We start from the raw sequence: 55091 nt of genomic DNA, 5'->3' as shown, positions 1-55091 counted from the left end.
GATCGTGTCCTGATCGGCGATCTTGGCGATCTGGATATGGAACTCGCCCGACAGCATCAGCGCGCGACCGCTGTCGCCTTCGCGCATGGCGGCGTGCTCGGCGTCGATATGCTCGCGCAGCAGCGCGATGTCGGCAGGCGTGGCGCGTTCGGCTGCCGAGCGCGCGGTGCGCGGCTCGAGCAGGGCGCGGGCCTCGAACACCTCGCGCGCCTCGCGGATGCTCGGGCTGGCGACGAAAGCGCCGCGGTTGGGCTCGATTGCGACGAGCTGCTCATGCGCCAGCATCTGCAACGCTGCACGCGTCGTGGTGCGGCTGACATCGAAGATGCCGCCGACTTCGTCCTCGCTGAGCTTGGTGCCCGGGGTCAGCCGGTGGGCGTGGATGGCCTCGCGGAGCCGGTCGGCGATGTCCTCGGCCCGGCTGCGTCCTGTCGCGCTTTTTGTCTGCTTTGTCACACTCGTTCTCCGTGAGTCGGATCGTCATCCGAGGGTCGGGGAACTGCAAGGGGTGAGGATTGAGAACAGGATTGTATACGAAATTAGCCAAAATTTTAGACAATGCATTCGCGCTTTTGTCGAAGATTCCGGCAATCGCGGTTTCGGGGCGTTCGGGGTGTCGAAGAGTCTTGGGCCGGGCAGGGGGAATGGCACAGGCTTGAGGCAACAGGGGAGTGCCCATGAAGTCGGATCTGAAACTCGTCAACGTCACCAAGCGCTACGGTGAGACCGTCGCGGTGAAGTCCATCAACCACCATTTTCGCAGCGGCTCCTATGCCTGCCTGCTGGGGCCCTCGGGCTGCGGCAAGTCGACGACGCTGCGGATGATCGCCGGGCACGAGAGCGTGTCCGACGGCTCGATCGTGCTCGACGGGCGCGATGTCTCCTACCTGCCACCGGCCAAGCGCGGAACCGCGATGATGTTCCAGAGCTACGCGCTGTTCCCGCATCTCAGCGTCGCCGACAACGTCTCCTTCAGCCTCAAGATGAAGGGCGTCGACGCCACCAAGCGCCGTACCCGCGCGATGGAGATGCTCGAGCTTGTCGACATGGCCAAGCTCGGCGACCGGCTTCCGGCGCAGCTTTCGGGCGGGCAACAGCAGCGCGTGGCGCTGGCCCGCGCGCTGATCACCGAGCCGCAGGTTCTGCTGCTCGACGAGCCGCTTTCGGCGCTCGACCCGTTCCTGCGCATCCGGATGCGCGCCGAGCTGAAGAAGCTGCAGCGCGAGACCGGCATCACCTTCATTCACGTCACCCACGGGCAGGACGAGGCGCTGGCGCTCGCCGACGAGATCGTGGTGATGAACAACGCGGTGATCGAACAGGCCGGCCCCGCGCGCGAGATCTTTGATGCGCCACGCACCGCCTTCGTGGCGAAGTTCATCGGCGCACACAACGTCATCGCGCTGCCCGAGGGCAAGGTGGCGCTGCGCTCGGACGCGATCCAGCTCACCGACGCGCAGGCGGCGCAGCTCTCGGGGCGGATCACCGCCATCGAGTACCAGGGCACGCATGTGGCGCTGACCGCGATGGTCGCGGGCGAGCAGGAGGTCACCGTCCTGCTCACCGACAAGGAATTCTTCGGGGCTCCGAAAGAGACGGGCGAGGCCATCGGCCTGGCTTGGGATGCGCGCTCTGCGCATACGCTTTCGGCCTGAAGGACAAGGTCATAATAAAACAGGGAGACTGATACATGACCACGATTTCCAAGGTTCGTTACTCGCGGCGGTCGCTGCTCAAGACCGGCGGTGCCGCGCTCGCCGCCTCGGCGCTGCCGGCGCCGATGGTCTGGGGTCAGGAGACCAAGAACATCACCCTGCGCCAGTTCGGCACCGGCGTTTCGAACCTCAACGAGGTTGGCCAGAAGGTGAAGGAAGAGCTCGGCTTCACGCTCGAGATGACAGCGCTCGATTCCGACAGCGTGACCCAGCGCGCGGCCACCCAGCCCGACAGCTTCGACATCGCCGACATCGAGTACTGGATCTGCAAGAAGGTCTGGCCGACCGGCAACCTGCAGGCGATGGACACCTCGAAAATCGCCAACTACGACAAGATTGTCGGCATCTTCAAGGACGGCAAGCTGACCCCGGAGAGCGAGATCGCGCAAGGCACCGCGCCGCACACCGTGGGCTTCGTGCCGGAGCAGGGCGCCACCAGCTTCGCCGACGAGCCGACCCAGTGGATGACGCTGATCCCGACGATCTACAACGCCGACACGCTGGGCATCCGTCCCGACCTCATCGGCCGCCCGATCAACAACTGGTCCGAGCTGCTGAACCCCGAGTTCAAGGGCAAGGCCTCGATCCTCGACATCTCCTCGATCGGCATCATGGACATGGCCATGGTCTGTGAATCGATGGGCGAGATCCAGTATGGCGACAAGGGCAACATGACCCGCGAGGAGATCGACGCCACCTTCGCGATCTTCACCGAGGCCAAGCAGAACGGCCAGTTCCGCGCCTTCTGGAAGACTTTCGACGAGAGCGTCAACCTGATGGCCTCGGGCGAGGTCGTGATCCAGTCGATGTGGTCGCCGGCGATCACCGCGGTCAAGTCGCGCGGCATTCCCTGCGTCTACCAGCCGCTGGAAGAGGGCTACCGCTCCTGGGGCGGCGGCATCGGCCTGTCGAAGTCGCTCTCGGGCATGGAGCTCGATGCGGCCTATGAATACATCAACTGGTATCTCTCCGGCTGGGTCGGCGGCTTCCTGATGCGTCAGGGCTACTACTCGGCGGTTCCGGAGACCTCGAAAGAGTTCATGTCCGAGAACGAGTGGGGCTACTGGTTCGAGGGCAAGGAAGCCACCGGCGAGATCACCTCGCCCTTCGGCGACGTGCTGGCGCAGGCCGGCGAGACCCGCGACGGCGGCTCGTTCTACGACCGCATGGGCTCGGTCGCCTGCTGGAACGCCGTGATGGACGAGAACCAGTACATGGTTCGCAAGTGGAACGAGTTCATCTCCTCCTGATCCATCCAAACCAACGACTTGCCCCGGCCGTCCTCCCTTTCCGGCCGGGGCCCTTTGACCCATCGGACACGCGTCATGACGGCAGAGACCGACCCCCCCACCGCTTCTTCCGCGGCCCCCGCCGCCCGCGCCGGCCGCCGGCTGCCCGCCGCAATGGTGGCGTGGTTCCAGGCCGCGCCGCTGGCGCTGGTGCTGGGCGCCTTCCTGGTGCTGCCGATCATCATGATCGTCATCGTCAGCTTCTGGGGCGCGACCGAGTATTCGATCTACCCGGCCTTCCAGTTCGACAATTATGAATTCCTGTTCAGCTCGCCGGTGACCTACAAGGTGTTCTTCAACACCTTCAAATACGCCCTGATCACCTGGGCGGCGACGCTGCTGATCGGCTTCACGGTGGCCTATTTCCTGGCCTTCCACGTGCGCAGCCTGACCTGGCAGATCGCGCTTTTCCTGCTTTGCACGATCCCGTTCTGGACCTCGAACATCATCCGCATGATCTCGTGGATCCCGTTCCTCGGACGCAACGGCATCGCCAACTCGACGCTGATCTCCTGGGGGGTCATCGACGAGCCGCTGGAGTGGCTGCTGTTCAGCGATTTCAGCGTCATCCTCGCCTTCGTGCACCTCTACACGCTGTTCATGGTGGTGCCGATCTTCAACACCATGATGCGCATCGACCGCTCGCTGATCGAGGCCTCCTATGACGCCGGCGCCACCGGCTGGCAGACGCTCTGGCACGTGATCGTGCCGCTGACCAAGCCCGGCATCATGATCGGCACGATCTTCGTCATCACGCTGGTGATGGGCGACTTCATCACCGTGCGCTTCATGTCGGGCTCGCAATCGGCCAATGTGGGCCGGCTGATCTCCAACGATATCGGCCTGCTGCAATACCCCTCGGCGGCGGCCACGGCGGTGGTGCTGCTGGTCACCGTTCTGCTGGTGATCGGCATCCTGCTGCGCTTCGTCGACATCCGGAAGGAGCTCTGAGATGGAACGTCGCCCCCGGTCCTTCTATATCCTCGCCGCGTTCTTCGCGCTGTTCATCCTGTTCCTCTACGGGCCCACCATCACCATCGCGATCCTGAGCTTCCAGGGCCCGCAGGGCGGCCTGACCTTCCCGATGCAGGGCACCTCGCTGCACTGGTTCCGCGACCTGTTCCAGGAGCAAGCGGTGGGCGACATCTGGGGCTCGTTCCGGCGCAGCTTCGTGCTTGGCCTGATGGTCATGGTCACCACCGTCGTGGTCTCGGTCAGCGGCGGGCTCGCCTTCCGCAAGCGCTTTGCCGGTTCGGCGGTGCTGTTCTACCTGATCATCACCTCGCTGGTGATCCCGTCGATCCTCGTCTCGCTCGGCGTCGGACTGATCTTCAGCCAAGCCGGTCTCAAGGTGCACTGGGCCAGCTCCGGCTTCGGCTCGCAGCTCACCTGGACGCTGCCGTTCGGCCTGCTGATCATGTTTGCCGTGTTCAACCGCTTCGACAAATCCTTCGAAGAGGCGGCGCGCGACCAGGGCGCCACCGCCTGGCAGACCATCCGCCACGTCGTGCTGCCGATCATCGCACCCTCGCTGATCGGCGTCGCACTCTTCGGCTTCACCCTGAGCTACGACGAGTTCGCCCGCACGCTGCTCACCGCCGGAAGCTACAACACCCTGCCGCTCGAGATCTTCGGCATGACCACCAATGTCACCACGCCGGTGATCTTCGCGCTGGGCACGCTGACCACGGCCTTCTCGCTGATCGTCATCGGGGCCTTCCTTCTTACCGTCTGGCTGATGGGCCGCCGCCGCGCGCGGCAGGGCTCGGATGCCGGCAAGGGCATGGTCTGAGGGCCGGGCATGTCGATCGTTTTCGTCAATCCCAACAGCACCGAGGCGATGACCGCGACCATCGTCTCGGCAGCCCGCGCCGCCGCACCGGAGCTGCTCATCACCGGGCGCACCTCGCTCGGCGGCCCGCCCTCGATCCAGGGCGCCGCCGATGGCGATGCGGCGACCCCTCCGCTGCTCGAGATCGTGGCCGAGCTCGACGGGGCGGGCGCGGAGGGCGTGGCGATCAGCTGCTTCGACGACACCGGACTGGACGAGGCGGCGCGCCGCGCGCGCTGCCCGGTGATCGGCATCGGGCAGGCGGCTTTCCACCTCGCGGCGCTGCGCAGCTGGCGCTTCAGCGTGGTCACCACGCTGCCGATCTCGCTGCCGGTGATCGAAGGCAATATCGCGCGCTACGGGCTTGCCGGGCACTGCGCAAAGGTGCGCGCGTCGGGCGTGCCGGTTCTGGCGCTGGAGGACGATCCTGACGCCGCGCTCACCCGCATCGTCGAGGAGGCGCAGCGCGCCGAGGCCGAGGACGGGGCCGATTGCGTGATACTGGGGTGTGCCGGCATGTCTGCGCTGACCCGGCGCGCCCGCGCCGCGCTGAGCTGCCCGGTGATCGACCCGGTCGAGGCCGCCGCGCGCAGCTTTCGCCTCTTTGCCTGATCGCGCGGCTCAGCAGTAGCGCTGCGCGTAGCTTACCAAAAGCCATTTGTGCAGCGGTTTCAGCAGCAGGTCGTCCATTCCGAATTTGGTCCAGTCGCCCTTCTCGAGAAACGCCATGTGGGAGGTGATCCCCACCACTCCACAGGATACGGTTTCGGTCAATTTCTTGAAATCCCGCGCGTAATCGAGCCCGCATTCGCCATCCGGGAACCGGATATCGAGAAGGATCAGTCCGAAGGACTTCGGGTTTTGCGCGCATAGCGCTAGCCCCTCTTCGAGCCGAGGCACCGCGCGGGCGTGGAAGCTCTCTTCCTTCAGGTGTTTCTGGACGGAGAACCGCGTCCATTCGTCGTCGTCGACGATCAGGACGGTTTTCTTCAGTGTCTTGGCGTCGAGCGAAGAACTATGCCCGGTTTGCAACATGCCGTGTCTCCCGAGGCGATTGGAACTCCGGGTCGCCTCATCCCGATTTCTTCGCGCTATGGGCGATGCCGGAATGCGCGCACTCGCAAATTGTCAGAAATCGGCGGATTAGTGAAACGTTTTTGTGGCGAATTGATACATTTTATATGCAGGCCGTAGGGAGCTGCCAGTTGCACTATATGTCAAGTCTGTTTCGAGGATCCCGCGCCGTCATGGAATTGTATATCGGCTATATACCTAAGAATGGAGCGTTTTATTTCGGATTTAATTGTCCGATACCCACATGGCGCTTGAAATAAGTTCCCGGCGGGCCCAGTATTTGCATTGGTGGGAGATCTTGAATGGTGAGAGCGGTATCTCCGTGCGACAATAGGCCCGAGGCGGCAGAGGCGTGTGAAGGGCCGAACTGGGCGCTCCTCGTGATCGGAGAGGGCGGCATCTCCGACCTGACCTCGGAGGTCGCGGCACTATCCGAATCGGCTGAATCAGGAGCGGCGCAGGACCGTTCGTTGCTCCTCACCGTGGCGCTGTCCTCCCGGGAGCGGGAAAAACTTGCCAAGCTGACCGATTCGCCCGCGCTGCTCCACGAGATCGCCGAGGGAACGCGGGCCGCGCCCGGTCGAATCTATTTCCCTCCAGACGGGCAGACTCCGGTTCTGCAGCCGGACCCCGAGGGCCCGGAGCTTCGTTTCGGACTGACCCCTGCCGAGTCCACGACCGGACAGACCCTCGTGACCGTGCACGCCGGGTCCACTGCGCTCCGGCCCGGTGGGGTGAGTGTCCTCTCGGCGGGCGATGCCGATGGCCCTGCAAGCGCCGTGCGCGCGCAGGTTGAACGCATGATCGAGGCGGGGCAGGCGGGGTTTTGGGACTGGTACGTGCAGGACAACACCGCCTTCATGAGCCCGCTCCTGAAGGCGATGCTCGGGTTTGGCGGGGGCGAGCTCGGAACCAGCGCCGCGGCATGGCGGCAGAGGGTGCATCCCGAGGACCTGCCGCGCCTGCAGCAGGCGTTTCGCGCCCATGTCGAAAGCCGTGGCAAGCAGCCCTTCGACCTCGAGTTGCGCTACCTGCGCAAGGACGGCGCGACGATCTGGGGGCATTGCCGCGGGCAGGTGGTGGCCTGGCGCGGCGCCGCGCCGTCACGCGTGATGGGGATCCTGAGCGATGTCACGGACCTGCGCCGGCGCGAGGCGAAGCTGGACGAGATTCGCGACTTCGCCTTGATGGCCGCGCATGACCTGATGGCGCCGGCGAACACCATCGCCGGGGGGCTCTCGATGCTGCACACCGCGCTTGGCGAGGCGGTCGATGACGAGGCGCAGGAGGTCTTCGGCATTGCCAGCCGCGCCGCCGACAAGCTGCGCGCGCGGATCGGTGCCGTCGTCGACCTGTTCCGTATCGAAAGCACCGAGGTTGCGTTCCAGCCCGTGGATCTCGAGGCTTGTTTCCGTGACGCCGTCGACTTGTTGCGCGACGAGGTCGCGCACAGCGGGGCAGAGGTCAGTGTCGGGCCTTTGCCAATGGCGTCCGGTGGGCCTTTGCTGATCGGACAGTTGGCGCAGAACCTGCTGATCAACGCGCTGAAGTACCGCCACCCGGAGCGCCAGCCCTTGGTGCGTGTCGCCGCGTTCGATGCGGGGCCGCAGATGGTCGGCGTCAGGGTGAGCGACAACGGGCTCGGCATCCCGCGGGAGCAGCGCGAGCGCGTGTTCGAGCTGTTCCACCGGCTGCGTGCCGACAGCGCGCTTGGCGGCAGCGGCCTTGGCCTCGCACTCTGCGAACGTGTCGTCACGCAGCATGGCGGGCGCATCTGGGTCGAGGATGGCGACGCGGGCGGCGCGGCGCTGCTCTTCACCCTGCCGCGCGGGCGCCGGGGCCGGGCGCCGGAATGAACGATGCGCCGCGGTGGGCGCGGCGCATCGCATGAGGTCCAGTTGGGAGGCGGACCTCTGGGAGGAGCCCCTCGATCAGTTCGACGAAGCGAGTTGCTTGGGCAGCTTGAAGGTCCAGACGGTGCCACCCTGGTTGAGGTAGTTCACCTTCTTGGCGACCTCGCCGCCCCAGAGCGGAACCGCGCCGCCCCAGCCCGAGACCACCGAGACATACTGCTCGCCGTCCTGGTCCCATGTCACCGGCTGGCCGACGATGCCCGAGCCGGTCTGGAAGCTCCACAGAACCTCGCCGGTCTCGTCGTCAAGCGCCAGGAACTTGCCCTCGGGGGTGCCGGTGAAGACCAGTCCGCCGGCGGTGGTCATCACGCCGCCCCAGAGCGGGGCCTCGTTCTTGAATTCCCACTTCCACTCGCCGGTGGCGGGGTCGATGGCCTTGAGCGAGCCGATGTGATCTTCGTACATCGGCTTGATGGTGAAGCCCGAACCGAGATAGGCCGCGCCCTTCTTGTAGGTGACGGGCTCGTTCCAGATGTCCATGCCCCACTCGTTCGAGGGCACGTAGAACAGGCCGGTGTTCTGGCTGTAGGCCATCGGCATCCAGTTCTTGCCGCCAAGGAAGCCCGGGGCCGAGAACACCACTTCCCCTTTGCCGCCATCGGCCGCCGCGCTCGGATCGCCGGGGCGGTTTTCCTCGACAAAGACCGGGCGACCGGTTTCGTCGATGTCGCTGGCCCAGGTGATGTCCTTGACGAAGGGATGGGCGTCGACGAAGGCGCCGTCCTCGCGGTTCAGCACGTAGAAAAAGCCGTTGCGGTCGGCGGTGGCGAAGCGCTTGTTGCCGTCGGCATCCTCGTAGGCCACGACCTCGTTGACGCCATCATAGTCCCAGCCCTCGCGCGGGGTGGTCTGGAAGTGCCACTTGATCTCGCCGGTGGCCGGGTCGATGCCGAGGCGCGAGGCGGCGTAGAGGTTGTCGCCGGTATTGCCCTCGCTGGGGCTGCCCGCGCCGCGCAGGTGGCTGTTCCAGGGCGCCGGGTTGCCGGTGCCGAAGATCAGCGTGTCGGTCTCGGCATCGTAGGAGCCGCCGAGCCAGGTGGCGCCGCCGCCGGTCTTCCACAGATCGCCCGGCCAGGTGGCGTTGAGCTCGCCGGTCATGGTGCTCTCTTCGCCGTTCAGCGTGCCCATGTGACCCTCGATCACCGGGCGGGTCCAGACCATATCGCCGGTCTCGACGTCGCGCGCCTGCACCTCGCCGACGATGCCGAACTCGCCGCCCGAGTTGCCGGTGATGACGAGGCCGTTCACGATCAGCGGCGCGGCGGTGTAGGAGTAGCCGGCCTTGTAGTCGGCGATCTTGTCGCGCCAGACCACGTCGCCGGTCTTGCGGTCGAGCGCCACGAGGCGGGCGTCGAGCGTGCCGAAGATGATCTTGTCGCCGTAGATCGCCGCGCCGCGGTTGATCACGTCGCAGCAGGGCAGGATGCCCTCGGGCAGGCGGGCGTCGTATTGCCAGAGCTCTTCGCCGGAGGCGAGGTCGATGGCATAGAGCCGCGAGTAGGAGCCGGTGACGTACATCACGCCGTCATAGACGATCGGCTGGGTTTCCTGGCCGCGCTGCTTCTCGCCGCCCATGGAGAAAGCCCAGGCCGGCACGAGGTTCTGGACGTTGTCCTTGTTGAGCGTGTCGAGCGGGCTGTAGCGCTGCAGGTGGCGGCCCATGCCGTTGGTCACCACCTGGGTGGTGATGGACTGGTCGTTGGCCAGATCGTCCTCGGTGACCTGGGCCTGCGCGGCACCGGTCGCCAGCAGACCTGCGGTCACTGCCAGAATGAAGCGGTTCATGATGTCCTCCCTTAAAGACGGTTCAGAGCGTTCGGTTCGGCCACGGGGCCGGTCCCTCCTCTGGAGCAAGCATCCCCGGCGCGGGGCCGGAGATGAATTGCACCATGGTCGTACGACCTTTCCGCAGGGTTACCGCGGCCTCTCGATGGCGCGATTGTCCTGCGGGCTGGTGACGCGCCGCTCGGCGCGTATGACGCCCCGTACGGAGCGGTTCGCGAGGCCGACATTGCGCATCCTCGTGCCTCGCATGACGCCGCCATCGCCACCCATAGACGCGCAGCGCCGCATGGGGTCGGACGATCCCCAAGGCCCCAAGCGCCGTCGAGCGGTCGTCATCGGCACAGGATTTGGAGCCGCGACAGAGCGGATTCTCCTGCGGTGGCCGTTCGGAAGGGCTCTGGAATCAACAGCTTGTGAGAGAGGGCAGGCGACCTCGAATAGCGGCTTCCGGTCCGCGATCCTGACCATGGCGAGGGTGTCGACTGTGGCGGAGCCGGCCACGCACGGGGCCGCCATGGCGATGATGCGGGCGACCGGGGTCTCCGGTCCGGCGGCCCCGGTCGCAGGGCGCGCCGCGCCGGCACCGCAGAGGGGCGCGCGGTTCCGCGCCCGAGTAGACCGCCCGCCCCGGGCCGGGTGCGTTGCACCAAGGTCTAAGACCAAAGCGCCCCCAAACCCCCGCGCCGCGCCCTCTGGTCAGGCCGCGCACCGCCGGGGCCCCCGCGCCACGCCCCTGTCTTCTCTGGTTCAAAAATACCTCGGGGGAGTCGCAGCTCTGCTGCGGCGGGGGCAGCGCCCACTCTCTCCCTCCTTCGCGCTGCGCGGCGACGGCAGTGCAGCGCGCCCCGGGTTTGCCCGAGCCGCCGCTCAGAACATCGGAGCGTAGCGCCAGTTGTCCGCATCCGGGGTGATCTCGTCGAGATCGTAGCCGGCGCCTTGCAGGCGCCTGGCGATCTCCAGCCCGTCGCGCGCCGCCTCGTCGACCAGCGCGCGCCCGGCGGCCTCGTCCTGCGCCGTGCCAAAGCCGCGCATCAGCCCGATGCCGTAGTTGAACTTGCCGACCGGGTCGCCGGCCTCGGCGGCGCGGCGGTCCCAGCGGGCGGCGGCATCAGGATCGAACGGCCCGCCGAAGCCGTTTTGCTCCATGTAGCCCATCCAGGTCATCGCAGCGGTGTAGCCGGCCTCTGCACAGGCCTCGAAGATCGCCCGCGCAGTGGCGTGATCGCCGGACTTGGTCATCAGGTAGCCCGAGGCGCAGACCATCATGTCGGTCTCGCCGCGTTCGGCGCGGTCGCGCATCGATTGCCATGTCAGCTCCTCGGGGTTGGTGGTGCCATATTCGTCCGCCACTGCGCCCGAAGCCGCCAGCAGCGCCAGGCACATCAAGACCGGTCTCATCTGCATCTCCTCTCTCCCGTGTCGCCCGCAACACTGCGGGCCGGCGGGCGCTCAGCCCTCCGTCGGTCGCAGCGCCGCACCCCAGGGGAAGCGGCCCACCTTGATGGTCTTGATCGGTTCGCGCTTCTCCACGTCGATCACCGTCACGTCGCCCGAGACCCCGTTGGTGGTGAAGAGCCGCTTGTGATCGCGGTCGAAGGCCATGTGCCAGACCCGGCGCCCCACCAGCAGGTAGTCCTCGACCTCCCATGTCTCGGCGTTGACCACGGCGACGTGGTTGGCCGGCCCCAGCGCCACGAAGGCGGTCTTGCCATCCGGGGTCAGCTCGAACCCCACCGGCTGGAGCCGGTCCTCGTGCACGCCGGTGATCTCGAACTCGATCTTGGCCTTCTCGGCCTGGCTCGCCACGTCGAACACCGTCACCGTGCCGCCGATCTCCGACGAGACCCAGAGCTCGCTGCCTTCCTTGACGAACTCCGCATGGCGCGGGCGGCTGTCGACCAGCGTGTTGGCAAAGATCGCCTCGGTGCCGGTGTCGATCCAGTGCGCCATGTTGGTGGTCTCGGATGTGGTGATGACGATCTTGCCGTCGGGGCTCACCGCCATGCCTTCGGGCTCGATGCCGACGTCGATCTGGGCGATCACCCGGCGGGTTTCGGTGTCGACCACCGTGGTGATCGCATCATCCTCGTTGGCGATGTAGAGCCGTCGGTTGTCCGGGTGCAGGACGAATTGCTCGGGGTCTTCGCCCGAGGGCAGGTCGTGCATGATCTCGCCCGAGACCGGGTCCATCACCTGAACCGCGTCGCTGTCGGAGGCACAGATGTAGACCTTCGAGAAATCGTGGCTGAAGGTGATGCCACGCGGGCGCTCGCCGGTGGGGATCGTGCGCGTCACCTCGAGCGTCGTCACGTCGATGACGCTGATGCTGTCATCCTTCTCGTTGGTGATCCAGATCTCGTCCGCCGCTGCGGGGGAGGCGAGCAGGGCGAGGATGGCGGTCAGTCTCAGCATGGTCTTATCCTCCGAATGCGGTGCAGGCGGTTTCGGGCGCGTCGCGGCCCAGCGTGTCGAGCTCGTTGCCCTGGTGGTGGAAGCCCTCGAGCGGCGCGGTGGCGACCACGGCGCGGTCGGTGACGATGGGGATCGGCTGGCGCAGCTGGCCGTTCCAGCCACGGAAGCTCAGCGGGCTGCCCTTGAAGCCCGCCAGCTCGAAGGCATCCGAGAAGATGTAGTCGCGCAGCGTCGCGGCCTCGGCGCTGCCGGTGCGGGTGACCGCCTCGCCGATGCTGCGGATTGCGGCCCAGGCGGCGTAATCCTCGGGCTGCATCTCGCGCCCCGAGAGCTCTTCGAAGCGCGATTGCAGCTGCGCCGCGCCCCATTGCTCGACCACCGGCGCCCAGGCTTGCGGCACCAGCTCTTCCGAGCCCGCGACCGGGCGCGGCAGCCAGGTGTTGTAGACCACGTAGCGGCCGAAATCGCCGATCTCGTCGGCCAGCAGCAGCACGTCGTGCTCCTTGAACCCCTGCGTGAAGAGCGGCACCTCGGCGCTGGCATTGCGGCGCATGTCGGCATCGAACACCCAGTCGGACTCGCCCACCAGCTTCAACCGGAACTTGGCGATCGAGGCGCGCAGCGCGTCGGCAAAGGCGGTGTCGCGCGGATGCGCGCCCGAGATCAGAGCCACGTCGGTCCAGCGCCGTTGCACCAGGAACTGTGCCAGCGCGTCGGTGCGCATGGCGTCCGAGGGGATCGTGTGCAGCAGGTTGGCGCGGCAGTCGGCGTCGCGCAGGGCGCTGTCGGGCGCGCTGGCATTGAACAGGAGCGCGCCCTCGGCCTCGGGCAGGTCGGCGACGGCGGTGAGCGTCGCGGCGGGGGCATCGAGCACGAGGAAGGGGCTCGACGCCAGCAGGGCGCGCGCGGCGGCGAGCGCGTCGCCGCCCTCGGGCACGCGGGTCTCGTCCATGGTGTAGGTCTGGTTGAGGAAGCGCCCGGTGGTTGCGTTGTCCTCGATCCCCAGCTGCGCCCCCGCGAGCCCGAGGTCCTCGGGCTCGGGGTCGAGATTCGACAACACCGGCGGGGCTGGCTGGTCGACGGTGAGATAGCCGATTCTGACCTTTGTCTCCGACGCGGCGGCGGCGCCCAGCGACAGCGACAGCACGGCAGCAAGCCCTATGATACGCATGTATGTCCTCCCTTGGTGCAGACTACGCCTGCTTAAGAGGCCGCGCCGTAAGACCATGGTCGAAGAGATCCCAGTTTCACGACCAAGGTCCAATATGGCCCGTCCGGGCGCCTTGCTAGCAAAGCTGAAACCAGTGGAAACGGAGGAGGTCCCATGCCCACTATCAAGCGATCTGCAGTGAAGTTCCCGAGCACCGTCCTGTCCGGTGCCGCAATGTGCATGTTTGCCGCCACGCTCGCGCTTGCCCATGGCGATGTCGCCCCGCAGCCGGTCAACACCGACGCGCTGCCGGACGTGGGCGAGGAGTGGCTGACCGAGAACCCCTATCGCGATGCCGGCGAGGATGTCTGGCAGGCCGCGGTCGAGATCGGCGCCTCGGGTTACAACCAGAACTGCGCCCGCTGCCACGGGCTCGAGGTGATCTCGGGCGGGCTCGCCCCCGACCTGCGCTTCCTCGAGGCCGAGGAATACGGCGACGAGTGGTTCATGGAGCGCTTCATCCACGGCTACACCCAGAACGGAACCACCAAGATGCCGGCCTTCGGGGAGCTGCTGGGCCAGAAGGCGGCCTGGGCGATCCGCACCTATGTCGAGGCGCGCCCCGATGACATGGCGGTCGAGGACCAGTCTGCCGAACTCAAGGAGATCCGCGACAAGCTCGCCTCGGGCGATGCTGATGTCGAAGCGCTGCGCGCCCGTCTGCGCGAGATCGCCGGCGAGATCGAAACCCTCTCTGGCGCACCGGTGGCCGACAGCATCGCTTTCCGCGCCGCCAACCAGCTCGAGGCCCATCCGGAGGATCTGACCCATGCCGCCGAGACGCTCACCATCGGGCTCTCCGCCGCGCACTGACATGCGGCGCCGGATCGTATTGGCCGCGCTGGCCGGGCTTGCGTTTGCAAGCCCGGCTTTCGCGCGTTGCGAGGACTGGGTGCCACAGCCCAAGCCTCAGAATGCCGGCCGCGACATCGTCGGTCAGGATCTCGACCAGATCATCGAGCGCGGCTACATCGAGTTCGCCGCCTACGAGGATTTTTCGCCCTGGTCCTACGAGGAGGCGGGCAAGCCCGCCGGCGTCGATATCGAGATCGGCCGGCTGATCGCCGCGGATCTCGGCGTCGAGCCGCGCTTCCGGCTGGTGGCAGCGGGCGAGAACCTCGACGCCGACCTGCGCAACAATGTCTGGAAGGGGCCGGTGATCGGCGGGCGGGTGTCGAACGTGATGCTGCACGTGCCCTATGACAGTGCCTATACCTGCCGGGTCGAGCAGGTGGTGTTCACCGGGCAATATGCCGCCGAGCAGATCGCCATCGCCTATCGCGAGGAGGCCTATCCCGAGGATCCGCCGGTGCCGGCCTATTTCCGCATCGATACCGTGGCGGTGGAGAACGACTCGATCACCGATTTCTACCTCACCTCCTTTGCCGGCGGGCAGCTGTCGCAGGGGGTGCGACGCTATCCGAGCTATGCCGCCGCGATGGACGCGCTGGGCGCCGGTGAGACGATGGCCGCGATGGGGCCGCTGGCGCAGCTCGAGGCCGGGGCCGGGGAGGGCATCGCCATCCACCAGCCGCCGCTTGCGGGCTTCGCGGTGAGCCGCTGGACCATCGGGGTGGGCGTGCATATGCGCTACCGGGCGCTGGGCTACGCGGTGGACGACGCGATCCGCGCCGGGCTCGAGGATGGGCGCATCGCGGCGATCTTCGAGCGCTACGGGCTGAGCCACTTGCCGCCGGAGCGGTGAGCGTGGGGTCATGGTAGAGACGGAACGGGCGCGGGCAACTGCGCCCGTTTTCCATTCCGGCTCTTCCAATACGCCGCTCGCGAGCCAACAAACACCCGAGCGCCTCCCCGCGCGGAAACAAGGCCGCAGGCCGCCGTGCATCGCCGGTCCGCCCCCCGGGCCGGCGATTTGGTGACGCCTGTGCCCAGCTGCAAGGTCCTTCGGACTTGGCCGGGATAAATCGAGGGATTCAAAGCGCGGTTCGCCGCCCCGCGGACCGGCGATGCGCGGCGGCGTCGCAGTGGCCATGGTCGTGCGAATCTTAGGAGATGCGAGCGAGGGCCGAGGCGCTCGAAACGGCGCCGTGACCGGCAATCAGAGGCGCCATGTCGCCCCACAGCCCCGAACTCGCCCGCAACCTGTCTCAGAACCGAGACACCTCCGGCTGGCGCGCCGCTTGCCCCACGCTGACAGGCGCGCCACGGGGGCGCATCCTGATCGCATCCCCGGGTGGAGGACCCGGACAGACAGGAGGACAGCCATGAACGTCATGATCCAGACCGAGGGCAAATACGCATCGCCCTTCAAGGCCCGCTACGACAACTTCATCGGCGGCAAGTTCACCGCCCCGGTGAATGGCCGCTATTTCGACAACGTCACCCCGATCACCGGCGCCAAGGTCTGCGAGGTCGCCCGCTCCGACGCCGCCGATGTCGAACTGGCGCTCGATGCCGCCCACGCCGCCAAGGAGGCCTGGGGCCACACCTCGGCCGCCGAGCGCTCGAACATCCTGCTCAAGATCGCTGACCGTCTCGAAGAGAACCTCGAGATCCTCGCCCAGGCCGAGACCTGGGACAACGGCAAGCCGATCCGCGAGACCACCGCCGCCGACATCCCGCTCTCGGTCGACCACTTCCGCTACTTCGCGGGCGTGCTGCGCAGCCAGGAAGGCTCGATGTCCGAGATCGACGCCGACACCGTCGCCTACCACTTCCACGAGCCGCTGGGCGTCGTGGGCCAGATCATCCCGTGGAACTTCTCGATCCTGATGGCTGCGTGGAAGCTGGCGCCGGCGCTCGCCGCCGGCAACTGCATCGTGCTCAAGCCCGCCGAGCAGACCCCGGCCGCGATCCTGGTGCTGGTCGAGCTGATCGCCGACCTGCTGCCCGCCGGCGTGCTCAACGTGGTCAACGGCTTCGGCGCCGAGGTCGGCGGCCCGCTGGCAGAGAGCAACCGCATCGCCAAGATCGCCTTCACCGGCTCGACCGAGACCGGCCGCGTCATCATGAAGGCCGCCACCAAGAACCTGATCCCGGTGACGCTGGAGCTGGGCGGCAAGTCGCCCAACATCTTCTTCTCCGACGTGATGGCCGAGGATGACGCCTTCCTCGACAAGGCGGTCGAGGGCTTCGTGCTCTTCGCCTTCAACCAGGGCGAGGTCTGCACCTGTCCGAGCCGGGCGCTGGTCCAGGAAGACATCTACGAGGCCTTCATCGAGAAGTGCATCGCCCGCGTGAAGGCGATCAAGCAGGGCGACCCGCGCGACATGGAGACCATGGTCGGCGCCCAGGCCAGCTCCGAGCAGCAGGACAAGATCATGTCCTACTTCACCATCGGCCGCGAAGAGGGCGCCGAGGTGCTGGTCGGCGGCGATGCGGCGCAGATGTCGGGCGACCTGTCCAACGGCTATTACATCCAGCCGACCATCCTGAAAGGCCACAACAAGATGCGGGTCTTCCAGGAAGAGATCTTCGGCCCGGTGGTCTCGGTCACCACCTTCAAGGACGAGGAAGAGGCGCTCGCCATCGCCAACGACACCATGTACGGCCTCGGTGCCGGCGTGTGGACCCGTGACGCCAACCGCTGCTATCGCTTCGGTCGCAAGATCGAGGCCGGCCGGGTCTGGGTGAACAACTACCACGCCTACCCGGCCCACGCGGCCTTCGGCGGCTACAAGCAGTCCGGCATCGGGCGCGAGAACCACAAGATGATGCTCGACCACTACCAGCAGACCAAGAACATGCTGATGAGCTACAACCCCAACAAGCTCGGCTTCTTCTAGGTCTCCTCCCGTCCGGGGCGCGCGCTCCTTGCCACTCGATGCGCGCCCCGGGCACAAGCCGCCGGTCCGACCCCGCGCCGGCAGCCCCGGCGGTGCCTTTACCCTCTCCCTCCGAAGGCACCGCCGATGTTCCCGGCCCGCGTCTCAGACCTAGGTCGCATCTCCCGGCCTCATCCGCCCTGCTAGTCTGCGCCCCATGCGGGCGCTTTTGCTTTTCCTGACCCTGAGTCTCGTCACCCTCCTGCCGCGCCCCGGCGCGGCAGAGCCGCTCGACCGTGCGGCGATGGAAGCTTTCGTTTACGCACCCTATGCGCTGGGCGATCCGCTGGGCGAGAATGGCGTGTGGGAGCTCCTCAACTCCGGCGGAGGGCTGGCTGGCTACGCCTTCGAGACCGAGCTGATGGCGCCGCTGCCGGGCTTTTCCGGCGCGCCGCTCAACATCTTCGTCATGCTCGATCTCGACGGCCAGTTCCTCGACGTGCGGCTGATCGAGCACAACGAGCCGATCTTCGTCTCGGGGCTGGGCGAGGCGCCGCTGCGGGGCTTTCTCGAGCAGTATTCCGGCCACGCGATCTCCGAGACGATGGTGGTCGGCACCGCCTATGGCGGCGGCGGCGAGGGCTCGGCGCTGGTCTATCTCGACGGTGTCACCAAGGCCACGGCCAGCGTGCGCATCGCGCATGAGAGCATCATGGCCGCCGCCCGCGAGGTGGCGCGCGAGCGCATGGCCGGCATCAGCTCCGGTCCGCCGGCGCATCCCGATCCCGACCACGACGAGGCGCTCGACTGGGCGGCGCTGGTCGCGCAGGGCATCGCGACCCACAAGGTGGTCAGCAACGCCGAGGTCGACGCGCTCTTTGCCGGCACCGTCTGGGCCGATGACGACCCAGAGGCCACGGAGGACCCCGAGGGCGCCTATCTCGATCTCTGGGTGGTCGATCTCGGGCCGGCCTCGATTGCCCGTGCCGCCCTCGCCCCGGAAACGCTCGAGGAGCTGCAGCGCTTCCTCGCGATCTCGCCCGACGAGGAGCCGATCCTGCTGATCGAGACCGGGCGCCACGGGCTGGTCTCGCCCGACTTCGTGCGCAACACCGCGCCGGATTGGCTCTCGGCCGAGCAGGACGGGTTGCCCATCGCGCTGCGCGACGCCGATCTCTTCGTCGAGCTGGCCGATGGTGTCCCCGCGGGGACGGCGATGATCCTGCGCACCGACCGGCGGCTCGGCTTCGATCCGGCGCGCGACTGGACGCTCAAGGTCGCGGCGGTGCGCGAGCATGGCATGTTCCAGCCCGAGATCGGCCGCCGCGATCTCGAACTGACCCACGCCACGCCCGAGCGCTTCTTCCTGCGCCCCGGCGCGGTGGAGACGCTGCCGCCATGGCGCGAGGCGATCCTCAACCGGCAGGCCGACCTGATCGCGCTCTGCGTCTTCCTCATCGTGCTGCTGCTCGCCGTGGGCCCGGCGCAGAACCGGCTGGCGGGTCTGCGGATCTTCACCCCGGTCAGGCTCGGCATCCTTGCGGTGATGACCGGCTTCATCGGGTTCTGGGGGCAGGGGCAGCTGTCGATCGTGACACCGCTTGGCGTGTTGCGCACGGCGCTCGACGGTGGCAGCTACGCCTTCCTGCTCTACGACCCGTTCTCGCTGCTGGTCTGGGCGGCGGCCATCGCGGGGCTCATCCTCTGGGGGCGCGGCTTCTTCTGCGGCTGGCTCTGCCCGTTCGGGGCGCTTCAGGAGTTCGCTTCGCATCTCGGCCGGCTGCTGCGCCTGCCGCAGATCGAGCCAAGTCCCCGCTGGGACAAGCGCCTCAAGGGGCTGAAATACGTGGTGCTGGCGGGCATGATCGCGACGGTCTTCGTTGCCCCGGGAGAGATCGACACGGTGGCCGAGATCGAGCCCTTCAAAACTGCCATCACCACGCATTTCCAGCGGGCGTGGCCTTACGTCGCCTGGGCGGCAGGGCTGATCGTGCTGAGCGCGGTGCTGTTCAAGGGCTTCTGCCGCTACCTCTGCCCGCTGGGGGCGCTGATGGCGATCGGCGGGCTGTTGCGCGGGCGAGACTGGATCGCGCGCCGCAGCGAATGCGGCTCGCCCTGCCAGCTGTGCCGGGTGCGCTGCCGCTATGGCGCCATCGAGAAGACCGGGAAGATCGATTATTCCGAATGCTTCCAGTGCCTTGACTGCGTGAAGATCCACGACGACCCGGCGCAATGCGTGCCGCTGGTGCTGGCGCAGAGAGCGCGCAAGCGTCCGATAAGCCCTGGCCAGGAGGTGCCCGCCGAATGAGCCTGACCCGCCGCCGTTTCCTCACCATCTCTGCTGCCTTTGCCGCCGGACCCGCGCGGGCGCTGGCGCCGGCGCGCTGGCGCGGCATGGCGCTTGGGGCCGAGGCCGAAATCACCCTGCATGGCCCCGGCGCCGAAGACGCGCTGGAGGCGGCGCTCGCGAAGATCCGCGCGTGTGAGGCACGGTTCAGCCTGTACGATCCCGCCTCAGAGCTCTCGCGTCTCAATCGCACGGGAAAGCTTGACGCATCCTTGCCGTTCCGCGCGCTGATGCAACTTGCTGACCGGGTGCATGAGGCCACCGGCGGGGCGTTCGATCCCAGCGTTCAGCCGCTTTGGCGGGCGCTGGCCTCGGGCGGCGACGTGGCGGCCGCGCGGGCGCGGATCGGCTGGGAGAAGATCGTGCGGGACGGGAACCGCATCGCGCTGGGGTCGGGACAGGCGCTGACCTTCAACGGCATCGCGCAGGGTGTCGCGACCGACGCCGTGGCAGAGCTGCTGGCGGCGCGCGGCTTCGGGCAGGCACTGATCAATATCGGCGAGTTTCGCGCCCTCGGCGGGCCGTGGCGGCTGGGACTCTCGGACCCGGAGCACGGGCCACTCGGCACCCGCACGCTGGACACCGGCGCGGTCGCGACCTCGAGCCCGGCGGCGCTGCGTCTGGGACAGGAAACCCATATCCTCGATCCGCGCGGGGCAGGGGGCGTGCTCTGGTCGACGGTGAGCGTCGAGGCCGAGAGCGCGGCACTGGCCGATGCGCTCTCGACCGCTGGCTGCATGATGGACGCAGACGCGCTGCACCGGGCCGCGACAGCACTCGGCGGCGTGAGACGCATCACGCTGGTCACGCATGAGGGCGAACTGCGCAGCCTTTCTGTCTAGGCGTGCAGGGCAACAATCGGAAAAGGCGGTTAAAAATAGTCGACCGTCAGTCCCCGATGCCCAGCCGTTTCATGCGGCGGTAGAGCGTCGCGCGGCCGATGCCGAGATCGCGGGCCGCCTTGCTGACATTGCCTTCGGCGCGGGTCAGGGCGCGGATCACCGCCGCGCGCTCGGCGCGCTCGAAACCCGTGGGGCCGTCCTCGCGGCCGAAGAGATCCGCCGCCGGGCGCGGCTTCAGCGCGCCCTTGCTCTCGAGCTGGAAGGCCCGGCGCGCGCCGCGGGTCGCGCCCACGACAAGGTCGTCGCCATCCACCGCCAGAAGCACTGCTGTCTCGCCATCGTCGCTGTCGCCCACGAGGATACGGGCGTCGGGGAAGGAGGCGCGGAAATAGTCGGCCTCGATGCTGCGCGCGGTCTGCGCCACGGTGGCGGCGATCAGCCGGTTGAAGCCCTCGGTCTGGTCGGCCCGCGCCGAGGACACGTCGAGCGCCGCCACGATGCGCCCGTCGGGGCCGAAGATCGGCGCGTCCATGCAGCTCATGCCGATGTTGCGGGCGAGGAAATGATCGCCGCGATGGATCGTCACCCGGCGCGCCTCGGCGAGGCAGGTGCCGATGCCGTTGGTGCCCTCGGCGGCCTCGCTCCAGTCGGTTCCGGGCCAGAGCCCCCAGCCCTCAAAGGTGTCGGCATCGGCCTGCGAACAGCGCTGGTCGAGCACCAGCCCTTCGCTGTCGGTCAGCAGCACGCCGCAGCCCGAGCTCGCCACCAGCCCGAAGAGCTGGTCGAGCTTCGGTGCCGAGACCAGCAGGAAGCGCTCCAGCATGGCGCGGCGATGGGCGAGGGTAAGGTCCTCGAGCCGGCGTGTGCCCTGTCGGGTCGCCGGGTCGAGCCCGTGATGCTGCATCGAGCGCCGCCACGAAGCAGCGAGAGACGACATGGCGGCAGCTCTGTCGGATGAGACGGTCCTGAAGACACGGTCGATATGATCTGCCACGGGGGAAATGTCGGCGCTCCTCGGTGTTGTGCGGATGTGTCAGGCGCGTTGCGTCGCCGGAGCCTAGCCCGCAGGGGCACAGGCGCGATATGCGACCATCGGAGGAGGGCAGGGCGCACAGCGTCGCCGCACGGGATCTGAGCAGCGTCACGCCCCGGTCGCGTCGCGGGAAGCGTCAGGCTTTACAAGGGCCTGTATCCAAGTTCTTCTGAACCCGATCCACGAGACAGCATCACGGGCGGACCGATCCCATGGCCATCACGGCAAGCATTCACCACCTGACGCATTACAAGTATGACCGTCCGGTCACGCTCGGGCCGCAGCTGATCCGGCTGCGCCCGGCGCCGCATTCGCGCACACGGGTGATTTCGCACTCGCTCAAGGTCGGCCCCGAGGGCCATTTCGTGAACCACCAGCAGGACCCCTACGGCAATTGGCTGGCGCGCTACGTGTTCCCCGAGCCGGTGACCGAGTTCAAGATCGAGGTCGATCTCGTCGCCGACATGACGGTCTACAACCCGTTCGACTTCTTCGTCGATGAAGAAGCGCAGGAATGGCCCTTCGAGTACCCGGAAGAGTTCCGCAACGACCTGCGCATCTACGCGCGCCCCGACGAGGTCGGCCCACATCTTGCCGCCTACATGCAGAGCATCCCGCGCGAGCCGGTCAACACGGTCAACTTCCTTGTCGACATCAACGCCAAGCTGCAGAAGCATATCGACTACATCGTGCGCATGGAGCCCGGGGTGCAGACCCCGGAAGAGACGCTGCAGCACAAGCGTGGCTCGTGCCGCGACAGCTCGTGGCTGCTGGTGCAGATCCTGCGCAATCTTGGCTTCGCGGCGCGGTTCTGCTCGGGCTACCTGATCCAGCTGAAACCCGACCTGCAGGCGCTTGACGGGCCGTCGGGGACGGATCACGACTTTACCGATCTGCACGCATGGTGCGAGGTGTTCCTTCCGGGCGCCGGCTGGATCGGGCTTGACCCGACCTCGGGTCTGCTGACCGGCGAAAGCCACATCCCCCTCGCCGCCACGCCGCATTACCGCAACGCCGCCCCGATCACCGGCGGCTTCTCGGCGGTGGGCAACCCGCATGTGAGCTTTGATTTCGACATGCAGGTCACCCGCGTGGCCGAGCATCCGCGCATCACCAAGCCGTTCTCCGAGGAGTCGTGGCAGGCGCTCGACGCGCTGGGCGAGAAGGTCGACGCCACCATCGCCGCGCAGGACATGCGGCTCACCATGGGCGGCGAGCCGACCTTTGTCAGCATCGACGATTTCGAGAGCGCCGAGTGGAACACCGCGGCCGTGGGCCCGACCAAGCGCGACCGCGCCGACACGCTGATCCGGCGCCTGCGCGAACGCTTCGCGCCGGGCGGCTTCCTGCATTACGGGCAGGGCAAGTGGTATCCCGGCGAGACCCTGCCGCGCTGGACCTTCTCGCTCTACTGGCGCCGCGACGGGCTGCCGATCTGGAAGAACCCCGATCTGGTCGCCAAGGAGACCGCGAAGGGCGCCGATGCCGCGCAGGCCGACCAGTTCATGTCGGCCTTTGCCGAGAACCTCGGGCTCGAGGCCGACTATGTGCATCCGACCTACGAGGACCCGGTCGAATGGATCCTCAAGGAGGCGGATCTGCCGTCGAATGTGACCCCCGAGGACAGCAAGCTCAAGGATCCCGAGACGCGGGCACGCATCGCCAAGGTGTTCTCGCGCGGGCTCGAGACGCCGGCGGGCTACGTGCTGCCGATCCAGCGCTGGCAGTCCAAGGCGCAGCCCTCGACGCGCTGGCGCTCGGAGCACTGGAAGACGCGTCGCGGCCAGCTCTTCCTGATCCCCGGCGACAGCCCGGTGGGCTTCCGCCTGCCGCTGGGGGCGCTGCCCTACATCGCGCCCTCGGCCTACCCTTATGTCTACCCCACCGACCCCTCGGTGCCGGTCACCCCGCTGCCGGATTTCCACGCCGAGCGCGAGGAGCAGCGCCGCGCCCTGATGGCCGAGCTCGAGCGCATCGCCAGGGAAGAAGCAAAGATCGCCGAGGAAGAGGCCGCGGTCCTGCCCGAGGTGACGCCGGGCCACGAGCAGCCGGTCTCGGAAGCGCGCGACGCCGGGCGGCGGCAGAAGATCATGGAGCAGGGCGTCGATCCCGAGGGCGGGCAGGTGCGTACCGCCATCGCCATCGAGCCGCGTGACGGGCGGCTGTGCCTGTTCATGCCGCCGGTCGAGGCGCTGGAGGATTACCTCGAGCTGCTGGCCACCGCCGAGGAGACCGCAGAGGAGCTTGGCCTGCCGATCCATATCGAAGGCTACACCCCGCCGCATGACAGCCGCATGAACGTGATCCGCGTGGCGCCAGATCCCGGCGTCATCGAGGTCAACATCCATCCCGCCCACAGCTGGGAGGATTGCAAGGAGATCACTGAAGCGGTCTACGAGGAGGCCCGCCAGAGCCGTCTCGGCGCCGACAAGTTCATGATCGACGGCAAGCACACCGGAACCGGCGGCGGCAACCACGTCGTGGTGGGCGGTGCGACCACGCTCGACAGCCCGTTCCTGCGCCGGCCCGACCTGATGCGCTCGCTGATCCTCTACTGGCTGCAGCATCCCTCGCTGAGCTACCTGTTCTCGGGCCTCTTCATCGGCCCGACCAGCCAGGCGCCTCGCATCGACGAGGCCCGGCATGACAGCCTCTACGAGCTCGAGATCGCGCTGTCGCATTTCCCCGGACCGGAAGAGGGCGAGCCGCCGCAGCCGTGGCTCACCGACCGGCTGCTGCGCAACATGCTGATCGATGTGACAGGCAACACCCACCGGGCCGAGATCTGCATCGACAAGCTGTTTTCGCCCGACGGCCCGACGGGCCGCCTGGGCCTCGTGGAGTTCCGCGGCTTCGAGATGCCGCCCGATGCCAAGATGAGCCTGGCCCAGCAGGTGCTGATCCGCGGCCTTCTGGCGCGCTTCTGGAAGGCGCCGGTCCAAAGCCGCCCGGTGCGCTGGGGCACCACGCTGCATGACCGCTTCATGCTGCCCTATTTCGTCTGGGAGGATTTCCTCGAGGTGCTGCGCGACCTCAAGGCGCATGGCTTCGAGTTCCGCTCGGAGTGGTACGAGGCGCAGAAGGAGTTCCGCTTCCCCTTCGCCGGCGAGGTCGATTACGAGGGCGTGCACCTGCAGCTCAACCAGGCGCTCGAGCCCTGGCACGTGCTGGGCGAGCGCGGCGCCATCGGCGGCACCGTGCGCTACACCGACAGCTCGGTCGAGCGCATGCAGGTGCAGCTCACCGCGATGGACCCGGAGCGCTACATCGTCACCTGCAACAAGCGGCCGGTGCCGCTGGCGGGGACCAAGGCCAGCGGCGTGAAGGTCGGCGGCGTGCGCTTCAAGGCGTGGCAGCCGGCGGAGGCGCTGCACCCGACGCTGCCGGTCAACGCGCCGCTGGTGTTCGACATCTTCGATACCTGGACCGGCCGGGCGCTGGGCGGCTGCACCTATCACGTGGCGCATCCCGGCGGGCGCAACTACGACACCTTCCCGGTCAACACCAACGAGGCCGACGCGCGGCGTCTTGCGCGATTCGAGAAGATGGGTCATACCCCCGGCTCCTATTGGCCGGCACCCGAGCATCCGCATCCGGAATTCCCGATGACGCTTGATCTGCGCCGGATGCCCGGCCTCTGAGCATCAAGCAGGATGGGGTGACCTCCATGGCGCCGGACCAGATGACCCGGTTCCTTTCCGGCTACGCCCCGATCGAGGGCGTGGCCGACGAGTTGAAACGCCCGGACGGCTCCATGCGTCCGGTGTGGGACGCGTTGATGCGTCACCTCGCCGGGCAGAGCGCCGAGACGTTGGCGCGCTCGTTTGCCCGCGGTGACCAGTACCTGCACGACACCGGCGTCTATTTCCGCCAGCACAACACGACCGGGACGGGCACCGGCTCGACGGTGCGCGACTGGCCGCTGAGCCACGTGCCTGTGGTCATCGCCGAGGCCGAATGGGCGGCACTGGCCGACGGCATCGCGCAGCGCGCCGAGCTGCTCGAGCGGGTGATGGCTGACCTCTACGGTCCCGGCGACCTCGTTCGCGACGGTTTCCTGCCCGCCGACCTGGTGGCGCAGAACCCGGAATGGCTGCGCCCGGTGGTGGGGATGAAACCGCGCTCCGGCCATTACCTGCACTTCCTCGCCTTCGAGCTCGGCCGCTCGCCGGACGGCAGCTGGTTCGTGCTTGGCGACCGCACGCAGGCGCCCTCGGGGGCGGGGTTCGCACTGGAAAACCGCATGGCCTCGACGCGGATCTTTCACGACCTGTTCCAGAAGACCAATATCGAGCGCCTCGCCGGCTTCTTCCGCAGCTTCCGCGATGCGATGAACGGGCTGCGCGGCGACAGCGAGGGGCGGGTCGGCATCCTGACCCCCGGCCAGCACACCGACACCTATTACGAACACGCCTACATCGCCCGCTACCTCGGCTTCTCGCTGCTGGAATGCGAGGATCTCAAGGTGCAGGACGGCCGCCTCGCTGTGCGTACCATCAACGGCCCCGAGCCGGTGGGCGTGCTCTGGCGGCGTCTGGATTCGCGTTTCGCCGATCCGCTCGAGCTTGACGAGACCTCGGCGCTGGGCACGCCGGGCATGGTCGCGGCGCTGCGGGCGGGGGCGATGGACATGGTCAACTGCCTGGGCTCGGGCGTGCTCGAGAGCCGGGCGCTGATGGCCTTCCTGCCGCGCATCGCGCGCCACCTGATCGGCGCACCGCTGCGCCTGCCCAACATCGCCACGTGGTGGTGCGGGCAGGAGACCGAGCGGGCCTACGTGCAGGCCAATCTCGACCGCATGATGATCGGATCGGCGCAATCGACCAAGCTGCCCTTCGACATCGAGGTCAACACCGCCGTGGGCGGCAAGTTTCCCTGCGGTGCCGACGAATCCGTGTCGGACTGGATCGAGCGCGAGGGGGCGCAGCTGGTGGGGCAGGAGGCGGTGACGCTCTCGACCACGCCGGCAATGATCGACGGCAAGCTGGTGCCGCGCCCCATGGTGGTGCGGGTCTTCGCGGCCCGCACGCCCAATGGCTGGGCGGTGATGCCCGGCGGCTACGCCCGGATCGGGCGCAGCGGTGATCCCACCGCGCTGGGCATGCAGGCCGGCGGCTCGGTGGCGGATGTGTGGATCATGGCCGATCAGCCGGTGGTGCAGGACACGCTCAGCAGCAAGCAGAGCGGCCCGTTCCTGCGCCGCCTGCCGGGGCTTCTCCCGGCGCGGGCGGCGGACAATCTCTACTGGCTCGGGCGCTATGTCGAGCGCGCCGAGGGCGGCGTGCGGGTGCTGCGCGCCTATCACCTGCGGCTCGAGGAATACGGCCGGCGCACGGTGCCGCTGGTCGACAGCCTTGGCCGGTTCCTCGAGAGCTACGGCTTCGAGACGCGCGAGCCGGTGCCCGACGCGCTGCTGAGCCATCTCGATGCGGCGCTGACCTGCGCCAGCAAGGTGCGCGACCGCTTCTCCACCGACGGCTGGAGCGCGCTGAACGATCTTGCGGACAGCGCCCGCGAGCTGTCGGACCGCGTCACCCCCGGTGACGACGCCGCCCGCGCCATGAGCGTGCTGCTGCGCAAGACCGCCGGGTTCTCGGGCCTCGTGCACGAGAACATGTTCCGCTTCCTCGGCTGGCGCTTCCTGTCGATCGGACGGGCACTCGAGCGGGCCGACCACATGGCCTCGGTGCTGACGAGCTTTGCCGCGGCCGAGGGGCTCGACGGAGGGCTCGATGCCACGGTCGAGATCGGCGACAGCGTGATGACCCATCGCCGCCGCTATTCGGTCGAGACCACCCGCGACACGGTGATCGACATGCTGGCGCTCGACCGGGACAACCCGCGCTCGATCCTGTTCCAGATCGACCGGGTGCGCGAGGAAGAGAGCAAGCTGGCCGAGCTTTCCGGTGCCCAGAGCATGGGTGACGCCGGGCGCAAGATCCTGATGTTGCAGACTGCCATGGCGGTGGCCACGCCCGAACAGATCACCGCGCGGCGCCTGTCGCGCACACGCCGCGAGCTTGCGGCGATCTCGGAAGCGCTGACCGCGCAGTACCTGAGCTGATGCCCATGAGCCAGACATACGACATCACCCTGCGCATCGCCTACAGCTACCAGAGCCCGGCGGCGGCAAGCCGGACGCTGCTGCGGATGCTGCCGCGCACCTTGCCGGACCAACAGCTGCTCTACGGCGTGGTGACCACCGATCCGGCTCCGGATCACCGCATCGACGATCTCGATTTCTTCGGCAATCCCTGCACCGAGCTGGCGCATGAACGGCGGCTCACGGAGATCGATTTCCTGTTCAAGGGCCGTGTGTTGTGCCACGAGCCGTCGCGCGGGCTGGATCTGTCCTGCGCGCTCGAGGACGTGCCGCGCGAGGTGGCGCAGATCCAGAGCATCGCGCCCGAAAGCCCGCATCATTTCCTCGGCGCCTCGCCACGGCTGCGACCCGAGCCGGAGATCGCCGCCTTCGTCCGCGACTGCGTATCGCCCGGACTTTCGGCGCTGGCGGCAGTCGACGCGGTGAGCGCGGCCCTGCACGAGGCCTTTGCCTTCGATCCCGGCGCCACCGAGGTCACCACCACCCCGATCGAGGCGTTCCGCGCCCGCCGCGGCGTCTGCCAGGACATCAGCCACGTGATGATCACCGGGTTGCGTGCCATCGGCATCCCGGCGGGCTACGTCTCGGGATTTCTGCGCACGATACCGCCCAAGGGGCAGAAGCGGCTCGAGGGGGCCGACGCCATGCATGCCTGGGTGCGGGCCTGGTGCGGCGCCGAGACCGGCTGGGTCGCCTTCGATCCCACCAACGCCATCCGCGCCGGCACCGATCATGTCACCGTGGCCTTCGGGCGCGACTATTCCGACGTGGCCCCGGTCAAGGGCTCGCTGCGCTCCTCGGGGTCGCACAAGACCACCCATCACGTCGACGTGGTGCCGGTCTGAGCGCCTTTACCATTGCGTAAGCTGTGATCGGCTAAGCTGCGGTCGTGGCGCCTCCGGCCTTGCCGGGTGTTGAATGGCGCAATACGGCAAGATGGCATGGCGGACCCGCAGACATGAGACGCATCGACGAGAAACTCGCCAAGATCACGGCCGAGGATTACAGCCGCCGGGATTTCATCATCACCTTCGCCAAGGATGCCGATCTGCTGCGCGGGTGTTCGGCCACCGGGCGCGATGGGCTGGGGCGGCCGCGCCCGCTTGCCGCCTACCGGGCCGACGTCCGGCGGGTGATCGAAAGCGACCTTGCCGATATCGTGCTGACCTCTCTCTCCACCGCCGAGATGCTGGCGGAATCCGGCGTCTATGCCCGCGCCACCGCCACGCCCGCGGTGCGGCTCAACGATCCCACCGACATGTGGCGCGTGCGCGGCGGCGCCTATCCGTCCTATCCGGCGCTGCCGTTCCGCTCTGCCCGGCTCGACGCGGTCAAGCCGGTGGCCAATCTCGGGCTTTACGGCATGACCTTCTACAACAGTCCCGAGCAGGATCACGCCACGCTCACCGCCTATTGCGAATTTCGCGACATCGCCAGCAAGGTCGGCATCCGGCACTTCCTGCAGGTCTCGGATCCGAAGGTGGAAATCGACACCGGCGATGCCGACTATGCCGCCTTCCGCAACGATATCCTGATCCGCAGCCTCGCCGGGGTGGCGCGGCGCGAGCGGCCGATCTTCATCGAGGTCGATTACCACGGCCCTGCCGCCACCGAGGAGCTGGCAGGCTGGCACCCCTCGCGTATCGTCATCGGCGTCACCGGCTGCCCGAACGGCACCACCCGCGACTGCCTCGAGCGGCTGGCGCAGGCGGAACGCCACGGTGCCCGGCTGGCGAACTTCAGCCGCGAGAGTTTCCACTGCGAGGATCCGGTGCTGATGCTGGTCGCGATGCGCCGCGTGATCCGTGACGGCATGTCCTCCCACGAGGCGGTGCGCGCCTATCACGACGACCTCAAGGCGGCAGGTCTGCGGCCCAACCGCCCGTTGCAGGAGGATGCAGAGCTGACCTGTCCGATGCTGAAGGCGCATTCCCGCGAAGCGGCCTGATGGCTTTTCCCTTTTCGTCACCGCCGGCCCGGTGCATGACGGGCGGGGTTGGTGACGTGAGGCAAAGGGCAGGCATTGGAACAGACGGTCGCTTTCTGGATCGCCGCAGGGGCGGCGACGTTCTTTGTCGGCATGTCGAAGGGCGGTTTGCCCATGGTGGCGATGATGGGTGTCCCGATCCTGTCGATCTTCATCGCCCCTGCTGCCGCCGCGGGCCTGCTGCTGCCGATGTACATCCTCGCCGATGTCTACGCGGTCTGGTTGTTCCGCGGGCATTATTCCGCGCGCAACCTGAAAATCCTGATCCCGGCGGCGGCCATCGGCATCTTCGTCGCCTTCCTGCTGATCTCGCGGGTGCCGGTCGAGGCCACCAAGCTCGTCGTGGCGCTGATCGGGCTGGGCTATCTTGCCGACGCGCTGCGCAAGCGGCTGGCGGGCGATTTCGCCGCCCGCCCGGCGGACGTGCCGCGCGGGCTGTTCTGGGGCGCGCTCGCGGGGTTCACCAGCTATATCAGCCATGCCGGTGGGCCGCCGTTCCAAGCCTATACGCTGCCGCAGAAGATGCCCAAGATGACCTTCGCGGGTACGGCCACCATCACCTTCGCCTGCATCAACTGGATGAAACTGCCGCCCTACATCCTCGCCGGGCAGGTGACCTGGGACAGCCTGCAGCAGATCGCGGTGCTGGCGCCGCTGGCGCTCATCGGCGCGTGGTCGGGCTATCGCGTGACCCGCTGGCTGCCGGAACGCGCCTTCTTCCTCCTGGTCAACGTGGCGCTCGGGCTGCTCTGTCTCAAGCTGCTGGTCGAGGTCGGGCAGGCGTGGTGGCCCTGAGAGGCGTTGCGCCCCGGCCTTGAACCGCGGCGGCGCGGGGCGTACCTGTCGCGGCAGAAGGAGTGCCGCCCATGACAACGCCCGACTGGATCGCCGCCGAACACCGCGAGAGTCGTCTGCGCATCTGGCAGATGGCCGCGGATGACACCGTCCTGGCCCAGACCGAGTGCATCGCGGAGGGAGGCGAGGACCTCTCCCGCACCCTGAGCCATGCGCTGCCCGGCCTCGATCCGGGCACGCCGGTCGTTGTCAGCGGCGCCGCGAAGCTGCCATTCGCCGCCGTACCCTGCACTCCGCCGAAGCTGGCGCAGGCGCAGCGCGACGGCGATCTGCACCGCCTTCCCGGCATCGCGCAGGAGCGCCCGGTGGACGTGCTGCATGGCGAGGAGACCCGGGTTGCGGGCTTTCTTTCGCTCAACCCGCGCTTCGACGGGGTGATCTGCCTGCCCGGGGCGCAGAGCCGCTGGGTGCATGTGAGTGCAGGCGAGATCGTCAGCTTTCGCAGCGTTCTGACCGGGACGCTCTTCGATCTGCTGGGCGCGCCCGAGGCGCTGGGTGTCGACGCCCCCGCCGCGTTCGACGAGGACGCGCTGCTGCAGGCGGCGGATCAGGTCATGGGGCGCCCGGCGAATTTCGCCGGTGAGCTCGCGGTGATCCGCGCCGAGCGCCATCTCAGCGGTCTTGGCGACACGCTCGCGGCGTCGCGCGCCATGGGGCTTCTGGTTGGCATGGAGCTCGCCGCCGCCAAGCCCTACTGGCTGGGGCAGAGCGTCGCCATCGTCGCCGAGGGCAACGCCGCGCAGCCGTACCGGCTGGCGCTCGAGGCGCAGGCGGTGCCGGTGGTCGTGGCCGATGGCGCGCGCATGGCGCTCGAAGGGCTGAAAGCGGCGCGCAAGGGCTGATCCGTGTCCGAGCCCGTGGCGGCGCCGCGTACGAGGCGCTAGGCTGAGCGCAAAGCAAGGAGACCCAGCCATGTCGGACGAGGCCGAGATCCGCCCCGGAGAGACCACCGTCGATCTGCCGCCAGCGGATGACGCGCAGTTGCGCTTCATCGGGCGCATCCGCACCCCGTTCCTCACCCGGGCCGACTGTCCGCGGCAGGGCGATCCGGAGGAGGGGCCCGAGTGCCGCGTCGAGCTCGATCCGCGTCTCGAGCCGGCGCTGGCCGGGATCGAGGGCAAGGCTTGGCTCGAGCTGCTCTACTGGCTTGACCGTTCGCGCCGCGATCTGCTGACTCAGCGTCCGCGCGGCAGCGACGGGCCGCGCGGCACCTTCAGCCTGCGCTCGCCGCAACGTCCCAACCCCATCGGCAGCTCGATGGTCCGGCTCGTGCGCCGCGAGGGGCCGGTGCTGGTGGTGCGCGGGCTCGACTGCCTCGACGGCACGCCAGTGCTCGACCTCAAGCCCGCCCGTTGCGATCAGGGAGTGCAGATCCGGGCTGAGAGCGAGCGGGAGACGTGATTTTCATTTCGCCCAATTTGCGGGCGTTTCGGGCCATATCGCCCTCATCATGCGCATTGAGGCGCCTCTCAGGCTCCGAGCCGGTTCGTGAGGCGGGTCGCCTGCTTGCCCTTGCCGCAGGGTCTGCCAAGGGTGCCTGCCGCAGGAGGGCCGCGCCATACCATATGATCAGCCGCAGATGACCGCGCCCGCCGCCATTGCCGCGCAGCGCGCAAGAGGGAAGGCCCGGTTGGGTGTCCGTCTGCGCAACGGCCGCTCGGCGATTTCGGACCTGCACATGTCCGGAAGCTCCAAGCTGCTGTTTCCGCGTGTGAAAGACGCGTTGCAGGCGGTCTATCTCAACAGCTCGGGCGGGGTGACCGGGGGCGATGCCTTCGATGTCGAGGCGCGCGCCGAGGCTGGCTCGCATCTCGTGATGACCACGCAGGCGGCCGAGCGTGTCTACCGCGCGCTGCCCGCCGAGACCGGCCGGGTCGAGACCCGGTTGGCGCTCGAGGCCGGCGCACGGCTCGACTGGCTGCCGCAGGAAACCATCCTCTTCGAGGGCGGCGCGCTCGACCGGCGGCTGCGCATCGACATGGCCGCGGACGCAAGGCTCACCGCCTGCGAGTCCCTGGTCTTTGGCCGCCACGCGATGGGCGAGGTGCTGCACGACCTGCGCCTGCGCGACCATATCGACCTGCGCGTCGACGGCCGGCTGGCCTTTGCCGACCGGCTGCACCTGAGCGGCGATGCTGCCGATACCCTCGCGCATCCGGCGATTGCCGGCGGTGCCGGGGCGGTGGCAACGGTGATCCATGCCGCCCCCGGGGCCTCCACCCTGCGCGATGCGCTGCGCGAGATGCTGCCGGAGACGGCGGGGGTCTCGGCGCTGTCGGAGGAACTTCTGGTACTCCGTCTGGTTTCCGTTGACGGCTACACACTGCGGGGCCACCTTGCCCCTGTCCTGCGCCGCCTGAGCGGCGCCGAACTTCCACGACCCTGGATGATCTGACCCATGCAATTGACCCCCCGCGAAAAGGACAAGCTGCTTGTCGCAATGGCCGCCGAAGTGGCGCGCAAACGCCTCGCCCGCGGCGTGAAGCTGAACTACCCGGAGGCGGTGGCGCTGATCACCGACGCGGTGGTCGAGGGCGCCCGCGACGGACGCTCCGTGGCCGAGATGATGGAGGCCGGTGCGCAGGTCATCAGCGCCGAGCAATGCATGGACGGCATCTCCGAGATGATCCACGAAGTGCAGGTCGAGGCCACCTTCCCGGACGGCACCAAGCTGGTCACCGTCCACAACCCGATCCGCTGATCTCCCCTCAGAAGGATACCGCAATGAAATACGCTCTCCCTCTCGCCCTTGTCGCCGGTCCGGCGCTGGCCCATTCCGGCGATGCGCCGCACGTGCACCCGCATGACGGGGCCTCGTGGCTGATCGTCGTGGCGCTGCTTGGCGTCGTGGCGGTGGGCGCACCGCTGGCGCTGGCGCGCCTCCGGGGCCGCAAATGATCCCGGGCGAGCTGATCCCCGCCGAGGGGGAGCTCACCCTCAACGCCGATCGCGAGGCGATCACGCTGATGGTGGCGAACACGGGTGATCGCCCGGTGCAGGTGGGCTCGCACTACCATTTCGCCGAGACCAACCCGGCGCTCGACTTCGATCGCGACGCCGCGCGCGGCCTGCGGCTCGACATCGCTGCCGGCACCGCTGTGCGCTTCGAGCCGGGTCAGCGCCGCGAGGTCAACCTGATCCCGATCTCCGGCGCGCGGAAGATCTACGGCTTCAACCAGAAGATCATGGGAGCGCTCTGAGATGTTCAGCCAGATGCTGGAATGGCAGCGCAGTGCGCTGAAGGTCGCCTCGCTGGCGGCCGAGGCGCAGCAGGTGGTGGCCTACCGGACGCTCGGCATGGCCGGGCTGTGGTCGGTGGATCCGTCCGAGAACGTGCGCATGGTGACGGAAAAGAGCCCGGCGCTGATGCAGAGCTGGTGGAGCGCCAGTCGCGCAGCCATGGGCGGGGCCGCGCCCGAGCGCGTGGTCATGGCGTGGGCCGGACCGCTGGAGCGCAAGGCGCGTTCGAACCGCAAGCGGCTCGCCAAGCGCGGGCCGAACATGAATTTCGGAGCCTGAACGACGCATCGACCGAGGAGGGTGCCGCGATGTTGCCGACCTACTGGGGATTTACCGCCATGCAGATGGGGGTCGAGATGATCAGCCTGCAGATGCGCATGGCCCAGGCCGTCTACGAGGCCGGGGTGATGCAGCAGAAGGCATTCTGGAACGCCCGCCAGCCGCTGGCGACGGCGTCGCTGATGCCCGCGCCGATGAGCATGGGGATCTGCGGCCCGGTGGCGCTGGCCGGCGGTGGCCGTCCGCGCGCCGACTCGGGGCTCAAGGCCGTGCCCGCGGCGCGCCGCACGCACGAGCCCGGGACGCCCGTCTGACTTAAATCCAACCGGCGCGCGGCAGGACGCTGCGGACGCCGATGCCGACCTGATGACCAAGGACCACCACATGCCAGCCACGATCTCCCGCGCCGATTATGCCGCCATGTTCGGCCCCACCACCGGCGACAAGCTGCGCCTCGCCGACACCGACCTGATCATCGAGGTCGAGCGTGACCTGACCGCCGAGGCGGTGGGTCAGGCGGTGGGCGGCAACGCCCCGGTCTACGGTGAAGAGGTCAAGTTTGGCGGCGGCAAGGTGATCCGCGACGGCATGGGCCAGAGCCAGGCGACCCGCGCCGAGGGCGCGGTCGACACCGTCATCACCAATGCGCTGATCGTCGACCACACCGGCATCTACAAGGCCGATGTCGGCCTCAAGGACGGGCGCATCCACACGATCGGCAAGGCCGGCAACCCCGACACCCAGCCCGGCGTCAGCATCATCGTCGGCCCCGGAACCGAGGTGATCGCCGGCGAGGGACGCATCCTGACTGCCGGCGGCATGGACAGCCATATCCACTACATCTGCCCGCAGCAGATCGAGGACGCGCTGCACTCTGGCCTGACCACCATGCTCGGCGGCGGCACCGGCCCGGCGCATGGCACGCTGGCCACCACCTGCACGCCCGGTCCGTGGCATCTTGGCCGCATGATGCAGGCCGCCGACGCCTTTCCGATGAACCTCGCCTTCGCCGGCAAGGGCAACGCCTCGCTGCCGGCGCCGCTGGAAGAGCAGATCAAGGCCGGCGCCTGCTGCCTCAAGCTGCACGAGGACTGGGGCACCACCCCCGCCACCATCGACAATTGCCTGAGCGTCGCCGATGCCTGGGACGTGCAGGTGATGATCCACACCGACACGCTCAACGAGTCCGGCTTCGTCGAGAACACCGTGGGCGCCATGAAGGGCCGCACCATCCACGCCTTCCACACCGAGGGCGCGGGCGGCGGCCATGCCCCGGACATCATCAAGATCTGCGGCGAGGAGTTCGTGCTGCCTAGCTCGACCAACCCGACGCGGCCCTATACCGGCAACACGCTGGAAGAGCATCTCGACATGCTCATGGTCTGCCACCACCTCGACAAGTCGATCCCCGAGGACGTGGCCTTTGCCGAGAGCCGCATCCGCCGCGAAACCATCGCCGCCGAGGACATCCTGCACGACATGGGCGCGTTCTCGATCATCGCCTCGGACAGCCAGGCCATGGGCCGCGTGGGCGAAGTGATCATCCGCACCTGGCAGACCGCCGACAAGATGAAGAAGCAGCGTGGGCGGCTCTCGGACGAGACCGGCCACAATGACAACTTCCGCGTCCGCCGCTACATCGCCAAGTACACCATCAACCCCGCCATCGCGCATGGCATCTCGCAGGAGATCGGCTCCATCGAGGTCGGCAAGCGTGCCGACCTGGTGCTCTGGTCGCCGGCCTTCTTCGGGGTGAAGCCCGAGATGGTGCTGATGGGCGGCACCATCGTCTGCGCGCAGATGGGCGATCCCAACGCCTCGATCCCGACGCCGCAGCCGGTCTATTCGCGGCCCATGTGGGGCGCCTACGGTCGCTCGGTCGAGAATTCGGCGGTGATCTTCGTCTCCGAGGCGGCGCAGGCCGAGGGCATCGGCGCCTCGCTGGGCCTCGCCAAGCAGACGGTCGCGGTTAAGAACACGCGCGGCATCGGCAAGAAGGACCTGATCCACAATGCCGAGACGCCGGAGGTCGAGGTGAATCCCGAGACCTACGAGGTGCGCGCCAATGGCGAGCTGCTGACCTGCGAGCCGGCCACCGAGCTGCCGATGGCGCAGCGCTATTTCCTCTACTGAAGCAACGGGGTAGAGGGCTCGGCATGAAGCTCTTTGCGCCCCTCGTCGCGCTGGCGCTGCCCACGGTGGCGCCGGCCGTCTGCCCGACCGCCGAGGATCTCGATACCGGGATCCTGTTTCGCACCCTCGATGGAGACACCGAGCTGTTCCGCCGGGTGAGCGAGAACGTGGTGCTCTCGACCTACACCAGCGGCAGCGAGGAGAGCCGCATCCTGCTGGGGCAGGGGCTCTACGTGCTCGACAACGTGGGGCTGGCCGAGGGCGAGCTGCTGCCCGAGACGCAGGTGCGCTTCTCCTATCCGATGCCCGCGGCCGAGATGCCGCGCCCGACTCCGGAAGGCGACTGGGCGGTCGACGTCACCGTGGAGGAAGGCGGCGGCTCGGAGCCCGAGCGCCAGAGCTATGCGTTCGGGCCGGTCACCGAGATCGGGCTGGGCAAATGCACGTTCGACATGATTCCGGTGGTCCAGACCTACAGCCCCGATCCCTACGAGGTGACCGACTACGTGAACTGGCTTCCCGAGCTCGGAGTGTCCTATCTGGTGCAGTCCAGCCATGCGCATGGCGAAGACCGTTACATATATACCAGCGTCAAGGCGGTGCGATGAGCGGGAAACCAGTGGAAAGTTTAATATTGAACCATCTGCGACCTATGCACCTGCAGAAACCCGACAATGCAGATGCAGCATTTGAGAACTCGGGCAGCATCGCTTACCTTGTTGGCAAGGGAGGGGACCTGAACATCAATAGGAAGGTTCCTACAAATGGCATTCATGACCGCAAGCGAGCGCCACGTCGCCGCACCGTTCTTTACCCGTCTTCTGACCTCGATCGGCAACGTGATCGTTGCGATGGGCGAAGCGAACCCGCGCCTGCGCCGCATCGAAGCGCTGCAGCGCCTGTCCGACGCCGAGCTGGCCGAGCGTGGCATCCGCCGCGAGGACATCGTGCGCCACGTCTTCCACGACGTCTACTACCTCTGATCTCTGCCCGCGCAGCGCGCTTTGACGCGCGCGCCGGAGACATGCATCAAGGCCACGCGCCCGGGATCGTCCGGGCCGTGGCCTTCTTCGTTTCGCGGCCCTGCCGTCGCGCCGTTTCCAAGACCAAGGACCTGACATGACCCAGTTGCCCACCGCTCACGAGATCGCCCGCAAGGGCCACTGGGAGACCGCCTCGGACACCGTGACCCTGTCCTACGAGGACCGGTTCCTGCGTCGCAAGGTGCTGACCGCGGGATCCGGTGCGGGTTTTCTCGTCGACCTGGCCCATACAGAAAGCCTCGATCACGGCGATGCCTTCCGGCTCACCGACGGGCGGCTGGTCGAGGTGGTGGCGGCGTCCGAGCCTCTGCTGGCGGTGAGCGGGGACGACCTGCCGCGCATCGCGTGGCATATCGGCAACCGCCACACCCCCTGCCAGATTGAAGCCGTGCGGCTGCTGATCCAGCGCGATCACGTGATCCGCGACATGCTGCAGCGCATCGGCGCCACCGTCACGGAGGTCGACGAGCCTTTCACCCCGGAGGGCGGCGCCTACGGCCACGGCCGGACCCACGGCCATGACCACTCGCACAGCCACGGGCCGGAGGGGCATTCCCACGGTCACTCGCATGCGCATGACCATGACCACGGGCATCATCACCACGACCATGAGCACTGACGCCTCGCTCACCCTGCACCAGCTGTTCTCGCCGGCCTTCCCCGTCGGCGCCTTCGCCTATTCGCATGGGCTGGAAACAGCGGTGCAGGCGGGGCAGGTGGGCGACGCCGGCGCCCTGCAAGGCTGGCTCGAGGCGGTGCTGCGACACGGCGCGGGCTGGTCCGACGCGGTCCTGCTGGCGCAGGCGGCACAGGGCGCGGACGCCGCCATGCTCTCGGAGCTGGGGCTGGCGCTTTCGCCCTCGGCCGAGCGGCGGCTCGAGACCGAGCAGCAGGGGCGGGCCTTTGCCGCCACGGTCTCGGAGGTCTGGGGGCGCGAGATCCCGGCCGCGCCCTACCCGGTGGCGGTGGGGCTCGCGGTGCAGGCGCTGGAGCTGCCCTTGGAAGAAGCGCTGCGGCTCTACCTGCAAGCCTTTGCCGCGAACCTCGCGGGCGCCGGCGTGCGACTGATCCCGCTCGGTCAGACCGATGGGCAGCGCGTGGTGCAGGCGCTGGCGCCGCTCTGCGCCGAGCTGGCCGGGCGTGCGCTTGAGGCGGAGCTCGACGATCTGGGCGGCTTCGCGCCGCTCATTGACATCGCCAGTCAGCGCCATGACATGCTGTATTCCCGGCTATTCAGATCATGACCCCGGATCATGGCCTCAGATCATAACGGAGAGAGATGATGGCATCCCCCAACGGACCCCTGCGTGTCGGCCTCGGTGGCCCGGTTGGCGCCGGCAAGACGACGCTGACCGCGGCGCTTGCGCGCGCCCTGCGTGACCGGCTGTCGATGGCGGTGGTCACCAACGACATCTACACCCGCGAGGATGCGGAGGAGCTGATGCGGCAGCAGGTGCTGCCGCTCGACCGCATCAAGGGGGTAGAGACCGGCGGCTGCCCGCATACCGCGATCCGCGAGGATGCCTCGATCAACCTCGCCGCCATCGCCGAGCTCAACGAGGTGCACCCGGATCTCGACCTGATCCTGATCGAGAGCGGCGGCGACAACCTCTCGGCCACGTTCTCGCCCGAGCTGGCCGATGTGACGATCTACGTGATCGACACCGCCGCCGGCGAGGAGATCCCGCGCAAGGGCGGCCCGGCGATCACCAAGTCGGACATCCTTGTCATCAACAAGACCGACCTCGCGCCCCATGTCGGCGCCTCGCTCGATGTCATGGAGCGCGACGCCACCAAGATGCGCGCCGGACGGCCTTTCGTCTTCGCCTCGCTGCGGCAGGGCAAGGGCGTGGACGAGATCATCTCGCTGCTGGCGCGGATCGGGGGCCTGCCGCTGGTCGAGGCGGCGGAGTAAAGGGGCGATCAAACGGGTCCTGCGCGGAACCAAGGCCGAAGGCCGCCTCTCACACATCGCGTTTCGCGATGTGTTGCCGGCAGGCGTTGGCAAGCAAACGCTGAGAGGCGCGCCATCGGTCATGCTGGAAGCATGCCTCCGTCATGACCCGCCCGCACGGGCCGGCGATCTGGAAGGGCTGGGCACTCAGCTTCGAGGTCTTTCGGACTTGGCCCGGATAAATCGAGGGATTCCACAGTGGTTTCGCCGCCCCGCGGTCCAGCGATGCGCGGCGGTTCCGATCGTTTCGCAAAATGGCTCCGCGCTTCCCTAGGGAAGGCCCTCAGCCTTCCCCGTCGAGCACTGCCTTGAACTCGCGCCACTCGCCTTTGGACATGCCCGAGGTCTCCTGCGAGACCTCTTCGCCCTTCAGCATCCGGCGCACGCAGTCGAGCGCGGTGGATGACAGCTGGGCACCGCCCATGCGGTAATCCTCGAAGGCCTTGTAGGCGAAGGGCACCCAGTCGGCGACCATCTCGCAGATCGCGTCGGCGTAGACGCGGATCTCGTACTGAGCATGGCTGTCGGCGCGCAGGCGGAGGAAGTGCAGCAGGTTGTGCAGGTCCACCTTCCAGTACCACTGGGTGTAGGTGTTGGCGGGCAGGTTCATCCGCGCCAGCTCGCGCGCGAGGCCCTGCTGGTCCTCGGTCGAGATCATCTCTTCGTAGTGGTCGAAGGCGCGCATCGCGTCGTCGCGCAGGTAGCGCAGCACGCGGTCGGCCTCGGCTCCCTCGAGCGCTTCGCCGCGGCCCTGGTTGTTGGTCACCGACTGCGCCGCCAGATGCTCGGGTGCGGGGATGTAGAACTCGCGGTCGAGGATCGAGTAGCGGGCGGAGTATTCATTGACGTTGGCGGTGCGGTGGCGGATCCACTGCCGCGCCACGAAGATCGGCAGCTTTACGTGCAGCTTGATCTCGCACATCTCGAACGGGGTCGAGTGCCAGTGCCGCATCAGGTAGCGGATCAGCCCCTCGTCATTGCTGACCGACTTTGTGCCGCGCCCGTAGGAAACCCGCGCCGCCTGGCAGATCGCCGCGTCGTCGCCCATGTAGTCGATGACCCGGACGAAGCCGTGATCGAGCACCGGCTTGGCGGTGTAGAGATGCGCCTCCATGCCGGCGGAGACGGCGCGCAGGGTGGGCTGCGTCTCGCTGCGCTGCGCGTCGATTTCGGCCTGCTGTTCCGGGCTGAGCGGCATGGGGAATCCCTTCTTCGGTCTGCGAGTCGGTAAGCCCCATATATGGCGGAAAGCGGCGGAGATGGAAACTAGATGGTGTGGCCGAGCCTGCGTTTTGGCCGGGCCGGCTGCGGTGCGGGATTATCGACGGTCACCTCGGCCCTCGACATATGCGCCATGCTGTCTACTCTCTGGGCAAGAACTGGAAAGAAGGAGCATGCCCCATGGGCATCAAGTATCTGCACACCATGGTCCGGGTGAAGGACCTCGACGCGTCGATCGCGTTCTACAAGCTCTTGGGTCTCGTCGAGCGCCGCCGTACCGAGAGCGAGAAGGGCCGTTTCACCCTGGTCTTCCTGTGCCCGCCGGATCAGGCGGACGGCACCGCCGACGTGGAACTGACCTACAACTGGGACGGCGACGACGGCCTGCCCTCGGATTCGCGCCATTTCGGCCATCTCGCCTACACGGTGCCGAACATCTACGAGATGTGCCAGACGCTGATGGACAACGGCGTGACCATCAACCGCCCCCCGCGGGACGGGCACATGGCCTTCGTGCGTTCGCCCGACAACATCTCGATCGAGCTGCTGCAGGAGGGCGACGCGCTTGAGCCGCAGGAGCCCTGGGCCAGCATGGAAAACACGGGCCATTGGTAAGCGCGGCGGCCCTTCGTCTCGCGGCCGCGGCCGCTCTGGGGCTCACGCTCTGGAGCGGGGCAGCCGTGGCGGAGGGCTGTCGGCTGGCGCTCTTGTTGGCGCTCGATGTCTCCTCCTCGGTGGACGAGGAGGAGTACCGCCTGCAGAAGGAGGGGTTGGCCGCGGCGCTGGCCGATCCCGACATCGCGCGCTCGATCCTTGAGGGCGACGGGCGCGTTGCGCTCGGGGTCTACGAGTGGAGCGGGCGGCGGCAGTCGACCGTCGTGCTCGACTGGACGGTGCTCGGCGACAAGCCGACGCTTGATCAGGCGATCGGGCAGATCCTTGCCGCGCCACGCAGTCACAACCGTTTTCCCACCGCGATGGGCTATGCGCTGGGGTATGGCTCCGCCATGCTCGACCGTGCCCCGGTCTGCGCGCGGCGGGTGATCGATGTCTCGGGCGATGGCATCACCAATGACGGCTTCCGCCCGCAGCAGGCCTATCTGCACTTTCCCTTCGGAGACGTGACGGTGAACGGGCTGGCGGTGCTGGGCTCCGATCCGCGGGTGGTGGAGTACTTCCGCGGCGAGGTGGCGCACGGGCCGGGCGCTTTCGTGGAGGTGGCGCAGGGCTACAGCGATTTCCGCCGTGCGATGACGCTGAAGCTCTTCCGCGAACTCAACGACATGATCATCGGTGGGCTGGAGGGACAGGCCGGTGACCGGCCGGAGTTGCGCTAGGCGGCCTTGGCGGCGGTGGAGACTGCGCCCGGCGCTAGTAAATGTACCTGATCTGGTCGGTCCAGAACCGTTCGAGCCGGCGCAGGGATGTGTTGATGTGGTCGAGCCCGTCGAGATCGATGACGTTGCGCCCCTCGAGCCCTTCTGAATGCCGCTCGAACAGGGTTTGCACCATGTCGCGCACGTCGCGTCCCTTGGCGGTCAGCCGAACCCGCACCGAGCGGCGATCAATCTCGCAGCGCTGGTGATGCATGTAGCCCATCTCGACCAGTTTCTTGAGATTGTAGCTGACATTGCTGCCCTGATAGTAGCCGCGCGATTTCAGCTCGCCCGCGGTCACTTCGTTGTCGCCGATGTTGTAGAGCAGAAGGGCCTGCACCGCGTTTATGTCGAGCAGGCCCGTGCGCTCGAATTCGTCCTTTATGACATCAAGCAGAAGCCGGTGCAGTCGTTCCACGAGCGACAGCGTCTCGAGATAGCCGGTCATGTAGCCGCTGAGCGGCTTCTTCCCCATGGAGGCATGAATGCTCATCACCGTCTCCGCCTGTTCCTTGTGACAGGCAGGTTTGCGGGAAAAACACCAACAATCGGTTAAATCACGCCAAAGACATGAAAAACCGTCCCGACCTCAGGGATTGCAGGCGACCTGCGAGATATCGGTGATCAGCGGCCGCAGCGCCTCCGGGGCCGGGCGCTGGCCCGAGACCCACTGGTAGAGATCCTGGTCGTTCTCCTCGAGCAGCGCCTCGTAGGCGTCGAGCTGCGCGGCGTCCATTGCCGCGAGCCGGGCATCGGCATAGCGCATCAGGATGATGTCCATCTCCTTGATGCCACGGCGCATCGACCGCATGGTCAGCCTCTTCAGGCGGTTTTCCGGGGTCTCGGTCATGCGTCCTCCTTGAGCAGCTGGCGCAGGGTCTTTTCCAGCCGGCCGAGCCGGTCGCCGGCGGTCTGCATCTGGGTCTTGAGGGCGCGGATCTCCAGCAGCGCGTCGTTCACATCGGCGGGCAGGGCGGCCTCGGTCTCTTCCGGGCCGGATATGCCCTCGCCTTCGCCGGTGAGCAACCACACGATCGACACGTTGAGCAGCCCGGCGAGCATCTGCAGCTTGTTGGCGCGCGGCTCGGCAAGGTCGTTTTCCCAGCCGTGCAGCGTCTTGAGCTTCACGCCGAGGCGGCGGGCCAGTTTCTCCTGCCCCATGCCGGCAGCCTCGCGGGCGGCGGCGATGCGGTCGCCAAAGGTGGCGGCGTCGGGGCCATACCAGTCGGTGGTGTCGTTCATTCTGCGCTCCTCCCGGCCCTCGGGGGCCGCTGACCTTGCGGCGGATGCCGCTTGAACGGGTGCTGGGCGCACCCTATGACAGTCCTGATCTCAATACAAACGGTGCCCCATGGCTTTCCTCTCCGACACCCTCGCCCGCGTCAAACCCTCGCCCACCGTGGCGGTGACCCAGCTTGCCGCCGAGCTCAAGGCTCAGGGCAAGGACGTGATCGGACTCGGCGCCGGCGAACCCGATTTTGACACGCCTGAGAACATCAAGGAGGCCGCGATTGCGGCCATCCATGCGGGAAAAACGAAATACACGGCGCCCGACGGCATCGCCGAGCTGAAGCAGGCGATCTGCGCCAAGTTCAAGCGCGAGAACGGGCTCGACTACGCGCCGGCGCAGATCAGCGTCAGCACCGGCGGCAAGCAGGTGCTCTACAATGCCTTCATGGCGACGCTGAACCCAGGCGACGAGGTGATCATTCCGGCGCCCTACTGGGTGAGCTATCCCGACATGGTGCTCCTGGGGCAGGGCACTCCGGTGATCATCGAGGGCAAGCCCGAGCTCGGCTACAAGATCACGCCCGAACTGCTCGAGGCGGCGATCACGCCGAAGACCAAGTGGTTCCTGTTCAACTCGCCCTCGAACCCCACCGGCGCGGGCTACTCCCGGGACGAACTGAAAGCGCTCACCGAGGTGCTGATGCGTCACCCGCATGTCTGGGTGATGACCGACGACATGTACGAGCACCTCGCCTATGACGGGTTCGCATTCTGCACGCCCGCGCAGGTCGAGCCGGCGCTCTATGAGCGCACGCTGACCTGCAACGGGGTCTCCAAGGCCTATGCCATGACCGGCTGGCGCATCGGGTATGCCGGCGGCCCGGTCGAGCTCATCGCCGCGATGCGCAAGGTCCAGTCGCAATCGACCACCAACCCCTGCTCGATCAGCCAGTGGGCGGCGGTGGAGGCCCTCAACGGCCCGCAGGATTACCTCGCCCCGCGCGCCGAGGCGTTCAAGCGCCGCCGCGATCTCGTGGTTTCGCGGCTCAACGCGGTCGACGGCATCACCTGCCCGGTGCCCGAGGGCGCGTTCTACGTCTACCCCTCGATCGAGGGGCTGCTGGGCAAGACCTCGGCAGGCGGCACGCTCATCGACAGCGACGAGGCGTTCAGCACCGCGCTGCTGGAAGAGAACGGCGTCGCGGTGGTGTTCGGCGCGGCCTTCGGTCTGAGTCCGAACTTCCGCATCTCCTATGCCACGTCGGACGAGAACCTGGAAAAGGCCTGCGACCGGATCGCGGCGTTCTGCGCCGGTCTCGCATGAGGGCAGTGGTCACGGCCAACCTGCCGTCGCGGGATTTCGGCGCGACCGAGGCGTTCTACGCGAGGCTCGGGTTCGAGACCCGGTTTCGCAACGAGGGCTGGATGATCCTCGGCTTCGGCGACACGCAGGTGGAGTTCTTCCCGCATCCCGGGCTCGACCCGCGCGAGAGCTGGTTCTCGGCCTGCCTGCGTTGCGACGACCTCGAGGCGCTGCATGCCCGGTTCTCGCAGGCCGGCCTGCCGGTCGATGCGACCTCGGTGCCGCGCCTGACCGGCATCTTCAGGCTCGAGGATGCGCCGCGCATGTTCGCGCTGGTGGATGAGGATGGCTCGCTGTGGCGAGTGATGGATGAGACGGAGGCGCGTGGATGAGCGATCTGCCCGACTACTATTTCCGTGTTCGCGAGAACGGCGCGACGGTGTTCCGGGTCGATACCGAGAACCGCCAGCGCCGCATCGAGATGGACCAGATCGCCGTGGTCAACGTCAACCGCGGCGAGATCAAGCCGCATGGCGACCGGGTGCTCAGCGATGCCGACCTGAGCGCGATCCGGCGCTGGATGACCGACCGGCAGGCGCTTCTCGAGATGCGCGACATGGACGACATCCACCGCGCCATCGACGGGCTGAACCTCACGACGCAATGGGCCCAGTCCAAGGCCAGCGACGCGCAGCTCGACGAGGTCACCGACGCGTTGCTTCTGGCGATGCACGATCTGCGCAGCGTGCTGGTGCGCAAGCGGGCGGACCGGCTGCTGAAAAAGTGACAGGGTTTTGCGAACAGTTCCGCGTCTTGATCGGGATTGTTCGGGAATTGCGCCTTGCCGAGCCGGGTATGCCTTATTTTCGCCAAGATGTTTGACTCGGTCAGGGGCGCTGATACCCTGACTTGAAGAGATAATTTTCACCAATCCGGTTTACGGGGGACCAGATGCGCGCCTTCACCTTTCTCGCTGCAGCCGCGGCGCTGTCGATTTCCGCCTCGCAGGCGCTGGCCTGGGACGATGCCTACAAGGGCGACGCCACCGCCGATGCCAGCCGCCAGCCGCTGATTCAGGCCTATCCGGCGGCAAATTACTGTCCGGCCGGCAAGCAGCCGGTGATCGTGGGCGGGGTGATCTGTTGCGGTGTGCCGACGGCGGGCACCTATTACAACCCGGTCTCGGCTCCGCGCCCGGTCGTGGCGACGCAGAACAGCTACCTGCCGCGCGCCTACGCCCCCGAGGGCGAAAAGGGCGTGGTCATCAACTGAGGCCAACCAACTGGCGCCGCGCCCCTTGGCAAATTCCGACAGGCCGCGTATACGCGCGGCCTGAACCATTTCCGGGAATCCGACCATGCAGGGCAGTGCAAATCTCAACATCATGATCAAGGCGGCGCGCAAGGCGGGCCGCTCGCTGGTCAAGGATTTCCGCGAAGTCGAGAACCTGCAGGTCTCGATGAAGGGTGCAGGCGACTTCGTCAGCCGCGCCGACATCGCCTCCGAGACCATCCTCAAGGAGGAGCTTCTGGGCGCCCGGCCGACCTATGGCTGGCTGGCCGAGGAGGGGGGCGCGCAGGATGGCGCAGATCCGACGCGGCGCTGGATCGTCGATCCGCTCGACGGCACCACCAACTTCCTGCACGGCCTGCCGCATTGGGGGGTGTCGATCGCGCTCGAGCACAAGGGCCAGATCGTCTCCGCGGTGGTCTACGACCCGGCCAAGGACGAGATGTTCTACGCCGAGAAGGGCAGCGGTGCATGGCTCAACGACTCGCGCCGCCTGCGCGTGTCGGGCCGCTCGCGGATGATCGAGGCGATCTTCGCCACCGGCATCCCCTATGCCGCCAAGAACACCCTGCCGGCGACCTTGAAGGATTTCGCCAAGCTGATGCCGGAATGCGCCGGCGTGCGCCGCTGGGGCGCCGCTTCGCTGGATTTGGCCTATGTCGCCGCCGGCCGCTTTGACGGCTACTGGGAGCGCGAGCTGAAGCTCTGGGACATCGCCGCGGGCTACCTGATCGCGCTCGAGGCCGGTGCTCTGGTCGACGGCGTCCGCGCCGGCCAAGATCCGCTCGAGAGCGGCTCGCTGCTCTGCGCCAACAACGCGATCTTCGACGGCTTCGCCAAGATCATCCGCGAGGTCTGACGCTGGGCACGCGCGCCGCGCCCTTGTCTTCTCTACGTCGGAAAAATACTCCCTCCGGAGGCGTTCCTCGCCTGCGGCCCGGCGCTGCTATCTCGGCGTATCGCGCAGACCCGCTGCCGACCCGCACCACGCCCGCATCTTCTCTACGTCCCAAATACTCCCGCCGGAGGCATCCCCGGCCCGCGGCCGGGCGTTACCGGTCGGAGGGATGGTTGACCCCGTCGGACCAGCCGATGGGCTCGTGCTCGGCCGGGTTCACCCCCTCGATGGCGCCCATGTTGACCCCGTACTCGTTGGGGTTCGAGCGCCTCCGGTGATACATGTAGATGCCGCAGACCGAGCAGAAATGGTGCTGCGCGGTCATCGTGCCGAACTGGTAGAGCGTGAGCTTGTCGGCCCCTTTCACCACCTCGAGCCCGTCCAGCGGCGCCGAGACCGCGGGCGCGCCGCGGCGGCGGCAGAACGAGCAATCGCAGCGGCGGGCGGTGTTGAGCCCGTCGGACAGCGTCACGCGCAGCTCCACCGCGCCGCAATGGCAGGTGACCTTCACCGGCTCGGGCATCGCCTCTGTCATCGTCTGCGTCCTACTCTTGGAATGCGTGTGGTGTCGGTGTAGCGGCCCGCCGGGTGGGGCGGATGGCCGTGGGTGCGGCTCCAGAAGGCCGGGCCGCCGCGGCGCAGCCAGGTGGGCGCGATCAGTGCCATGCCGGCGACGAAGCCGCCCAGATGCGCCCAGTAGGCCACGCCCGAGCCGTCTCCGGCGGGGCCGAAGCCGCCGAAGAGCTGCAGGCCGAACCACACGGCGAGCATGATCCAGGCGGGCACCGGGATGATCTTGAAGATCACGATCAGGATCACGAGGATGTCGACGCGGGCCTTGGGGAACATCAGCAGATACGCCCCCATGACCCCGGCGATGGCGCCCGAGGCCCCGACGGTCGGAATCGGTGAAAGCGGCGCAGAGACGTAGTGCACCAGCGCCGCGATCAGGCCCGAGGCGAGGTAGAAGCCAAGGTATTTCACGTGCCCCAGCGCATCCTCGATATTGTCGCCGAAGATGAAAAGGAACAGCATGTTGCCGGCAAGGTGGGTGAGCCCTCCATGCAGGAACATCGAGGTCAGAAGGCCGCTGAAGCCATAGCCCTCGGTGACCAGCGCCGGGATCAGCGCCCAGTCGATGAAGAAGGCGTTGAGCGCGCGCGGGTTCTGAAACAGGCCCCAGTAGCTGATGAAGATCACGATATTGGCCACGATCAGCCCGTAGGTGACATAGGGCGTGCGGCCCGACGGGTTGTGATCGCGGATCGGAAACATGAAGAGTAGCTTGGCGCGGAACCGCGCCGCGTCAAGCTCTTGCAGGTGAAACGGGGCGCGGCAGGGGGCCGCGCCCGGCGCGCCTCACATGTTGCCGCCAAGGAGTGCGGCGTTGCCGCCCGAGGCGGTTGTGTCGATGCAGACATGGCGCTCGGCGCGGGCGTGGCCGGTGTCGGGCAGGCCGGTGATCAGGCTCAGGATCGGCCCTTTTCGCCCGGCGAGCGCAGCGCGATAGGCGCGCGCCTCCGCTTCGTCGCCCCACCAGAGCGCCGCCGAGATGCCGTCGAGCGCCGCCAGCGCTTCGGGCGCCAGCTTGCCTTGCGTGGTCACAGCGACGCCGCCCAGCTTGCGCACCGCCTCGGCTTGCGCCGCGGCGCAGTCCGAGCCCGGCCCGAGGCAGAGCACCGGAGGCCGGGCGAAGCTGGTGTACTGGTTGGCCTCGCCGGTCGGCCCGGGCAGTTCGGTGAGCTTGGGTGCCGCGCCGGGGGCTGCCCCGTCGATGGCCGCCGCGAGGCGCGCAGGCAGCTCGGCGGTGGACCAGCTGCCGGGGGCCTCGGATGCGGCATGTGTCCGGAAGCGATCGCAATAGAGCGGCCCGCCGGCCTTGGGACCGGTGCCCGAGAGCCCCTCGCCGCCGAACGGCTGGCTGCCGACGATGGCGCCGATCTGGTTGCGGTTTACGTAAAGGTTGCCGGCCTCGACGCGCTCGGTCACGTGCTGCACCCGGTCGTCGATACGGGTCTGCAACCCGAAGGTCAGCCCGTAGCCGGTGGCGTTGATGGCGTCGATCACCTTGTCGAGTGCGTCGGCCTTGAAGGTGGCGAGATGCAGTACCGGGCCGAAGATCTCGCGCTCGAGATCCTCGATGCCGCCGACCCGGACCAGCGCGGGCCCGATGAAATGCCCGGCGCGCGGCACGTCGATCTGTTTCATCAGCCGGCCCTCGGCGCGGGCGGCCTCGACATAGGCATGGATGCCGTCATGCGCCTCGGCGTCGATCACCGGGCCGAGATCCGTTGAGAGGTCCCATGGCTGGCCAGGGCGCAGCGCCTCCATCGCGCCTTCCAGCATCTCGATGAAATGCGGTGCGATGTCTTCCTGCACGTAGAGGCAGCGCAGCGCCGAGCAGCGCTGGCCGGCGGACTGGAAGGCCGACTCGACGATGGCGCGGATCGCCTGCTCGGGCAGGGCGGTGCTGTCGACGATCATCGCGTTGAGCCCGCCAGTCTCGGCGATCAGCGGGGTGCCGGGGTCGAGATGCTCGGCAATCGCGCGGTGGATGATCTGCGCGGTGTCGGTGGAGCCGGTGAAGGCGACGCCCGAGACGCGGCTGTTCGAGGTGAGCGCAGCGCCCACGTCGCCGGCACCGGGCAGCAGTTGCAGCGCCTCGCGCGGCACCCCGGCCTCGTGCAGCAGCTGCACCGCGCGCCACGCGATCAGCGGGGTCTGCTCGGCGGGTTTCGCCAGCACGGCATTGCCGGTGGCCAGCGCCGCGGCGATCTGGCCGGTGAAGATCGCCAGCGGGAAGTTCCACGGCGAGATGCAGGCAAACACCCCGCGCGGCGGGGCCCCCTCGGCGCGCTCGGCGTAGTAGCGCAGGAAATCAACCGCCTCGCGCAGCTCGGCCACGGCGTCGAGCTGGGTCTTGCCGGCCTCCCGGTGCAGCATTGCGAAGATCTCGCCGTAATGCGCTTCATAGAGATCGGCGGCCTTGAGCAGGGCCGCGGCCCGGTCCGAAGGGCTGGCCTGCCACGGCTGCGCAGCCTCGGCAGCGGCAGCGACGGTCTCGGGACTGGCCCAGGTGATCTGGCCCACCTCATCGGACGGATCGGCCGGGTTCGGCACCGTCTCGGTCGCGCCGAGCGGAGCCTCGACAGCGGTGATCGGCCCGGCCTGCCACGGCGCACTGCGGAACGGTGCGCGGGCGGCGTCGATCTCGGCCAGCGTCGGACGGTGGGTCAGATCGAAGCCCTTGGAGTTCTCGCGCTCGGGGTGAAACAGCTCGGGGCCCCGGGCGAGGGGGCGCTGGTCGTCGGCCTCGAACGGATCGGCGGCCACCACAGACGGCGGCACGTCCTCGTCGACGATCTGGTTCACGAAGGACGAGTTCGCCCCGTTCTCGAGCAGGCGCCGCACCAGATAGGCCAGCAGGTCGCGATGCGCGCCCACGGGCGCGTAGATCCGGCAGCGGGTGCCCGCATTCGTCTTGACCAGCCCGTGCAGCGTCTCGCCCATGCCGTGCAGGCGCTGGAATTCGAACGCATCGGTGTTGTCAGCCATGTGCAGCACGGCGGCGACGGTGTGGGCGTTGTGGGTGGCGAATTGCGGGTAGATCCGGTCGGTCATGCCCAAGAGCTTGCGGGCATTGGCGATGTAGGAGATGTCGGTATTGGTCTTGGCGGTGAAGACCGGGAAACCCTCGAGCCCCATGACCTGCGCACGCTTGATCTCGGTGTCCCAGTAAGCCCCTTTCACCAGCCGCACCATGATGCGACGGTCATGCGCCTCGGCCAGCGCGTAGAGCCAATCGATGGTCTCGGAGGCGCGCAGCCCGTAGGCCTGCACCACCACGCCGAACCCGTCCCAGCCGGCCAGCGTGGGCGAGGCGAAGGCGCGCCCGATCACGTCGAGCGACAGCGACAGGCGGTCCGCCTCCTCGGCGTCGATGTTGAGCCCGATGCCGGCGGTCTTGGCTTCTTCGCAGAGCCGCAGCAGGCGCGGCACCAGCACCTCCATGACATGCTCGAACTGGCCCTCCTCGTAGCGCGCATAAAGCGCCGAGAGCTTCACCGAGATGCCGGGATTGTCGCGGATGTCCTTGGCCTTGGCCGCTTTTGCAATGGCGGAGATGGCCTTGGAATAGGCCTCGAGGTAGCGCAACGCATCCTCCTCGGTGCGGGCGGCCTCTCCCAGCATGTCGTAGCTGTAGGTGTAGCCCTTGGCCTCCATGGCGCTGCCGCGCTTCATCGCTTTCTCGATGGTCTCGCCGAGGACGAATTGCGCGCCCATCTCCTTCATGGCGCGGCCCACGGCGGTGCGGATCACCGGCTCGCCAAGGCGCTTCATGGCGTTGCGCAGGTGGCCCGCGGGGCCGGGGCGCTTCTCGGGGTCGAGGACCTTGCCGGTGAGCATCAGGGCCCAGGTCGAGGCGTTGACCAGCGGCGAGGTCGAGCGCCCCATGTGCTTGCCCCAGTTCGAGGGCGCGATCTTGTCCTCGATCAGCGCGTCGATGGTCTCGGCATCGGGGACGCGCAGCAGGGCCTCGGCGAGGCACATCAGCGCGATGCCCTCGTCGGTCGATAGGCCATACTCGGCGAGGAAGACCTCCATCATGCCGGGCTTGGTGCTGCCGCGGATCTGGGTCACGAGGTTGGCGGCGCGGTCACCGATTTCGCCGCGGTCGGCGGGCGAGAGTGCCGCCTGTTCGCGCAGCTTCGCGACGGTCGCGGCCTCGTCGGCATAGGTGTTGTGGTCGATCAGATGGCGCAGATCGGGGGCGATGTCCTTGGGCATTGGGCGTCTCCGGTGATTTTTGCCAGGATAGAGTGGTTCGTGAAGTCAATTTGCCTTAAGAGCTATTTAAGGCGCATCAAAACGACCGAAGATTCCGGGAAACGCAATGCAAGACGACTACGAAGAATACGACCGGTTCGACCGCGCGATTCTGACCACCTTAGCAGCCGAAGGGCGAATCTCGATAACCGAGCTCGCCCGTCGTATCGGGCTGTCGAAAAGCCCCACACAGGCGCGGCTGCGCCGGCTCGAGGAGTTGGGGGTGATCCGTGGCTACCGCGCGATCCTCGACCCGATCCGCCTGCGGCTCGATCACGTGGCCTTTGTCGAGGTGCGCATGCTCGACACCCGCGAGGCCTCGCTCGAGGCGTTCAACGCAGCGGTGGCGGCGATCCCCGAGATCGAGCAGGTGCATCTGATCGCCGGGAATTTCGATTATCTGCTGAAGGTACGCACCGCCGATATGCGCAGCTATCGCCGGGTGCTGGCCGAGAAGATCTCGACCTTGCCGCATGTCTCGACCACCTCGACCTATGTGGCGATGCAGGCGGTCAAGGAAGACGGCCTGGCGCGCCCGCCGGGGGCGAGCGCCTGAGGCGCGCCGACGGGAAAGGAAAGGCGCCGGTTGCCCTTCGGGACGAAAGGGCACAGCGCGGTCATTTCGCAGGATCCCACGCGGGAAGATCGTTGTCAGTCGTCGTCCTGAGCGGTAGAGGCATCAGGGCGCGTCGTGCGGGCGTGGTGGAATGGTAGACACAAGCGACTTAAAATCGCTAGGGCCTGGCCCGTGCGGGTTCGAGTCCCGCCGCCCGCACCATTTCACAAACAGGAGTTTGTGAAGGGCTTAAGAGTTTGAACGGTAAGGATAAATCCGGCGTTCGATAACCTGTTTTCCGGTCATATACGAGTTGCTGTGCAAAGGTCAGTCTGAGGACCAGTCTGCGAAGGTGCAAGACCTCACTTTCCCATATTTTCCAAGGGTTTGACAAAAACCGCCAGGCCAGTTCGAAGAGATTTTCGAACGTGCCCGAAGGCGGCGTCACATTTTCGAGTTTTTCCGAGACGAGCAGCTTTTCTTCGCTAAGCGCGCCGATCTTTTTCTCGTATGCAGTGATGACGGGAACGCTCTCTGTCTCCACGATCCGTACCAGCAGCGCGTCACTCTGGCGCTCGATTTCACTGAGGCGCTTTTTCAGGTCCTGTTCGTCAGCTTCCGCCCGTGCCAGTCGCTCGTCCCACAGATCGGCAAACATCTTGCGGGCAACGCTGAGCAAGTTGCGTGACGGCGTCATATTCCGCAGGAGCGACTCGAACCCCTCTTCGATATCAGCGCGGCGGATGGACTTGCGGTAGGAGCTGCAACCTTTCGTGTCACACAGGTAATAAGGGTAAGACTTGGTGGAGCCTTTCGACCAGCACGAGGTCATGGACTTGCCGCAGTCCCCGCAGGCAACGAATCCACGCAACGGGAAGTCTTCTGCAATGTCCTTGCGGAACGGCGCTTTCGCTTTGCCGTTCAGCTTCTCCTGCACCTTCTTCCATGTCGCAAAGCTCACCAGCCCGTCATGCTGGGCCTTGCGGAGCGAGATGTCCCATTCCGGCACCTCGATATACCCGGCATAGGTTGCCCGCGTGAGAATGTCTGTCACACGCTGCTGACGGATTTCACCGTTGGGGAGGCATTTCGGGAAGGCAGGCTGGTCTTCGAAGAAGCGCTTCACTTCCGCCTGCGAGGCAAAGCGTCCGCAGGCATAGCCTTCAAGTGCGTCCTGAATAATCGTTGCCAGCGGCTCATCCCGCACCAACAGGTTGCCGTGACCGCTCTTTCGTTCATAGCGGTAGCCATAGGGAGCCTTGAAGCACCAGTAACCGCTCATGATGCGGGCGCGCATACGGTTGCGGGTCTGTTCCCCGTTCTTCTCGCGCTGGTGTTGCGCCACCGAGGCGAGCAGGTTCTCAACGAGGATGGAATCGGAATCTTCCCCGAACTCAATAGACGGGCTTTCCAGCCGTCCCCCGGCACCGGAGATATCGGCGCGCAGTTGCAGGTGGGCTTCCAGCCCCCGCGCCAGGCGGCTGATGTCGTCAATAATGACCACATGAGGCGCACGGCGGTGCTTGCGCAGGAAGGACAGCATCTCCAGCATGCCCGGACGGGCGCTTGATCCGCCGGACATGTCATCGGTGAACACCGCGACTACCCCGTATCCCTTGTACTTGGCATATTCGCGGCAGCGCGCTTCCTGCGAGGTGAGGCCAGAGCCTTGCGTGGTCTGCTTGATCGAGGATACCCGGCAGTAAATGACGGCCAACTGGTCGGTTTCCGGGAAAGTTTCTGTGTGTGATGCTTGGGGCTTTGGCATGTTCAGCGCTCCTCTTGTTGTTGATTGTCAGGGGATGCGACTGTTTCACGCGGCAGGTCTTCAAGGCAGATGTAGTTTAGCACATCATCGAAGCCGACGTCACTTTCGGGGAAGAGTTTATCCCCAGCCTTGACGCTGAACCCCAGATCAACAAACGCCACCATCACCTGCCACAGGGCGAGCAGGCATTCTCTCTGCTGCTCTTCGGTCAGACCTTCGCCTTTCAGCTCAGCCCCGTAGTCTTCGAGCAGGCGGTCACCGAGTGATCTTGGCGGCCCGAGCGTGCTCAGGTCTTTTTGCTCTGTTTTTGTTTTCCCTCTATCTTCCATGGTGCGTCCTTTCTTTTCTTGATGTTTTTCTTGGGTGTCAGGACGGGCGCGGCCCTTTACCGCCAAGCGCCCGTCCGTTGTTCGGTTAGTCACCTGCGGAAGCGTGCCGGACGCTCAGAGCGGGAGCGGTTGGTCGCCTGTTCAGCTTCCTTTTCAGTCGTGCGCTCCTGGCTGCGTTCACGTTTCAGATCACGCACAACGCCATGGGCTTCACGGGCGAGTTCCGCCACGCGCAGCAACTCGCTTGCCGAGAAGGACTGGGTCTCCTGGAGATGGCCGTCCTTGTCCTCGTATATCTTGGCGAGCGTTACCGTGTAGTATGGGCCTTTCTCGGACTCGTTTTCCCAGATACTCGCCTTCAGACGGCTGTCGCGCAGGGTTTCGATTGGTTTGTTGGGCACAGTTGTACTGTCCATGGAAATGCTCCTTTCCGCAGGTCTTGGTTTAGTTTTCGGGATTTGTCGTTTTGCTCTTACGGTCCGCGAGGCGATGCCGTCAGCGAATAAGAACAAAGATAGAACATATCACATCGGCTTTCTCCTTTTCAACGTAAAATTGAGCAAGATCAGAAGATTAGAACTTGCTGATGTTCATCGGTCGCGTGCCCGTCTGAAGAACCTACTGGCGATGTTCAGCCGCCGTTCCTCGAACTTTGCGCGGGACAGGCGGCGCATCTCTTCCCAGTCAGCATTGAAGCGCGCGCGGTTAGGCGGGGCGAACTCCGGTCTTGGTTCAGGCAGATCGAAGCGGTTGATCTTTACATGCCACTGGTCGCGCTCGGACGGATCGCGCGTGAAGCGGGGTTCAGGCGTCCGGCCTGTTCGCAACTCTTCAAACGCCTCACGCGATAGTCCGGCATCACGGGTGAACTCGGCATCATAGGACGGCAACTCGCCCCGGTGCTGGAAGCTGTAGGAACTGGGGCGGGTGTCACGCATCTCCGCTCTCCCCGATATGTGACCACATCCCATCCCGATATTGCGGCAGGTGGGCAAAACGATCCGGCACAGCTTCGCGGATGACAGGACGGGTATGTTTCCGGCCCAGATGGTCGGTGACGCACACCCTGTCATAGGGCGGATGATAGGGGTTCGGGTGATACCGCCCGGCCATGAACGGCTGATCGAAGTACGGTGCGCGTTCCGCCAGCACCGCCCCCGGCAGGCCATCCGCAAAGATGAACTGGCGGTTCTCGGGCAGGTTCAGCACTTCATCCGTGGTTCGCAGCGGGCGGCGCTGCCGTGTCTGCCACTGGCTTTCCAGTCGCTTCTGCATGAGATGCGGGATCAGATCGAACGGATCGGCCCCGCTGAAGAGGTTTCCAAACAGTCTGGCCTGATCGAGGCGCGCACGTCCTTGTCGCACGGGGTCAGTCCACTTGAAGGTCTGCACGCCCAGCATTTCTGTGAACCGGCATGCAAAATTGACCCCGTAGCGGGGTGATCGGCGTCCAAAAATGACCCCCTTACACTGATGTGGATGATGCCCCCGAGGTCATCGGGGAGCACAGTGTGGGATGTTGG

General features: G+C 66.9%; 57 protein-coding genes and 1 tRNA gene (1 of these 58 running past the window's edge). 39 read left to right on the top strand and 19 right to left on the bottom strand.

Going from position 1 to position 55091, the window contains the following annotated elements:
• Nucleotides 1–456, bottom strand: partial view of a GntR family transcriptional regulator gene (locus tag JF542_RS20545; protein ID WP_007797924.1) — the 5' portion only. It extends 237 nt beyond the left edge of the window; the window shows 456 of its 693 coding nt (coding positions 1–456); it begins with the start codon at nt 454–456; the stop codon falls past the left edge of the window.
• Nucleotides 457–677: 221 nt separating this feature from the next.
• On the opposite strand from JF542_RS20545, the gene JF542_RS20540 reads away from it, so the two are divergent.
• The 5 genes from JF542_RS20540 (at nt 678) to JF542_RS20520 (ending at nt 5447) form a co-directional block, all read left to right on the top strand.
• Nucleotides 678–1655, top strand: a complete 978-nt coding sequence (locus JF542_RS20540) for an ABC transporter ATP-binding protein (RefSeq protein WP_007797928.1) — start codon at nt 678–680, stop codon at nt 1653–1655.
• A 44-nt stretch (nt 1656–1699) separates the two neighbouring features.
• Nucleotides 1700–2965: an extracellular solute-binding protein gene (locus tag JF542_RS20535; protein WP_207077262.1), complete on the top strand. Its 1266-nt coding sequence runs from the start codon at nt 1700–1702 to the stop codon at nt 2963–2965.
• 153 nt (nt 2966–3118) lie between these two features.
• Entirely contained in the window at nt 3119–3955 is an 837-nt protein-coding gene (locus tag JF542_RS20530) for an ABC transporter permease (protein ID WP_040545310.1), read from the top strand.
• A gap of 1 nt (nt 3956) precedes the next feature.
• Nucleotides 3957–4796 carry an ABC transporter permease gene (locus JF542_RS20525; RefSeq protein WP_007797935.1) on the top strand — a complete coding sequence of 280 codons (840 nt, stop codon included), beginning with the start codon at nt 3957–3959 and terminating at the stop codon, nt 4794–4796.
• Between the two features lie 9 nt (nt 4797–4805).
• Nucleotides 4806–5447: an aspartate/glutamate racemase family protein gene (locus JF542_RS20520; protein WP_207077227.1), complete on the top strand. Its 642-nt coding sequence runs from the start codon at nt 4806–4808 to the stop codon at nt 5445–5447.
• Between the two features lie 9 nt (nt 5448–5456).
• On the opposite strand, the gene JF542_RS20515 is transcribed toward JF542_RS20520, so the two are convergent.
• On the bottom strand, nt 5457–5870 hold the full coding sequence (locus JF542_RS20515) for a response regulator (protein WP_207077226.1): 414 nt from the start codon (nt 5868–5870) through the stop codon (nt 5457–5459).
• 509 nt (nt 5871–6379) lie between these two features.
• On the opposite strand from JF542_RS20515, the gene JF542_RS20510 reads away from it, so the two are divergent.
• The gene (locus JF542_RS20510) at nt 6380–7765 is read left to right on the top strand and encodes a sensor histidine kinase (RefSeq protein ID WP_207077225.1); all 1386 of its coding nucleotides are present in this window, start codon (nt 6380–6382) and stop codon (nt 7763–7765) included.
• Between the two features lie 75 nt (nt 7766–7840).
• Here the strand turns inward: JF542_RS20510 and JF542_RS20505 are convergent, their stop codons facing one another.
• From JF542_RS20505 to JF542_RS20490, 4 genes are all read right to left on the bottom strand, one after another.
• Nucleotides 7841–9607 carry a PQQ-dependent methanol/ethanol family dehydrogenase gene (locus tag JF542_RS20505; RefSeq protein ID WP_007797942.1) on the bottom strand — a complete coding sequence of 589 codons (1767 nt, stop codon included), beginning with the start codon at nt 9605–9607 and terminating at the stop codon, nt 7841–7843.
• Between the two features lie 867 nt (nt 9608–10474).
• Nucleotides 10475–11005 (bottom strand): SEL1-like repeat protein, encoded by a 531-nt coding sequence (locus JF542_RS20500; RefSeq protein ID WP_207077224.1) that lies wholly within the window; start codon nt 11003–11005, stop codon nt 10475–10477.
• Nucleotides 11006–11056: 51 nt separating this feature from the next.
• Nucleotides 11057–12019 (bottom strand): YVTN family beta-propeller repeat protein, encoded by a 963-nt coding sequence (locus JF542_RS20495; RefSeq protein ID WP_007797948.1) that lies wholly within the window; start codon nt 12017–12019, stop codon nt 11057–11059.
• A gap of 4 nt (nt 12020–12023) precedes the next feature.
• Nucleotides 12024–13190, bottom strand: coding sequence for an ABC transporter substrate-binding protein (locus tag JF542_RS20490; protein ID WP_207077223.1), 1167 nt, complete (start codon nt 13188–13190; stop codon nt 12024–12026).
• A gap of 213 nt (nt 13191–13403) precedes the next feature.
• On the opposite strand from JF542_RS20490, the gene pedF reads away from it, so the two are divergent.
• The 5 genes from pedF to JF542_RS20465 all read left to right on the top strand — a co-directional run bounded on the left by pedF (nt 13404) and on the right by JF542_RS20465 (nt 20143).
• Entirely contained in the window at nt 13404–14042 is a 639-nt protein-coding gene (pedF, locus tag JF542_RS20485; protein ID WP_040545311.1) for a cytochrome c-550 PedF, read from the top strand.
• A 1-nt stretch (nt 14043) separates the two neighbouring features.
• The gene (locus JF542_RS20480) at nt 14044–14934 is read left to right on the top strand and encodes a substrate-binding periplasmic protein (protein WP_207077261.1); all 891 of its coding nucleotides are present in this window, start codon (nt 14044–14046) and stop codon (nt 14932–14934) included.
• A 520-nt stretch (nt 14935–15454) separates the two neighbouring features.
• Nucleotides 15455–16975, top strand: a complete 1521-nt coding sequence (adh, locus tag JF542_RS20475; protein WP_207077222.1) for an aldehyde dehydrogenase — start codon at nt 15455–15457, stop codon at nt 16973–16975.
• 196 nt (nt 16976–17171) lie between these two features.
• Nucleotides 17172–19262, top strand: a complete 2091-nt coding sequence (locus JF542_RS20470; protein ID WP_207077221.1) for a 4Fe-4S binding protein — start codon at nt 17172–17174, stop codon at nt 19260–19262.
• On the top strand, nt 19259–20143 hold the full coding sequence (locus JF542_RS20465) for an FAD:protein FMN transferase (RefSeq protein WP_207077220.1): 885 nt from the start codon (nt 19259–19261) through the stop codon (nt 20141–20143). Before JF542_RS20470 ends, JF542_RS20465 begins: the two co-directional genes overlap by 4 nt.
• A gap of 46 nt (nt 20144–20189) precedes the next feature.
• Here the strand turns inward: JF542_RS20465 and JF542_RS20460 are convergent, their stop codons facing one another.
• Complete coding sequence (locus tag JF542_RS20460; RefSeq protein ID WP_242533864.1) at nt 20190–21080, bottom strand: helix-turn-helix domain-containing protein; 891 nt, start codon at nt 21078–21080, stop codon at nt 20190–20192.
• A 308-nt stretch (nt 21081–21388) separates the two neighbouring features.
• On the opposite strand from JF542_RS20460, the gene JF542_RS20455 reads away from it, so the two are divergent.
• The 19 genes from JF542_RS20455 (at nt 21389) to ureG (ending at nt 38731) form a co-directional block, all read left to right on the top strand.
• On the top strand, nt 21389–24817 hold the full coding sequence (locus JF542_RS20455; RefSeq protein ID WP_207077219.1) for a transglutaminase family protein: 3429 nt from the start codon (nt 21389–21391) through the stop codon (nt 24815–24817).
• A 41-nt stretch (nt 24818–24858) separates the two neighbouring features.
• Nucleotides 24859–27240, top strand: coding sequence for a circularly permuted type 2 ATP-grasp protein (locus JF542_RS20450; RefSeq protein ID WP_242533863.1), 2382 nt, complete (start codon nt 24859–24861; stop codon nt 27238–27240).
• A gap of 5 nt (nt 27241–27245) precedes the next feature.
• Nucleotides 27246–28124, top strand: a complete 879-nt coding sequence (locus JF542_RS20445) for a transglutaminase family protein (RefSeq protein ID WP_040545313.1) — start codon at nt 27246–27248, stop codon at nt 28122–28124.
• Between the two features lie 113 nt (nt 28125–28237).
• Nucleotides 28238–29227: a hypothetical protein gene (locus JF542_RS20440; RefSeq protein WP_207077217.1), complete on the top strand. Its 990-nt coding sequence runs from the start codon at nt 28238–28240 to the stop codon at nt 29225–29227.
• A gap of 75 nt (nt 29228–29302) precedes the next feature.
• The gene (locus tag JF542_RS20435; RefSeq protein WP_207077216.1) at nt 29303–30061 is read left to right on the top strand and encodes a sulfite exporter TauE/SafE family protein; all 759 of its coding nucleotides are present in this window, start codon (nt 29303–29305) and stop codon (nt 30059–30061) included.
• Between the two features lie 71 nt (nt 30062–30132).
• Entirely contained in the window at nt 30133–30963 is an 831-nt protein-coding gene (locus tag JF542_RS20430; RefSeq protein ID WP_207077215.1) for a 2-dehydro-3-deoxygalactonokinase, read from the top strand.
• Nucleotides 30964–31033: 70 nt separating this feature from the next.
• Nucleotides 31034–31522 (top strand): tRNA (N6-threonylcarbamoyladenosine(37)-N6)-methyltransferase TrmO, encoded by a 489-nt coding sequence (gene tsaA / locus JF542_RS20425; RefSeq protein WP_007797987.1) that lies wholly within the window; start codon nt 31034–31036, stop codon nt 31520–31522.
• A 229-nt stretch (nt 31523–31751) separates the two neighbouring features.
• A complete protein-coding gene (locus JF542_RS20420) occupies nt 31752–32516 on the top strand; it encodes an urease accessory protein UreD (RefSeq protein WP_207077214.1) in 765 nt (254 codons plus the stop codon).
• Nucleotides 32517–32519: 3 nt separating this feature from the next.
• Nucleotides 32520–32822, top strand: a complete 303-nt coding sequence (locus tag JF542_RS20415) for an urease subunit gamma (RefSeq protein ID WP_007797992.1) — start codon at nt 32520–32522, stop codon at nt 32820–32822.
• A gap of 23 nt (nt 32823–32845) precedes the next feature.
• Nucleotides 32846–33019, top strand: a complete 174-nt coding sequence (locus JF542_RS20410) for a hypothetical protein (protein WP_007797995.1) — start codon at nt 32846–32848, stop codon at nt 33017–33019.
• Nucleotides 33016–33321 (top strand): urease subunit beta, encoded by a 306-nt coding sequence (locus JF542_RS20405; RefSeq protein WP_007797998.1) that lies wholly within the window; start codon nt 33016–33018, stop codon nt 33319–33321. The genes JF542_RS20410 and JF542_RS20405 overlap by 4 nt, the downstream gene beginning before the upstream one ends.
• A gap of 1 nt (nt 33322) precedes the next feature.
• Nucleotides 33323–33640, top strand: coding sequence for a hypothetical protein (locus JF542_RS20400; RefSeq protein ID WP_007798000.1), 318 nt, complete (start codon nt 33323–33325; stop codon nt 33638–33640).
• 29 nt (nt 33641–33669) lie between these two features.
• Nucleotides 33670–33954: a hypothetical protein gene (locus JF542_RS20395; protein ID WP_207077213.1), complete on the top strand. Its 285-nt coding sequence runs from the start codon at nt 33670–33672 to the stop codon at nt 33952–33954.
• A 70-nt stretch (nt 33955–34024) separates the two neighbouring features.
• Entirely contained in the window at nt 34025–35773 is a 1749-nt protein-coding gene (gene ureC / locus JF542_RS20390) for an urease subunit alpha (protein WP_007798007.1), read from the top strand.
• 23 nt (nt 35774–35796) lie between these two features.
• A complete protein-coding gene (locus JF542_RS20385; protein ID WP_207077212.1) occupies nt 35797–36381 on the top strand; it encodes a hypothetical protein in 585 nt (194 codons plus the stop codon).
• Nucleotides 36382–36537: 156 nt separating this feature from the next.
• Entirely contained in the window at nt 36538–36756 is a 219-nt protein-coding gene (locus JF542_RS20380; RefSeq protein ID WP_207077211.1) for a DUF1127 domain-containing protein, read from the top strand.
• Between the two features lie 136 nt (nt 36757–36892).
• Entirely contained in the window at nt 36893–37435 is a 543-nt protein-coding gene (gene ureE / locus JF542_RS20375) for an urease accessory protein UreE (RefSeq protein WP_007798016.1), read from the top strand.
• Nucleotides 37386–38060 carry an urease accessory protein UreF gene (locus JF542_RS20370; RefSeq protein ID WP_242533862.1) on the top strand — a complete coding sequence of 225 codons (675 nt, stop codon included), beginning with the start codon at nt 37386–37388 and terminating at the stop codon, nt 38058–38060. The genes ureE and JF542_RS20370 overlap by 50 nt, the downstream gene beginning before the upstream one ends.
• 38 nt (nt 38061–38098) lie before the next feature.
• Nucleotides 38099–38731 carry an urease accessory protein UreG gene (gene ureG, locus JF542_RS20365; RefSeq protein WP_040545316.1) on the top strand — a complete coding sequence of 211 codons (633 nt, stop codon included), beginning with the start codon at nt 38099–38101 and terminating at the stop codon, nt 38729–38731.
• Nucleotides 38732–39053: 322 nt separating this feature from the next.
• Here ureG and thyX read toward each other — a convergent pair whose 3' ends face one another.
• Nucleotides 39054–39968, bottom strand: a complete 915-nt coding sequence (gene thyX / locus JF542_RS20360; protein WP_007798024.1) for an FAD-dependent thymidylate synthase — start codon at nt 39966–39968, stop codon at nt 39054–39056.
• A gap of 203 nt (nt 39969–40171) precedes the next feature.
• Between thyX and JF542_RS20355 the strand changes: the two genes are divergently transcribed.
• On the top strand, nt 40172–40606 hold the full coding sequence (locus JF542_RS20355; RefSeq protein ID WP_207077210.1) for a VOC family protein: 435 nt from the start codon (nt 40172–40174) through the stop codon (nt 40604–40606).
• Complete coding sequence (locus tag JF542_RS20350; RefSeq protein ID WP_207077209.1) at nt 40600–41328, top strand: DUF1194 domain-containing protein; 729 nt, start codon at nt 40600–40602, stop codon at nt 41326–41328. Before JF542_RS20355 ends, JF542_RS20350 begins: the two co-directional genes overlap by 7 nt.
• 34 nt (nt 41329–41362) lie before the next feature.
• Here the strand turns inward: JF542_RS20350 and JF542_RS20345 are convergent, their stop codons facing one another.
• From JF542_RS20345 to JF542_RS20335, 3 genes are all read right to left on the bottom strand, one after another.
• Nucleotides 41363–41860 carry a MarR family winged helix-turn-helix transcriptional regulator gene (locus tag JF542_RS20345; protein ID WP_007798032.1) on the bottom strand — a complete coding sequence of 166 codons (498 nt, stop codon included), beginning with the start codon at nt 41858–41860 and terminating at the stop codon, nt 41363–41365.
• Nucleotides 41861–41956: 96 nt separating this feature from the next.
• Nucleotides 41957–42217 carry a succinate dehydrogenase assembly factor 2 gene (locus JF542_RS20340; RefSeq protein ID WP_007798034.1) on the bottom strand — a complete coding sequence of 87 codons (261 nt, stop codon included), beginning with the start codon at nt 42215–42217 and terminating at the stop codon, nt 41957–41959.
• Nucleotides 42214–42609: a helix-turn-helix domain-containing protein gene (locus tag JF542_RS20335; RefSeq protein ID WP_007798036.1), complete on the bottom strand. Its 396-nt coding sequence runs from the start codon at nt 42607–42609 to the stop codon at nt 42214–42216. Before JF542_RS20335 ends, JF542_RS20340 begins: the two co-directional genes overlap by 4 nt.
• 109 nt (nt 42610–42718) lie before the next feature.
• On the opposite strand from JF542_RS20335, the gene JF542_RS20330 reads away from it, so the two are divergent.
• The 5 genes from JF542_RS20330 (at nt 42719) to JF542_RS20310 (ending at nt 46049) form a co-directional block, all read left to right on the top strand.
• The gene (locus JF542_RS20330) at nt 42719–43921 is read left to right on the top strand and encodes a pyridoxal phosphate-dependent aminotransferase (RefSeq protein WP_207077208.1); all 1203 of its coding nucleotides are present in this window, start codon (nt 42719–42721) and stop codon (nt 43919–43921) included.
• Complete coding sequence (locus JF542_RS20325) at nt 43918–44292, top strand: bleomycin resistance protein (protein ID WP_207077207.1); 375 nt, start codon at nt 43918–43920, stop codon at nt 44290–44292. Before JF542_RS20330 ends, JF542_RS20325 begins: the two co-directional genes overlap by 4 nt.
• Complete coding sequence (locus tag JF542_RS20320; RefSeq protein ID WP_007798047.1) at nt 44289–44687, top strand: hypothetical protein; 399 nt, start codon at nt 44289–44291, stop codon at nt 44685–44687. Before JF542_RS20325 ends, JF542_RS20320 begins: the two co-directional genes overlap by 4 nt.
• A gap of 164 nt (nt 44688–44851) precedes the next feature.
• Nucleotides 44852–45172 (top strand): hypothetical protein, encoded by a 321-nt coding sequence (locus tag JF542_RS20315; RefSeq protein ID WP_007798048.1) that lies wholly within the window; start codon nt 44852–44854, stop codon nt 45170–45172.
• An 85-nt stretch (nt 45173–45257) separates the two neighbouring features.
• Entirely contained in the window at nt 45258–46049 is a 792-nt protein-coding gene (locus JF542_RS20310) for an inositol monophosphatase family protein (RefSeq protein ID WP_007798052.1), read from the top strand.
• 193 nt (nt 46050–46242) lie between these two features.
• Here JF542_RS20310 and JF542_RS20305 read toward each other — a convergent pair whose 3' ends face one another.
• From JF542_RS20305 to putA, 3 genes are all read right to left on the bottom strand, one after another.
• Nucleotides 46243–46611 carry a GFA family protein gene (locus JF542_RS20305; protein ID WP_207077258.1) on the bottom strand — a complete coding sequence of 123 codons (369 nt, stop codon included), beginning with the start codon at nt 46609–46611 and terminating at the stop codon, nt 46243–46245.
• A gap of 8 nt (nt 46612–46619) precedes the next feature.
• Entirely contained in the window at nt 46620–47363 is a 744-nt protein-coding gene (locus JF542_RS20300; protein ID WP_207077206.1) for a rhomboid family intramembrane serine protease, read from the bottom strand.
• Nucleotides 47364–47447: 84 nt separating this feature from the next.
• Nucleotides 47448–50876 (bottom strand): bifunctional proline dehydrogenase/L-glutamate gamma-semialdehyde dehydrogenase PutA, encoded by a 3429-nt coding sequence (gene putA, locus JF542_RS20295; RefSeq protein ID WP_207077205.1) that lies wholly within the window; start codon nt 50874–50876, stop codon nt 47448–47450.
• A 106-nt stretch (nt 50877–50982) separates the two neighbouring features.
• On the opposite strand from putA, the gene JF542_RS20290 reads away from it, so the two are divergent.
• Entirely contained in the window at nt 50983–51471 is a 489-nt protein-coding gene (locus JF542_RS20290; protein ID WP_007798062.1) for an Lrp/AsnC family transcriptional regulator, read from the top strand.
• A 137-nt stretch (nt 51472–51608) separates the two neighbouring features.
• Nucleotides 51609–51693: transfer RNA gene (locus JF542_RS20285), tRNA-Leu, on the top strand.
• Here JF542_RS20285 and JF542_RS20280 read toward each other — a convergent pair.
• From JF542_RS20280 to JF542_RS20260, 5 genes are all read right to left on the bottom strand, one after another.
• Nucleotides 51650–53239 carry a recombinase family protein gene (locus tag JF542_RS20280; protein ID WP_207077257.1) on the bottom strand — a complete coding sequence of 530 codons (1590 nt, stop codon included), beginning with the start codon at nt 53237–53239 and terminating at the stop codon, nt 51650–51652. The genes JF542_RS20285 and JF542_RS20280 overlap by 44 nt on opposite strands.
• Before the next feature lie 2 nt (nt 53240–53241).
• The gene (locus tag JF542_RS20275) at nt 53242–53634 is read right to left on the bottom strand and encodes a hypothetical protein (protein ID WP_207077204.1); all 393 of its coding nucleotides are present in this window, start codon (nt 53632–53634) and stop codon (nt 53242–53244) included.
• Nucleotides 53635–53657: 23 nt separating this feature from the next.
• Nucleotides 53658–53984 (bottom strand): hypothetical protein, encoded by a 327-nt coding sequence (locus tag JF542_RS20270; RefSeq protein WP_207077203.1) that lies wholly within the window; start codon nt 53982–53984, stop codon nt 53658–53660.
• A 174-nt stretch (nt 53985–54158) separates the two neighbouring features.
• Nucleotides 54159–54506: a hypothetical protein gene (locus tag JF542_RS20265; protein WP_207077202.1), complete on the bottom strand. Its 348-nt coding sequence runs from the start codon at nt 54504–54506 to the stop codon at nt 54159–54161.
• The gene (locus JF542_RS20260; RefSeq protein WP_207077201.1) at nt 54499–54969 is read right to left on the bottom strand and encodes a type IV secretory system conjugative DNA transfer family protein; all 471 of its coding nucleotides are present in this window, start codon (nt 54967–54969) and stop codon (nt 54499–54501) included. Before JF542_RS20260 ends, JF542_RS20265 begins: the two co-directional genes overlap by 8 nt.
• Nucleotides 54970–55091: the final 122 nt, after the last annotated feature.

This window comes from Salipiger bermudensis (assembly GCF_017309175.1).
Classification (GTDB): domain Bacteria; phylum Pseudomonadota; class Alphaproteobacteria; order Rhodobacterales; family Rhodobacteraceae; genus Salipiger; species Salipiger bermudensis.
This window is presented reverse-complemented; position numbering and strand designations above follow the sequence as displayed.

What these genes read in the sequence shown, in the direction of transcription:
- JF542_RS20540 (WP_007797928.1), top strand. Translation starts at nt 678, where the DNA reads ATGAAGTCGGATCTGAAACTCGTCAACGTCACCAAGCGCTACGGTGAG.
- JF542_RS20530 (WP_040545310.1), top strand. Translation starts at nt 3,119, where the DNA reads ATGGTGGCGTGGTTCCAGGCCGCGCCGCTGGCGCTGGTGCTGGGCGCC.
- JF542_RS20525 (WP_007797935.1), top strand. Translation starts at nt 3,957, where the DNA reads ATGGAACGTCGCCCCCGGTCCTTCTATATCCTCGCCGCGTTCTTCGCG.
- JF542_RS20520 (WP_207077227.1), top strand. Translation starts at nt 4,806, where the DNA reads ATGTCGATCGTTTTCGTCAATCCCAACAGCACCGAGGCGATGACCGCG.
- JF542_RS20515 (WP_207077226.1), bottom strand. Translation starts at nt 5,870, where the DNA reads ATGTTGCAAACCGGGCATAGTTCTTCGCTCGACGCCAAGACACTGAAG.
- JF542_RS20505 (WP_007797942.1), bottom strand. Translation starts at nt 9,607, where the DNA reads ATGAACCGCTTCATTCTGGCAGTGACCGCAGGTCTGCTGGCGACCGGT.
- JF542_RS20500 (WP_207077224.1), bottom strand. Translation starts at nt 11,005, where the DNA reads ATGAGACCGGTCTTGATGTGCCTGGCGCTGCTGGCGGCTTCGGGCGCA.
- JF542_RS20495 (WP_007797948.1), bottom strand. Translation starts at nt 12,019, where the DNA reads ATGCTGAGACTGACCGCCATCCTCGCCCTGCTCGCCTCCCCCGCAGCG.
- JF542_RS20490 (WP_207077223.1), bottom strand. Translation starts at nt 13,190, where the DNA reads ATGCGTATCATAGGGCTTGCTGCCGTGCTGTCGCTGTCGCTGGGCGCC.
- pedF (WP_040545311.1), top strand. Translation starts at nt 13,404, where the DNA reads ATGTGCATGTTTGCCGCCACGCTCGCGCTTGCCCATGGCGATGTCGCC.
- JF542_RS20480 (WP_207077261.1), top strand. Translation starts at nt 14,044, where the DNA reads ATGCGGCGCCGGATCGTATTGGCCGCGCTGGCCGGGCTTGCGTTTGCA.
- adh (WP_207077222.1), top strand. Translation starts at nt 15,455, where the DNA reads ATGAACGTCATGATCCAGACCGAGGGCAAATACGCATCGCCCTTCAAG.
- JF542_RS20470 (WP_207077221.1), top strand. Translation starts at nt 17,172, where the DNA reads ATGCGGGCGCTTTTGCTTTTCCTGACCCTGAGTCTCGTCACCCTCCTG.
- JF542_RS20465 (WP_207077220.1), top strand. Translation starts at nt 19,259, where the DNA reads ATGAGCCTGACCCGCCGCCGTTTCCTCACCATCTCTGCTGCCTTTGCC.
- JF542_RS20460 (WP_242533864.1), bottom strand. Translation starts at nt 21,080, where the DNA reads ATGTCGTCTCTCGCTGCTTCGTGGCGGCGCTCGATGCAGCATCACGGG.
- JF542_RS20455 (WP_207077219.1), top strand. Translation starts at nt 21,389, where the DNA reads ATGGCCATCACGGCAAGCATTCACCACCTGACGCATTACAAGTATGAC.
- JF542_RS20450 (WP_242533863.1), top strand. Translation starts at nt 24,859, where the DNA reads ATGACCCGGTTCCTTTCCGGCTACGCCCCGATCGAGGGCGTGGCCGAC.
- JF542_RS20445 (WP_040545313.1), top strand. Translation starts at nt 27,246, where the DNA reads ATGAGCCAGACATACGACATCACCCTGCGCATCGCCTACAGCTACCAG.
- JF542_RS20440 (WP_207077217.1), top strand. Translation starts at nt 28,238, where the DNA reads ATGAGACGCATCGACGAGAAACTCGCCAAGATCACGGCCGAGGATTAC.
- JF542_RS20430 (WP_207077215.1), top strand. Translation starts at nt 30,133, where the DNA reads ATGACAACGCCCGACTGGATCGCCGCCGAACACCGCGAGAGTCGTCTG.
- tsaA (WP_007797987.1), top strand. Translation starts at nt 31,034, where the DNA reads ATGTCGGACGAGGCCGAGATCCGCCCCGGAGAGACCACCGTCGATCTG.
- JF542_RS20415 (WP_007797992.1), top strand. Translation starts at nt 32,520, where the DNA reads ATGCAATTGACCCCCCGCGAAAAGGACAAGCTGCTTGTCGCAATGGCC.
- JF542_RS20410 (WP_007797995.1), top strand. Translation starts at nt 32,846, where the DNA reads ATGAAATACGCTCTCCCTCTCGCCCTTGTCGCCGGTCCGGCGCTGGCC.
- JF542_RS20405 (WP_007797998.1), top strand. Translation starts at nt 33,016, where the DNA reads ATGATCCCGGGCGAGCTGATCCCCGCCGAGGGGGAGCTCACCCTCAAC.
- JF542_RS20400 (WP_007798000.1), top strand. Translation starts at nt 33,323, where the DNA reads ATGTTCAGCCAGATGCTGGAATGGCAGCGCAGTGCGCTGAAGGTCGCC.
- JF542_RS20395 (WP_207077213.1), top strand. Translation starts at nt 33,670, where the DNA reads ATGTTGCCGACCTACTGGGGATTTACCGCCATGCAGATGGGGGTCGAG.
- ureC (WP_007798007.1), top strand. Translation starts at nt 34,025, where the DNA reads ATGCCAGCCACGATCTCCCGCGCCGATTATGCCGCCATGTTCGGCCCC.
- JF542_RS20385 (WP_207077212.1), top strand. Translation starts at nt 35,797, where the DNA reads ATGAAGCTCTTTGCGCCCCTCGTCGCGCTGGCGCTGCCCACGGTGGCG.
- JF542_RS20380 (WP_207077211.1), top strand. Translation starts at nt 36,538, where the DNA reads ATGGCATTCATGACCGCAAGCGAGCGCCACGTCGCCGCACCGTTCTTT.
- ureE (WP_007798016.1), top strand. Translation starts at nt 36,893, where the DNA reads ATGACCCAGTTGCCCACCGCTCACGAGATCGCCCGCAAGGGCCACTGG.
- JF542_RS20370 (WP_242533862.1), top strand. Translation starts at nt 37,386, where the DNA reads ATGCGCATGACCATGACCACGGGCATCATCACCACGACCATGAGCACT.
- ureG (WP_040545316.1), top strand. Translation starts at nt 38,099, where the DNA reads ATGGCATCCCCCAACGGACCCCTGCGTGTCGGCCTCGGTGGCCCGGTT.
- thyX (WP_007798024.1), bottom strand. Translation starts at nt 39,968, where the DNA reads ATGCCGCTCAGCCCGGAACAGCAGGCCGAAATCGACGCGCAGCGCAGC.
- JF542_RS20355 (WP_207077210.1), top strand. Translation starts at nt 40,172, where the DNA reads ATGGGCATCAAGTATCTGCACACCATGGTCCGGGTGAAGGACCTCGAC.
- JF542_RS20345 (WP_007798032.1), bottom strand. Translation starts at nt 41,860, where the DNA reads ATGAGCATTCATGCCTCCATGGGGAAGAAGCCGCTCAGCGGCTACATG.
- JF542_RS20340 (WP_007798034.1), bottom strand. Translation starts at nt 42,217, where the DNA reads ATGACCGAGACCCCGGAAAACCGCCTGAAGAGGCTGACCATGCGGTCG.
- JF542_RS20335 (WP_007798036.1), bottom strand. Translation starts at nt 42,609, where the DNA reads ATGAACGACACCACCGACTGGTATGGCCCCGACGCCGCCACCTTTGGC.
- JF542_RS20330 (WP_207077208.1), top strand. Translation starts at nt 42,719, where the DNA reads ATGGCTTTCCTCTCCGACACCCTCGCCCGCGTCAAACCCTCGCCCACC.
- JF542_RS20325 (WP_207077207.1), top strand. Translation starts at nt 43,918, where the DNA reads ATGAGGGCAGTGGTCACGGCCAACCTGCCGTCGCGGGATTTCGGCGCG.
- JF542_RS20320 (WP_007798047.1), top strand. Translation starts at nt 44,289, where the DNA reads ATGAGCGATCTGCCCGACTACTATTTCCGTGTTCGCGAGAACGGCGCG.
- JF542_RS20315 (WP_007798048.1), top strand. Translation starts at nt 44,852, where the DNA reads ATGCGCGCCTTCACCTTTCTCGCTGCAGCCGCGGCGCTGTCGATTTCC.
- JF542_RS20310 (WP_007798052.1), top strand. Translation starts at nt 45,258, where the DNA reads ATGCAGGGCAGTGCAAATCTCAACATCATGATCAAGGCGGCGCGCAAG.
- JF542_RS20305 (WP_207077258.1), bottom strand. Translation starts at nt 46,611, where the DNA reads ATGCCCGAGCCGGTGAAGGTCACCTGCCATTGCGGCGCGGTGGAGCTG.
- JF542_RS20300 (WP_207077206.1), bottom strand. Translation starts at nt 47,363, where the DNA reads ATGTTTCCGATCCGCGATCACAACCCGTCGGGCCGCACGCCCTATGTC.
- putA (WP_207077205.1), bottom strand. Translation starts at nt 50,876, where the DNA reads ATGCCCAAGGACATCGCCCCCGATCTGCGCCATCTGATCGACCACAAC.
- JF542_RS20290 (WP_007798062.1), top strand. Translation starts at nt 50,983, where the DNA reads ATGCAAGACGACTACGAAGAATACGACCGGTTCGACCGCGCGATTCTG.
- JF542_RS20280 (WP_207077257.1), bottom strand. Translation starts at nt 53,239, where the DNA reads ATGCCAAAGCCCCAAGCATCACACACAGAAACTTTCCCGGAAACCGAC.
- JF542_RS20270 (WP_207077203.1), bottom strand. Translation starts at nt 53,984, where the DNA reads ATGGACAGTACAACTGTGCCCAACAAACCAATCGAAACCCTGCGCGAC.
- JF542_RS20265 (WP_207077202.1), bottom strand. Translation starts at nt 54,506, where the DNA reads ATGCGTGACACCCGCCCCAGTTCCTACAGCTTCCAGCACCGGGGCGAG.
- JF542_RS20260 (WP_207077201.1), bottom strand. Translation starts at nt 54,969, where the DNA reads ATGCTGGGCGTGCAGACCTTCAAGTGGACTGACCCCGTGCGACAAGGA.